Origin of the sequence: Haliscomenobacter sp. (assembly GCF_040403615.1) — a bacterium.
Classification (GTDB): Bacteria; Bacteroidota; Bacteroidia; order Chitinophagales; family Saprospiraceae; genus Haliscomenobacter.
Genome location: NZ_JBBAKG010000043.1, coordinates 1 through 50241, shown reverse-complemented (window position 1 = coordinate 50241; position 50241 = coordinate 1). Strand labels below are relative to the sequence as shown.

38 protein-coding genes and 2 pseudogenes are annotated in these 50241 nt (G+C 46.3%); 9 read left to right on the top strand and 31 right to left on the bottom strand.

Going from position 1 to position 50241, the window contains the following annotated elements; genetic code table 11:
* From ABW391_RS15280 to ABW391_RS15270, 3 genes and pseudogenes are all read left to right on the top strand, one after another.
* Nucleotides 1-810: pseudogene (locus tag ABW391_RS15280) on the top strand (TonB-dependent receptor); the annotation flags it as partial.
* A 92-nt stretch (nucleotides 811-902) separates the two neighbouring features.
* The gene (locus ABW391_RS15275; RefSeq protein ID WP_353482756.1) at nucleotides 903-1829 is read left to right on the top strand and encodes a DUF4249 domain-containing protein; all 927 of its coding nucleotides are present in this window, start codon (nucleotides 903-905) and stop codon (nucleotides 1827-1829) included.
* A gap of 156 nt (nucleotides 1830-1985) precedes the next feature.
* Nucleotides 1986-2708: a Crp/Fnr family transcriptional regulator gene (locus ABW391_RS15270; RefSeq protein WP_353482755.1), complete on the top strand. Its 723-nt coding sequence runs from the start codon at nucleotides 1986-1988 to the stop codon at nucleotides 2706-2708.
* On the opposite strand, the gene ABW391_RS15265 is transcribed toward ABW391_RS15270, so the two are convergent.
* The 11 genes from ABW391_RS15265 to ABW391_RS15215 form a co-directional block, all read right to left on the bottom strand.
* Complete coding sequence (locus ABW391_RS15265; protein WP_353482754.1) at nucleotides 2662-4044, bottom strand: methyltransferase RsmF C-terminal domain-like protein; 1383 nt, start codon at nucleotides 4042-4044, stop codon at nucleotides 2662-2664. The genes ABW391_RS15270 and ABW391_RS15265 overlap by 47 nt on opposite strands.
* Nucleotides 4045-4055: 11 nt before the next feature.
* The gene (gmhA, locus tag ABW391_RS15260; RefSeq protein ID WP_353482758.1) at nucleotides 4056-4634 is read right to left on the bottom strand and encodes a D-sedoheptulose 7-phosphate isomerase; all 579 of its coding nucleotides are present in this window, start codon (nucleotides 4632-4634) and stop codon (nucleotides 4056-4058) included.
* 1 nt (nucleotide 4635) lies between these two features.
* The gene (locus tag ABW391_RS15255; protein WP_353482753.1) at nucleotides 4636-5904 is read right to left on the bottom strand and encodes a glycosyltransferase; all 1269 of its coding nucleotides are present in this window, start codon (nucleotides 5902-5904) and stop codon (nucleotides 4636-4638) included.
* Between the two features lie 2 nt (nucleotides 5905-5906).
* Complete coding sequence (locus ABW391_RS15250) at nucleotides 5907-6944, bottom strand: NAD-dependent epimerase/dehydratase family protein (RefSeq protein WP_353482752.1); 1038 nt, start codon at nucleotides 6942-6944, stop codon at nucleotides 5907-5909.
* Nucleotides 6944-7915: a glycosyltransferase family 2 protein gene (locus ABW391_RS15245; RefSeq protein ID WP_353482751.1), complete on the bottom strand. Its 972-nt coding sequence runs from the start codon at nucleotides 7913-7915 to the stop codon at nucleotides 6944-6946. The genes ABW391_RS15250 and ABW391_RS15245 overlap by 1 nt, the downstream gene beginning before the upstream one ends.
* 24 nt (nucleotides 7916-7939) lie before the next feature.
* Nucleotides 7940-8461: a DUF4199 domain-containing protein gene (locus ABW391_RS15240; protein WP_353482750.1), complete on the bottom strand. Its 522-nt coding sequence runs from the start codon at nucleotides 8459-8461 to the stop codon at nucleotides 7940-7942.
* A 71-nt stretch (nucleotides 8462-8532) separates the two neighbouring features.
* Complete coding sequence (locus ABW391_RS15235; protein WP_353482749.1) at nucleotides 8533-9099, bottom strand: DUF4199 domain-containing protein; 567 nt, start codon at nucleotides 9097-9099, stop codon at nucleotides 8533-8535.
* A gap of 86 nt (nucleotides 9100-9185) precedes the next feature.
* Entirely contained in the window at nucleotides 9186-10451 is a 1266-nt protein-coding gene (locus ABW391_RS15230; RefSeq protein ID WP_353482748.1) for a dihydroorotase, read from the bottom strand.
* A gap of 176 nt (nucleotides 10452-10627) precedes the next feature.
* On the bottom strand, nucleotides 10628-12658 hold the full coding sequence (locus tag ABW391_RS15225; RefSeq protein ID WP_353482747.1) for a BatA domain-containing protein: 2031 nt from the start codon (nucleotides 12656-12658) through the stop codon (nucleotides 10628-10630).
* A 120-nt stretch (nucleotides 12659-12778) separates the two neighbouring features.
* Nucleotides 12779-15355, bottom strand: a complete 2577-nt coding sequence (locus ABW391_RS15220) for a hypothetical protein (RefSeq protein WP_353482746.1) — start codon at nucleotides 15353-15355, stop codon at nucleotides 12779-12781.
* A 15-nt stretch (nucleotides 15356-15370) separates the two neighbouring features.
* Nucleotides 15371-16411 carry an NAD(P)H-dependent glycerol-3-phosphate dehydrogenase gene (locus ABW391_RS15215; RefSeq protein ID WP_353482745.1) on the bottom strand — a complete coding sequence of 347 codons (1041 nt, stop codon included), beginning with the start codon at nucleotides 16409-16411 and terminating at the stop codon, nucleotides 15371-15373.
* Nucleotides 16412-16465: 54 nt separating this feature from the next.
* Here ABW391_RS15215 and ABW391_RS15210 point away from each other — a divergent pair, with 54 nt between their 5' ends.
* Complete coding sequence (locus ABW391_RS15210) at nucleotides 16466-17524, top strand: alpha/beta hydrolase (protein ID WP_353482744.1); 1059 nt, start codon at nucleotides 16466-16468, stop codon at nucleotides 17522-17524.
* A gap of 109 nt (nucleotides 17525-17633) precedes the next feature.
* Complete coding sequence (locus ABW391_RS15205; protein ID WP_353482743.1) at nucleotides 17634-18068, top strand: Imm44 family immunity protein; 435 nt, start codon at nucleotides 17634-17636, stop codon at nucleotides 18066-18068.
* Between the two features lie 74 nt (nucleotides 18069-18142).
* Here ABW391_RS15205 and truB read toward each other — a convergent pair whose 3' ends face one another.
* The 9 genes and pseudogenes from truB to ABW391_RS15160 form a co-directional block, all read right to left on the bottom strand.
* Nucleotides 18143-18865, bottom strand: a complete 723-nt coding sequence (truB, locus tag ABW391_RS15200; protein WP_353482742.1) for a tRNA pseudouridine(55) synthase TruB — start codon at nucleotides 18863-18865, stop codon at nucleotides 18143-18145.
* Nucleotides 18866-18888: 23 nt separating this feature from the next.
* A complete protein-coding gene (locus ABW391_RS15195) occupies nucleotides 18889-19689 on the bottom strand; it encodes an undecaprenyl-diphosphate phosphatase (RefSeq protein ID WP_353482741.1) in 801 nt (266 codons plus the stop codon).
* 7 nt (nucleotides 19690-19696) lie between these two features.
* Entirely contained in the window at nucleotides 19697-20071 is a 375-nt protein-coding gene (locus tag ABW391_RS15190) for a DUF3098 domain-containing protein (RefSeq protein WP_353482740.1), read from the bottom strand.
* 173 nt (nucleotides 20072-20244) lie between these two features.
* Nucleotides 20245-21117, bottom strand: a complete 873-nt coding sequence (locus ABW391_RS15185) for a cell division protein FtsX (RefSeq protein ID WP_353482739.1) — start codon at nucleotides 21115-21117, stop codon at nucleotides 20245-20247.
* 6 nt (nucleotides 21118-21123) lie between these two features.
* Nucleotides 21124-21594: a hypothetical protein gene (locus ABW391_RS15180; RefSeq protein WP_353482738.1), complete on the bottom strand. Its 471-nt coding sequence runs from the start codon at nucleotides 21592-21594 to the stop codon at nucleotides 21124-21126.
* A gap of 99 nt (nucleotides 21595-21693) precedes the next feature.
* Entirely contained in the window at nucleotides 21694-22167 is a 474-nt protein-coding gene (locus ABW391_RS15175; protein WP_353482737.1) for a Dps family protein, read from the bottom strand.
* A gap of 119 nt (nucleotides 22168-22286) precedes the next feature.
* Nucleotides 22287-22388 (bottom strand): annotated as a pseudogene (locus ABW391_RS15170) (alpha-amylase family glycosyl hydrolase); the annotation flags it as partial.
* A 50-nt stretch (nucleotides 22389-22438) separates the two neighbouring features.
* A complete protein-coding gene (locus tag ABW391_RS15165; protein ID WP_353482736.1) occupies nucleotides 22439-24919 on the bottom strand; it encodes a delta-60 repeat domain-containing protein in 2481 nt (826 codons plus the stop codon).
* Nucleotides 24920-24987: 68 nt separating this feature from the next.
* Nucleotides 24988-25299, bottom strand: coding sequence for a hypothetical protein (locus tag ABW391_RS15160; protein WP_353482735.1), 312 nt, complete (start codon nucleotides 25297-25299; stop codon nucleotides 24988-24990).
* 230 nt (nucleotides 25300-25529) lie between these two features.
* On the opposite strand from ABW391_RS15160, the gene ABW391_RS15155 reads away from it, so the two are divergent.
* Nucleotides 25530-26243 carry a hypothetical protein gene (locus ABW391_RS15155; RefSeq protein ID WP_353482734.1) on the top strand — a complete coding sequence of 238 codons (714 nt, stop codon included), beginning with the start codon at nucleotides 25530-25532 and terminating at the stop codon, nucleotides 26241-26243.
* On the opposite strand, the gene ABW391_RS15150 is transcribed toward ABW391_RS15155, so the two are convergent.
* From ABW391_RS15150 to ABW391_RS15105, 10 genes are all read right to left on the bottom strand, one after another.
* Nucleotides 26240-28633: a tetratricopeptide repeat protein gene (locus ABW391_RS15150; RefSeq protein ID WP_353482733.1), complete on the bottom strand. Its 2394-nt coding sequence runs from the start codon at nucleotides 28631-28633 to the stop codon at nucleotides 26240-26242. The two genes, ABW391_RS15155 and ABW391_RS15150, sit on opposite strands and share 4 nt — an antisense overlap.
* 148 nt (nucleotides 28634-28781) lie before the next feature.
* Entirely contained in the window at nucleotides 28782-29600 is an 819-nt protein-coding gene (locus ABW391_RS15145; protein ID WP_353482732.1) for a hypothetical protein, read from the bottom strand.
* Nucleotides 29601-29785: 185 nt separating this feature from the next.
* Nucleotides 29786-31489 carry an AMP-binding protein gene (locus ABW391_RS15140; RefSeq protein WP_353482731.1) on the bottom strand — a complete coding sequence of 568 codons (1704 nt, stop codon included), beginning with the start codon at nucleotides 31487-31489 and terminating at the stop codon, nucleotides 29786-29788.
* Between the two features lie 211 nt (nucleotides 31490-31700).
* Complete coding sequence (locus ABW391_RS15135) at nucleotides 31701-33263, bottom strand: RagB/SusD family nutrient uptake outer membrane protein (RefSeq protein ID WP_353482730.1); 1563 nt, start codon at nucleotides 33261-33263, stop codon at nucleotides 31701-31703.
* Between the two features lie 33 nt (nucleotides 33264-33296).
* The gene (locus ABW391_RS15130; RefSeq protein ID WP_353482729.1) at nucleotides 33297-36500 is read right to left on the bottom strand and encodes a SusC/RagA family TonB-linked outer membrane protein; all 3204 of its coding nucleotides are present in this window, start codon (nucleotides 36498-36500) and stop codon (nucleotides 33297-33299) included.
* Nucleotides 36501-36747: 247 nt separating this feature from the next.
* A complete protein-coding gene (locus ABW391_RS15125) occupies nucleotides 36748-39855 on the bottom strand; it encodes a VPS10 domain-containing protein (RefSeq protein WP_353482728.1) in 3108 nt (1035 codons plus the stop codon).
* Nucleotides 39856-40278: 423 nt separating this feature from the next.
* Nucleotides 40279-40848, bottom strand: a complete 570-nt coding sequence (gene msrA / locus ABW391_RS15120; protein ID WP_353482727.1) for a peptide-methionine (S)-S-oxide reductase MsrA — start codon at nucleotides 40846-40848, stop codon at nucleotides 40279-40281.
* Nucleotides 40849-41087: 239 nt separating this feature from the next.
* Nucleotides 41088-41894 (bottom strand): menaquinone biosynthetic enzyme MqnA/MqnD family protein, encoded by an 807-nt coding sequence (locus ABW391_RS15115; RefSeq protein ID WP_353482726.1) that lies wholly within the window; start codon nucleotides 41892-41894, stop codon nucleotides 41088-41090.
* Between the two features lie 8 nt (nucleotides 41895-41902).
* A complete protein-coding gene (locus ABW391_RS15110; protein ID WP_353482725.1) occupies nucleotides 41903-42523 on the bottom strand; it encodes a histidine phosphatase family protein in 621 nt (206 codons plus the stop codon).
* A gap of 20 nt (nucleotides 42524-42543) precedes the next feature.
* Nucleotides 42544-43743, bottom strand: coding sequence for a CofH family radical SAM protein (locus ABW391_RS15105; RefSeq protein ID WP_353482724.1), 1200 nt, complete (start codon nucleotides 43741-43743; stop codon nucleotides 42544-42546).
* A gap of 162 nt (nucleotides 43744-43905) precedes the next feature.
* Between ABW391_RS15105 and ABW391_RS15100 the strand changes: the two genes are divergently transcribed.
* Both ABW391_RS15100 and ilvC read left to right on the top strand, forming a co-directional pair.
* Nucleotides 43906-44793 (top strand): glycosyltransferase family 2 protein, encoded by an 888-nt coding sequence (locus ABW391_RS15100; RefSeq protein WP_353482723.1) that lies wholly within the window; start codon nucleotides 43906-43908, stop codon nucleotides 44791-44793.
* 143 nt (nucleotides 44794-44936) lie between these two features.
* The gene (gene ilvC / locus ABW391_RS15095; protein WP_353482722.1) at nucleotides 44937-45983 is read left to right on the top strand and encodes a ketol-acid reductoisomerase; all 1047 of its coding nucleotides are present in this window, start codon (nucleotides 44937-44939) and stop codon (nucleotides 45981-45983) included.
* A 143-nt stretch (nucleotides 45984-46126) separates the two neighbouring features.
* On the opposite strand, the gene ppk1 is transcribed toward ilvC, so the two are convergent.
* A complete protein-coding gene (ppk1, locus tag ABW391_RS15090; RefSeq protein ID WP_353482721.1) occupies nucleotides 46127-48247 on the bottom strand; it encodes a polyphosphate kinase 1 in 2121 nt (706 codons plus the stop codon).
* Nucleotides 48248-48429: 182 nt separating this feature from the next.
* Here ppk1 and sppA point away from each other — a divergent pair, with 182 nt between their 5' ends.
* Nucleotides 48430-50211, top strand: a complete 1782-nt coding sequence (gene sppA, locus ABW391_RS15085) for a signal peptide peptidase SppA (RefSeq protein ID WP_353482720.1) — start codon at nucleotides 48430-48432, stop codon at nucleotides 50209-50211.
* Nucleotides 50212-50241: the final 30 nt, after the last annotated feature.

The following is a 50241-nucleotide window of genomic DNA, read 5'->3' as shown; positions in this document are numbered from 1 at the left end:
AGTCGGATGAGTCAGTTTTTGCACCTCTTGTCGGGCACCAATATTGGCTTGCCCACCGACCTCTGGGTGCCTTCTACCGGACAAATTGGGCCTGAACTGGCTTGGCAATACACCCTTGGCATCCGCAGAAGTTTGTGGAGAGGCTGGAATTTGAGTTTGGAGGGGTATTACAAACAAATGAAAAACCTGGTCAATTATTCGGAAGGGGCCAATTTTTTGGATGATTGGGAGCAAAACATCACCATAGGTACTGGACGCGCATATGGTTTGGACTTTCTCTTGCGCAAAAATTCTGGCAGGATCAATGGCTATGTGGCCTATACGCTTGGAAAAACGGATCGAACTTTCCCGCAAATCAACCTGGGCAAGACCTATCCATTCAAGTACGACCATCGGCACGACCTCAAAATTTGGGGAGATTATCGATTCTCCCCCTGGCTTGATCTATCTGCTTCCTGGATTTTTAGTTCTGGATTGGCGTTTAGTTTGCCTCAAGATGCATTTACTGTAGAAGTCCCCGGCGTATCGCCACCCGTTACGGTCGTTGACTATGGCCCCAAAAACAGTGCCCGACTCCCAGCCTACCATCGGTTTGATGTTGGCTTGAATATTCATTTGCAATCTCCCCGTGGAACGAAGCATCAATTTCAGCTCGGAGCCTACAATGTCTACAGCCGCCGCAACCCATTGTATTATCAACTTCGTACTGTTTATGTAGAAGAACAAAGGCGTCTGAAGGAAGAAAAAGAACTTGTAGGAGTTCACTTGTTGCCTTTTTTGCCTTCTATTAATTATTCTATAAAATTTTAGTTAATTTTGAAAAGTTTTATGACAGGAAAAGACCAACCCTATGGTTCTTTTTGCCGTCTGTATTGATATTCCATGACAAAATGTGAAAAATCGTGAGAAAACTGCTACGAGGTGTCTTTTTCTTTGGCCTTTTGACCTTCTTGTTTGGTTGCGAAAAACCTCAATTGAAGGATTTAGACAATTACACACCTCGTTTGGTCGTGATCTCCAATTTTACAACCCATGATGGGATCCGAGTCCAGGTTTCAAAAAGTCGTTCCCCCTTAGACAATGGCCCTACGGAATACATCACCAATGCCAAGGTTGAAATCTGGGAAGAGGACAAGCTATTGGAGCGATTGATTATCGCAGACACGAGGGACGCCAAAGCTCCCTACTATACCAGTGAGATCATTAAACCCAGAACAGGGGTTGATTATACCGTGAAAGTTACAGCCAAAGGTTTTGAAACTGTAACGGCGACCAGCAGTATCCCTGAGCTGGTTAGTTTGGACAGTGTAACCATAGAAGCACTAAAAGCTACATCCGATGAACCCGGATTTATTCGCTACAAATTTGATTTGTCCATTTATTTCACGGATCCCCTTGCCGAGCGCAATTTTTATCATGTGAATGTATTTCAAAAAGGTTTCCTCCCTCTCAAAGACGGCATGGATAAGGTCGAAGAACTCACTAAATTGATTTTTGGATCAGAAGTAAATTCGAATTACATCGTAGCCAATTACGACGGTGGTTTGTTGATCGATGACAAATTGATCAACGGAAAGTCGATCAAAATTCCCATTCCCATTGCCATCCGAATGACGGATCATGCAGAAAACTTGGATGAAATGATTGTTGAACTGCGTTCAGTGTCAGAAGAGTATTATCTTTTTCATGCAACGGTAAGCCGTCAGCAAGGCAATCAAGACTTGCCTTTCTCCGATCCCGTAGTTTTGTTCAACAACATTCGAAACGGCCAGGGCATTTTTGCCGGATACAGTCAGGCTAAACAAGCAGTAGCCATCAAACCTCGATAATTTTTTTTTCACCATTCGACGACTTTCCTTTCTTTTTTTTACACTTTTTCAAAAATAACTTCTACCAGCGTGGGGGTATGCCAATTCTTATGTGTCAAGGGTATGTTCATTCAGTTTGTTTAATCAATTTTCATTTCATTGAAAAACTCTTGACTCATGACCGCATACGCAAATATCAACCGCAAAAAGACAGCCAGCAATTCCCTGGAGGCAAAAATGGCTTTCGTAGAACGTTTTTCCTTGTTTTCTTGCCTTAACCTGGAAGAAAAAATGCTCCTGGCGAATCAAATGGAATACCGCGAAAAAACGCGTTACAGTTTTGTGTATGAAGCTGGCGAAAACTCAGATGTAATTTATCTGCTGGCCGAAGGTGCCATTAAAATAGGATCCAATTCGCCAGATGGCAAAGAAGTCATCAAAGCCTTGATCCATCCTTTTGCCCTATTCGGAGAGTTGGGTCTGGTGGGCGAAACACGCCGCCAGGAATTTGCTCAGGCTATGAAGGAAGAGGTAATTTTGTACACAGTGAAAGTGGATGATTTGCGACGTTTGATGCGTCAAAATTTCGAACTCTGCAATCGAATCATGTTGTACTTAGGCAATCGCCTGACTCTGGCAGAGCAAAAAATGGAGTCATTGATTTTTAAAGATGCACGTACCCGGATAGTCGATTTCATCAAGGATTCTGTTTCCGATCGTGGTCAGCGTGTAGGGTACGAGATGCTCCTCCGCCATTCGTTGACCCATCAGGACATTGCCAATATCACCTGTACTTCCCGTCAAACCGTTACCCTGGTGTTGAACGAATTGCGCAAGTTGGACCTGATTTATTTCAATCGGGGGAAGATTTTGGTTCGGGATTTGGCGCGTTTGGCGTAGCCATCCGAATCCGCCATTCCTTGGGATAATAATTGTTGATGCGGCCCTTGATACTTTTGATCCAGCCAAGGTTGATGTTTTCGAAATTGACCAATGACCATCCATTGGGGACATCCGTCAACTCAAACACATCTTTGCGCAAATATTTCAAAGCAGTTGAAAGGTCAAGGGACTGATTGGGGAGCTTTGGATGCACCACCGTACTCAGCGCCAAAGTGGGCGCGGGTATGAAATCCTGGTGTTTGAATGTACCCAATTCCAGGATAGGATCCCAACGCCGCAAAGAAGGACTAAGCTCCATAAAAAACGACTCACAAGCCTTGGGAAGCGCCGCCAGTTCTCCATGTGGACTTTCCAGTGCGAGGTATGAAAATCCTGGATCGAGCCACGTTTCGAGACCCGGAGTATTCTTGCGATTCCCGATTTTCCAAAACCCCTTCGCCGGTGATGCTTTGAGCAGGGGATGCTTCTTTTCCTGCCGGAATGCCGTGATGAAAAAACCTTCTCCTTTTACGCGATGGGGATAACATTGGTAGCCAAATTCACGTGCCTGAATCCCCCATTCGCTCGGAAAAGTCAAGGACAACGGAACCAAATCCAGGTTGTCCTGCGACCATTCTACATTCAATGCATTTTCAAAATCATTGTAGGTGCAAGTGCAATAAATGAGTATTCCCCCTGGCTTGAGCAATGGACTTGCTTCGGCCAGAATTCGACGCTGTCTTGCCGCACAAAACTGCACATGCTCTGGCGACCACTCTTTCATGGCCGTAGGGTCTTTGCGAAACAAACCCTCTCCTGAGCACGGAGCATCCAATAAAACCAAATCAAACTGCCCTTGCAACGGGGCAAATTCACGGCTGTCTTGATTGGTACACACCACATTTGGGTATCCCCATTTGCCGAGGTTTTCCCGCAAAATCTGATACCGCGTCTTGATCACCTCATTGCTGATCAACAAACTCTCGGCACTCAAAGCTGCCACCAATAAGGTGCTTTTTCCTCCCGGCGCTGCCGCCAAATCCAATACTTTGAGCGGGGCTGCTAAGTCTACGGTTTGCTCCAATACCGCCCAAAGCAACATCGAAGACGCTTCTTGTACGTAATAGGCTCCGCCGTGCAAACGGGGATCCAACGTAAAAATGGGTCGATCAGGCAAATAAACTCCTTCTTTGTTCCATTTTACTCCGTCGTAATTTTCCTCCAAATTTTTTAATTTCAAAGAATTACGCCGTACGCTAACCGGAATTGGCAACGCAAATGCATTCAAAAAATCCTCATATTCTGTGGTGCCTAATTGGCCTTGCATTTGGGCAACAAAAGCGGTTGGAAACATGCTTGATGGGGCTATTTGAACAACTTATTTTCAACAACTTCGCATACAATATGACCCAAAAGCATGTGGCATTCCTGGATGCGCGGGGTATCTTTTGAAGGTACATTGAGGAGAATGTCGCACAAGGTAGCCATTTTGCCTCCATCCATTCCGGTCATGCCGATCACCAGCATGTTTTTTTCACGAGCAACCTTGATGGCATTGAGCACATTGGCTGAATTGCCAGAGGTTGACATGGCAACCAGGACATCGCCATCTGTTCCCATGGCCGTCAGCAGGCGAGCAAATACTTCATCGTAACCATAATCGTTTGCAACTGCGGTCAGATAAGAAGAATTGACGTGGAGGGCTTCGGCGTACAAAGGTGGCCGATCGAGATAATACCGCCCCGAAAATTCTGCGGCCAGGTGTTGGGCATCGGCTGCACTGCCACCGTTGCCGCAAAACAGTACTTTTTTCCCGTTTTTAAAAGCCTCTATCAACGAAATCGCCATTTTATGGCAGCGTTCCATCAAGGCTTCGTCTTCGTGAAGCATGGTCACTGTATACAAATGGGAAGCGATCCGGGTTTGAATCAGCGGATTGATCATGTCATGCATGGGTTATGGCCTTGGCGTAATTTTCCCAACTCAGTTCCGAGGTTTTGGCACGGATGTTTTCCCTGGAAATGGGTTGATCCAAAAACCGCAGCATTTGTTCGGCCATTGAGTCGATGTTGTCTGCTTCGGCCAGGTATCCGCTGAAGCCATCCTGGATGGTTTCAGGGAAATGACCAACTTTGGTAGCCAACAGGGGCAAGGCAAAATTATAGCTCAGTGATTCGATACCAGAAGGGGTTGCGTATTCATAAAACAGCACCGCACAATCTGCTACCTGAAAGTATTTGTGTACGTCCTCGTTGGGAATGAAAGTATTGAACACCGCCACTCGATCCTGCAATTGGAGTTGATCGATCAAAGCCAGTGGATTGTATTCGCGCTCATCGTCGGTTTGACGCAAAACGACCTTCTTCGCCAATCCAAACAAGGCATTTTTGATTTTCGTACTCAACTTAGAATTGTCCAAGGTTTGCCAAAACGATTCGCCACAAATCAACAAAGATACATCGTCGCGCTGGGCGGCCACTTTTTGAAAAGCTGGGATGACGTGGTGCAAGCCCTTGTATTTGCGGATGAAACCAAAAAACAAAAAGACGTTTTTGCGCAGCCCATGCTGTTCTTTGAATCCAACTACGTCAAAATCGGCCTGCGGTTGGAAAAGATCGTAAATGGGGTGGTAAAGTTTGAGTACCGTTCTCAATTTGGCCTCCGTGCTGCGTTGCCCATCCAGACTGAGATGGAAATTGCGCTTTGGATAAAGCGTTTGCAGCTCTGTGTAAGTCTTGAGTGCGTGTACAATGTACGTATTCGCCCTGCCAATGCCCATTTTGGTAAAAAACTTGTCGATGCTGCTGTTTTCCTTCTGGATGACAAAATGCAGGTCAAGGATTACCTCAATATCGGGATGTTGGCGCAACCAGCTGACAATCCGGCCAATGGGTAAGCCCTGAATGGCGATGGCCCACTGAAATACGACTTTGTCGGGTTTCAAACTGACGATGTAGCGATAGGTTTCATACCAACTGACCGGATTGTTGTAGTTGGTGATGTATTTTACTTTGATGTTGCTGCCCTCTAGGAGATCCATTCGGCTGGATTTGTCCACAAATTCCCGGGGAATAATGGCTGGGTATTGCTGTGTCCAGGAAACGATGTGTACTTCGGTATCCGGGATCTTGGCCAGCGCTTTGGCCAGAGAAGTATTGTAGTTGGAAATCCCTCCTTTAAATTTTGGCCCAGGGCCAAAGCAGACAACTTTCATGGTTACAAGCGTTTGATGGCTTCATTGTATACTCTCTGCAAGCCTTCTTCCAAGCTGATTTGGGCTTCCCAACCGAGTGTTTCTTTCACGAAGTCCATGTTGCAATAGCGGGAATATACGCCCACAGGTTTGTCCAGCAAAGGCTTGATGGTGGGCTGATACCCGGCAAAGCGGCAGAAGATTTCGATGATTTCGCGGAAAGAACTCAAGCGGCCCATCCCGATGTTGATGGCCGTTCCATCGTGGATTGTTTCCATGGCGACTTCCACACAATCCAGTACGTCGTCGATGTGTACAAAATCGCGGCCCTGGTTGCCGCTGCCCCATACCTCAAAAGGGTCTTCCTGGCGGGCTGCACGCGCTGCAATGGCCGGAATGGGGTAGGTTAGGTCTTGGTCTTCGCCGTAGCCGCTAAAGGGCCGGATGCAGGTCACTTTGACGCCATAGTGCTGGGCTGTAATTTGCGCCAGGTATTCTCCAGTCAATTTGCTCCAGCCATAGGTCATGTCGGGTTTGCCCATGCGGTCAAAGTTGATGTCTTTTTCGCTAAGGGCAATGGCGTCACTCTCGGTTTGCAAATCTACTGGATAGGCTGCACTGGAGCTAGGGTACAATACCCGCTCGGGCTTGTGGCGACATATCCAGTAGAAAAACTCTGCGTCGATAGACAAATCCAGCGCCACCATCATGGGGTCGCCGTCAATTTTAGCCCGTCCACCCACGATTGCTGCAAAATGGAATACGTCACTCAATTTGTCTACTTCCCAACCAAAAGGGCTAAAGAAGCTGGGCGCATCGTGCAGGCCCCGCAACACGTTTCTAAAATCGTCCTGTACAAACAAGAGGCGTTCATCGCTGCCAAAAAAAGTGGCATTGCCGATGCTGCGGCCTTGTGGTACATTCAGCCAGGTGGATGGATGCGTGCCTACAGATAGGTCGTCGATAAAGATGATTCGATCTTGCGTTTTGTTGAAAAGTCGCTTAACCATATTGCGGCCAACAAAACCGCAGCCGCCACTCACCAAATGTACTTTTTGCATTATTCTTTGATTTCAAGCTCACCTAGAACTTTTTCAATGATGTAGTTATTGCGATTGGGGGAACTGCGACTCACCAGCTCGGCAATGAAACCCGCCAAAAAAAGCTGAGTGCCGATGATCATACAGGTAAGGGCAAAAAAGAACCAGGGGTTTTCGGCAATCAAAGGTGCCCGTTTGACGTGATTCATGATGTCGAAAAGCTTGGAAATTCCCAGGTAAACCACTGCGAAAAAACCCGCAATGAAAACCACCAATCCCGAAGTGCCGAAGAATTGCATCGGTTTTTTGCCATAGCGGCCCACAAAAACCACTGAAAGCAAGTCCAAGAAGCCCGTAAACAGGCGCGTCCAACCAAATTTGGAATAGCCGTATTTGCGGGCATGGTGCTGCACGACTTTCTCGCCAATTTTCTTAAAACCGGCCCATTTGGCCAAAAGCGGAATAAAGCGGTGCATGTCGCCGTATACTTCCACGCTCTTTACCACTTCGTTTCGATAGGATTTTAGCCCGCAATTGAAGTCGTGCAAATTGATTTTGCTGACTTTACGCACTACCCAGTTGTAAAACTTGGAAGGGATGGTTTTGGAGATCGGATCGTGACGCTTTTTTTTCCAACCCGAAATCAGGTCATAGCCATCGTTGGCAATCAGGCTGTACAATTCGGGAATTTCATCTGGACTGTCTTGCAAGTCGGCGTCCATGGTGATGACCACATCACCGCTGGCTACCTGAAACCCTGAATGCAAACCAGCGGATTTGCCGTAGTTGCGTCTGAATTTGATGCCTTTTACGTTGGGGTTTTGAGCCCGCAATTGTTCGATTACTTTCCAGGAATTGTCGGTACTGCCATCATCGATCATGATGATTTCGTAGCTGTATGCATTGGCCTCCATTACTCGCCGAATCCAGGCTTCCAATTCTGGTAAGGATTCTTCTTCGTTGAGCAATGAAATAACAAGAGAGATGTTCATATCCAAATTTGTAAGTTCAAGGGACTATTTTTTGTTGAATGCTGATTTGCCGTAGGTAGTCCATGCCACTGCCAGAGCCAGGATGAAACCACCAATCAGGCCAAAAGCGAAAGAAAAAGCCGATTTTTGAAAAGTCGGTTTAAAATCTTCTGCTTTGTATTGGTCTTGCATTTTCCAGGCATTTTCTTCGCCCAATAAGTCTTTACTACGCTCAATGCCTTCTGAAAGTATTTCAGCCTGCAAATTTATCAATCCCGGATCAATAAATTTAAAAAGAACGAAGTAAAAAACGTGGGCAATCAGGTGGGCAACAACAAATGTGCCAAAAGCGGTGCGCAACGCAGGTTGCCAGGCGAACAAACCTTCGGATTGTTTGGCCTCATTGCGGCAGGCCAGGTACATGGCGAGAACATAAAAGAGCAATACGCCCCATTGCACCTCAAGACGGAAGTACAGTTTTTTATCTAAAGAATGAAACAGCAGGTGCCACAGTACGACTGCAACACCTGCCATTGCTCCAAATTTCACGATTGAGGAATTACGCATAAGGGCTGTGTTTGATTTAGCCCTCAAACATAAGCCTCAGAATTTGGTTTGGAAATAATGTGGGTAGTTAATTACACTTTCTCTTGGTCTTTTTTCAAAACGGCTGCAATAACCAAGGCAAAAATAGATCCCATAAACAAAAAGGTAATGAATACGATGGCTGCCATCATTGGTGGGTTGAACATCCAGCTCATCATTTTCATCCCAGCTTCTACTTGTTCGGGGTCTTGTCCTTTTTCTGCGGCCTGATCAATGGCAGTTTGAATGATTTGATCCTTTAATTCGGGGGCAATAAATGCCATGAAAACATACATCCAAATCGCTTGAATAGCGGTCAACACCAAAACGGTTTTGAAACCAGTACCAAACGCCTTGCCAAATGTAATGAATCCACCTTGGTTGGTATCCCGGTGTTCGCGTACGGCCAACACCATTCCACCAATGATGATGCCATAATTCAGCAAAGAGCTGATCCATGTAACGGTTTGATTGGAATTGGCTGGGTTGGTTAAACCAGTAACATAGCCGATCAAACCAATCACGATCAATATTACCGAAGTGATTGCGCCGTAACGTACAGCAACTTGAGTGTTGGAAACAGTTGGACTGTCTTTAAAAGGGTTGTCCAGTGTGCTCATACTAGATTGAGTTTTGGTTATTGAAAAATGTGCGAATAAAAAATCAGGTATAGAGTAAATCGTGCACATTTTTCCAAACTCCTCAATCATCTAATATAGCAATTCCCGTTGTTGACTACCCCAATAATTCTGCCTTTAAGGGAGTGGCCAATCAGTGGACAGTTGGCAGATTTAGAGAAAATATCTTTCTGCTGAACGATCCATTGCTCTTGAGGATGAAAAATGGTTAAGTTAGCTTTTGCGCCTTCCCGCACGATTACTTCCTCCAAATTGAAGATTCTTCGGGGATTGGTGGTGAGTTTTTCGACCAATTCGGTTTGAGAAAGGACACCCTCCAAATGTGTATTGACCAAGGCATAAGTCGTTTCGAGGCCAATGGCCCCAAAATCAGCGTACGGGAACTCCAGTTTTTTGGCTTCTTCCTCCAGCGGAACATGGTTGGAACTGATCAGATCGATCGTACCGTCTTTCAATCCTTGTTTGAGGGCTTCAATGTCTTCATTGCCGCGGAGGGGCGGCAGCACTTTATAATTGCTGTCAAATTCTACCAAGGCCCGGTCGTCAAAAGCGAGGTTGAGGGCCGCTACTGAGCAACTTACTTTGAGCCCCTTTGCCTTGGCACGGCGTACGAGTTCCACTGCGTGCGAAGTGGATAAATTTGCCAGGTGCAAGCGAGAATCTGCGTACTGGGCCAGGTAAATATCGCGTTGAACCATCAGGTCTTCGGCCAGATTGGGAATGCCCTTCATGCCCAAAGAGGTACTGACTACTCCTTCGTGCATCTGCCCTTCAAAGGCCAACGTATGATCTAGGGGTTGATGGATGATGATGCCATCAAAAGCCTTGACGTATTCGAGTGCCCGCAGGATCATGCCATTGTCGGCTATGGAGTGGTTGCCATCAGAAAAAGCTACAGCACCGGCATGGTGCATGTCGATCATTTCTGTGATGTCCTTGCCCTGGCATTTGGCGGTAATCGCGCCGATGGGCAGAATGTCTACGAGTTTGCCCCGACTATGCTGCTTGAGATAAGCCACCTCGGTTTTGCCATCTACTGCCGGGAAAGTATTGGGTTGAGCACCGATGGCCGTGAACCCGCCAGCGGCCGCTGCGGCGGTTACCGAGCGCAAATCTTCGCGGTGCTCGTAGCCTGGATCACCTACCTGTACCCCCATGTCCAACCAGCCCGGAGAAACCATCGCTCCTTCTACTTCTACTACCTTGTCCGCCTTCCGCTTTAGGTCAGATCCAATCGAGGTGATTTTATCTCCTTCAATGTATACATCCACCACTTTTCCATGGTACGGAGAGTTGGGATCAATGATAGTGGCTTTTCGGATTAAAATATTCATGTAGAAGGTTTTCGGATTTTAGGCTTTAGCAGTGGGGCAAAAATAAGTGTTTCATTTTCTTAGAGCCAAAGGATTAGATAAGAAACTTGAAATGAACCGTTTACTCATCTAATCCTTTGGCAAAATGAAACACTTATTTTTTTGTCGCCCCTTGGATTCCAGCCCAAAACTTAAAATCACACTTTCCAAAATCGCAGTAAAAGTATCTCAATGCCGAGAAAAAGCAAAACCAAAATGATGCACCAGCGCCACAATACGGTTCCCTGATTGTTTTCTTCGATGCGTGCCGTCAATACTGCCGTATCCAGGGCGGAAATGATGTTGACCTTTTCCCCCAGGCGTTCGGTTAGTTCTTCTGGACTGAAATATTGCAAAGCCGACTCGCGGCGGTTGTAATTGAAGGCAAAACCGTGATTGACCTGACCCGGATTGAGAAAGAGATCGTAAAAACCGGATTTCTTAACCTGTCCATTCATGGTTAGAAAAACCTTGGCTCCAACCGTTCTTTGTTCAGGGATGAATTCACCCGCATCTCCTTTCATTTTATACACAATTTCCGCACTATTGGCTTGATGGTCGGATTCCAAGAGTTCATCCCGGCCAATGGTATAGGCAATCCGGGGATCGGTACCTGCAGAAATGGCCATTTTGTACAACATGGGTACAAAAATCTCTCCACTGTTGACCAAATTGTTGAATTCTTGACTGAGTGGCGCTGCACACACATACAAATTGCCTTTGCCTTGCTTGTATTTGGACAAGTAGGGGCTGCCATCGCGGTAAGTAAGCAACTGCTCTTCTGCCCTTGAATTGAAGCGACCAAAAGTGAAATTTCCATTGGTAGAAGGCAAACGCAAGTTGGCGCTCCGATTCAGAAACACGTCTTTAAAGATGAATTCTGCCTGATTGACCTCTCCGACAATGCGTGCAACTTGCTCAAAGGATTGGGGCGCATTGGCTGGAAAGCTTTGCAGAAATGCGGAATAAGTACCCAAGTTGGCATTGCGACCAGGAAAAAGCAGCACATTTCCACCATTGTCAATATAGTCCTTTAGCTCTGCACTCATGCCCGAAGACAAGTTGGCTAGGTCATTGAGGACAATCAACTGGTAGTCGATGAATTTGGAATAATCAATGCTTTGGCTGTTGGCGTCGGTTACTTTGAAGTAGGGCAAACCATTGACCGCCGCCTGCAAAAAACGATTGGGGACAGCATCATTGATCGCCAATACCTGGATTTCATCGGCTACAAAAAAACTGAAGAAATACTGGTCGTCAAACTGGATAGGGTAGTCGGTAAGGGTTACTTCGGCGCGTTGCCATCCTGTACCAGTGATGGTAATGTTCACCGTATCGGTTCGGTCAGCATTGGCGCCAACGCTAAACGAGCCGAGGGGCTTGATTTCCTTGCCATATTTTAAGGATACCCGGGCATTTTCCACGGGAGTGGCGCTGTGGTTGTGGATCTTGATGAACAGAGGTGTGGTTTGGTTGGCCATCCGTACAGGCGCTTCAAACCACACGGTATCGATGCTCAGGTTTTTTTCTTGTACAGATTGCAACGGAATCAAGGTAAGCGGCAAGAGGGTGTCCTGATATGTACTCAAATCCATCACGTTGCGCTGAAAATCAGAAATGAGGTAGGAAGCCTGGTTGTCGGTTTTGGAGAGACTCAAAGCCTGCTTTTGGCGGCCAATGACTTTAGACAAGGATTGCACTTCTGGCCCCAGGGCGATCTCATCAATCATGGCCAGGGCGTCTTCTTTGCTGACCAAATGCTGTTGACGACCACTGAATTCATTGCTCAGGATCTGAAAACGATCTTCCGGTCCATGCGCGCTGACGATTTCCCGGGCGCGTTGTTTGGCTTTTTCCAACAAAGGCACATCCTGACTGGACGCACTCATGCTGAAAGAATTGTCGATGTATACACTGACCGCTTTAATGCCTTTTTTGACTTCGCCTTTTTGTGGGATAAAGGGCTGGGCGAAGGCCAGCACCAAAAACAAGATGGCCAACAAGCGTGCCACCAAAACCAGCAGGTTGCGCAACTTGGATCGCATGCTGGTTTCGTCTTTTACCTCCTTGAGGAAGCGCACGTTGGTGAAGTACACTTTTTTGAACCGCCGGAAGTAAAACAGGTGCAAGATCACCGGAATAGCCAGGGCGGCAAGTGCCCACAAAAACGTCGGGAATAAAAATTGCATAGTCAGAATCTATTTACCTGTTGTTAACGCTAGGGGGATTGGATGGTTTCGTAGAAGTCTGATGCATCGCCTCTCGTGCGCAACAAAAACGCAGCGTAAAAGACGCGATGCATCAGGTTGCTATCGTTTTCTTCGTTTTGGGTCTCTTCTGTCTCCAGTTGGTTTTCTGGCAGTGGCCGGCGTTGGTTGCGGCTGCTGTGGTTTTGGTGTCGGAGCGGGTGCTGCTGGTTTGGGTTTTGGTGCTTCTTCAACAGGTGGGTTTTTGAGGAATCCCCAGAGGCCCGTTCCTACAATCCCCAATACACCCAAAATCAAAGTAGCTGAGGAAATGGTGGAAATGGTTTTGCCTTTGGCATAAGCAGCAGGTTCAAAACGAAACTCGATCTCATGCTTCCCAGCCGGAATCCGCATGCCCCGTAAAACGTAATTGACGCGAATGTGCTCAGCAGGTTTGCCATCGATGAAGGCATCCCAGCCTTTGTTGGGGCCGTACCACATTTCAGAAAACACTGCAAATTGCTCACTTGGGCTATCACTTTGGTATTTCAATTTTTCTGGATGGTAGCTGGTTAGCTTGATGCTGCCTTCAACTTTGGGATCAAAGCCCTTGATGTAAGGGAAGAACTCTTTGTGCACAATGGCTTGAGAATCCGGAGAAAATGCATTCAAGGCCGCAATCTCGATGTTGCTGGATTGGGCAATCAAAAGCGTATCCACAAACCATGCATTGCCCAATGCTCCTGGATTGATTTGGGAAATGGGCTGTTGACCTTCTCCCTGCGGCGTTACAATGTAGTATTTGGTATTGAGCATGTCCAACACCTTGCGGTTGCCCTGACTGAGGTGTTGATCGATCAAGTCGTTATAGCGCTGCATCTTGGCGGGGTTGTACCCACCAATCGTTTTGTGAAAATATGAAGTCATGGCCCACTGGAAGGCGTCGGGCTTAATTTCGTGAACGCGGTAGTACAAGTCTTTCTCTTTGTTGATGATCTCCAAATCGACCGGACGGGGCTGGAAATTGTTTTGCTGGTATTCAGTTTTGGACACGAAGCTCTTCGTGTTGACATAACGGCGGTCAACGCCCCATACGTCAAAAAGGGTGAGTAAACCTATTCCCACCAAGGCAATCGTGGCATTGATTTTTTGAGTTGCCCAAGCCCAAATCAATCCCGCACAGATGGCGATCAGGAAAAAACTGCGCCAGGCATCACTGCTAAACAAAGCTTTGCGGTCGGCCACAATACTGGCTGCATCCAGGCCATAGCCGGCCAGTTGGGCATCGGCTGGACTGGTAAAACTGAAGAATGAACTGCCAATCAAAGCAAAGATCATAGACAATCCGCCCGTCAAGCCCGCGGATATCCACAGTTGACGGAGGTATTGTTTGGGGTCATCAGATTTCATTACTTGCCCCAAGGCCAAAAAACCAAGTGCAGGTACCAGGAAAGCCGTGACGCTGAGTACTGAGCTGGGTGCACGGAAAGAATTGAACAGCGGCAGGGTGTCAAATAAGAATTTGTTGAGGCCACCATCGTTTTTGCCCAATGACAAAATCATGGTAAACAAAACCCCCAGGCCAAGCCACCATTTGACTGGGCCTTTAACGATAAACAAACCAAACACAAACAAGAACAAGGCTATCGCGCTCAGGTAATTGGGGCCACTGGTAAACGGCAAGCCACCCCAATACAAGGGTACTTGCAAATCCGAAGAGCCCTGATAACCTCGGGCGATCAACGATTCTACAGTTTTTGAATTAGCACCAACGGGCTCAGCATTGCTGCCTCCGGCTGCACCGGGGATCAAAGTGGACAACAAGTCGGTGGTATTGTTGCTCCATTGGGTGGCGTAATCGAACTCCAGGCCTTCTTTGGCCGCAGGTTTGTTCGCTTCTGGGGTACCAGGAACAGGGGTCAGGATTTTTTTGCCCCGCATGGTCGATTCTTTGTACTCCAACGTGGTCAGGAGGTTGGAAGCGCCAGTGCCCAAACCGATCAAACCTGCTAGAACAATCACTGCAGTAGCTTTGGCAAAATGCAGCAATTCACCCTTGCGGATGGAATAAACCAATTGGGCTACGCCAAAAAAGAGCATGGTAAGAATCAGGTAATAGGTCATCTGGACGTGGTTGACCCACAACTCCAGTGCCGCACCCAGCCCAAAGAGTAAGGCTCCAACCAGGTATTTTTTATCTCGAAAGGCCAATAACAAACCAGCTGCCAACAAGGGCATGTAAGTAATGGCACCTAACTTGGAAGTATGGCCAGCTTCAAAAAGCACCAGGTTATTGGTGGTTAGGCCAAAAGCAATGGCGCCAATGACTCCCACCCAGCGGTTGGTACCCAGCACAACCATCAGAATGTAAAAGGCCAACATGGCTGAAATAAAGCGCCCGATGGGACGAGGAATGTACAATTGCATCAAATTGTCGAACATGCCGGTCTGATTTCCAGCGCGCACACTGGCGATCTGGTAGGTAGGCATGCCCCCGAACATATTGTTGGTCCAAAGCGGCATGTGGCCTTCTTTGGCGCTATAATCGTTCATCTCTTTCATCATCGCGGTCACCTGCACGATGTCACTTTGGCTCATTACTTTGCCAGACAATTGAGGGGCGAAATAAAAAGCCGATACGCCAGCAAATATGGCCACAGCGATCAGGTGAGGAATGAGTTGTTTAATCAGGTGGTTCATGTAAAGATTCATTTTTTAAAAATCCACATCTACATCGTATGGATAAGTAATCAAAAATTTAATGGCCTTATCAATGTTGTATCCATCAAAAACGACATTGTACAACATTTGTGTGATGGGCAAGCGCAATTTATAATAATTTGCCAAATGCCAGGTAATTTTCAAGGTACGTACCCCTTCTGCCAGCTCGGGCATGGTGGCTTGAATGTCTTGTATCTTTTCTCCTTGTCCAAGGCGAAACCCAAAAGTAAAGTTTCGGCTGTTTTTGCTGGTAGCGGTTGCCACCAGGTCGCCGATGCCCGCAGTGCCAAAAAAAGCGGAATTGGTAGTGCCCATGGCCTGACCAAAACGGGCCATTTCCATCAACCCCCGAGTAATCAGCATCGCCTGGATGTTTTTGCCCAAACCGCGTCCCCGCAATATGCCTGAGCCTATGGCAATCACGTTTTTGAGTACACCAGCCAGCTCAGCCCCGAGGATGTCATGGTTGCCAAATACGTGAAAGGCATCGGAAGACAGCACTTGTTTTCCCAGCATGATCACCTCCTCATATACACTGCCAATTACGGTAGCGGTAGGTTGGCCTTCCAATATTTCGGTGGCTAAATTGGGCCCAGATAAGCAACCAACGCGCTTTACCACGGTTTCCTGAGTGATGACCTGACTCATGGTGCTGACGTGTTGGGGCTCTAAAAGCCCTGCGTCCATTTGTTCCGAGGTGATTCCCTTTACGTCAAAACCTTTGGTGCCGTGAATCAGAATATGGTAAGGGCGCAAAAATGGCCCCAGCCCTTGCATGGTACTGCGAAAGCCATCAGAGGGAACAACGGGAAAAATCAGCGTACATTTTTCGGCTAATTCTTGCAAATTGCCTATAGCACTGAGGCGTGGAGATAATTTAACACCAAAATTTTGGTGCTCCCGATTGATCCTTTCAATCGTTTCAGCGTTTCTACTGTATAAAAGTACATCAACTTTGCGCGACAATAGGTTGGCTATGGCGGTTCCAAAGGTACCGGAGCCCACTACACCAACCGTCTGTTGAAAATCTGGCATCAGGAATTTTTCAATTTGGCGTAAAAGTAAGCCTATTGATGCAAAAAAAAGGAAATGAGTTGGACACAAGGCATAAAAAAATTTGATTCCCTGCAAATGGGCCCCTGGACCCGCAGAATTATGCTCAGTTCTGCACTGGTGGTGGGCTTTTTGGGCTTTTCAACCCGCAAGGCAACTGGTCCTGCTGCCCCGGCTCAACCGCTCAACGGCCCGGGAGGGTCAAATTACACGCATGCTCAGGTCATTATGCAGGATTCTGCTCAAAAAACCGCTGGTTATTGGCTTTTTGAACCCGCAGCACCCCGACCTGACTCCGCGCATGTAGTGGTTTTTTTACACGGTTATGCCTCCATCAACCCAATGGCATACGGGGGCTGGATTCGGCATTTGGTGCGCAAGGGCAATATTGTTATTTTTCCACGTTTTCAACGCGATATGTTCGCCACCCCCACCGAGCAGTTTCCCGCCAATGCAGCCAAAGGCATCAAGGATGCCTTGCAGGCGCTAAAAACGGGTGATCATGTACGCCCCATTGTGGAGCCACTGGTGCTGATTGGCCATTCTTATGGGGGCGTAACTGCGGCTTATCTGGGGGTGAAATTCAAGAAATTTGGATTGCCACAACCCAAGGGTTTGCTTTTGTGCGCTCCCGGAACAGGGCCGCTCAATGGGGCAAAACTGGATGATTACGGGAAAATGCCCGCAGATACCAAGTTGCTCATCATCAACAGCAACGACGATCATGTGGTCGGAGAGCCGTTTCAACGCAAAATCTTCAATACGGCCATCCATACGCCTACCCGCAATTTTCTGAAACTTTATGCAGATGATTATGGGTCGCCAGGGCTAAACTCCCACCACAACGCCTGTTACAGTCTCGATGAGGCTTTTGATTGCGGGATGCGCAACCCGACGATTTACCGCAGTTATATGGTCGGTCAAACGGATGCGATTGATTATTATGGTTTTTGGAAATGGGGCGATGCGCTGATCGATTGTGTACGCTCCGGCGATAATTGCACATTTGCGTTTGGTGGAACTGAAGAGCAGAAGTCTCTTGGCGTTTGGGCCGACGGAAAGAAGGTAAAGGAATTGGAGGTTTGGATGCCGTGAAAAAAATAATAATTTTAGTTTTATTTTTTTTATTTTTTAATTATTTGTTATTTTCGCTAGGGAATTAACCTTCAACCCTAGCATTTCCAGGCAACCTAATTGACAACTAATGAGCTACTTACCAGATGACAGACAAATTTATGTATCAGGTAGGCTGTGGCATGAAATTTACCCCAAAGTCAACCTTTCTCCATTTATTCATGCCCTACACGAAGGCATCGACCTTAGAAAATATGGGGAAGGTTTGCATAAATTTTATTTTAACTTCCTGATCGTTTTACCTAAAAGTAAAGTATTGGACTCCTACAAATATTATTCCCGCAAGCATCAAGAAGCAGACATCTCGGTTAGAATTCCCTATAATCAAATGCTGAATGCTTCAGAGGAAGAGGCCATTAAATTGATGGAGCAGGCCTATTTGAGAGGCATCGATCAACTCAAAACTTTCTCGCTGAAAAATACTTTTGATGTTGATGGCTTAAAAAAAGATGTACAAGCGATATTTGCGAAGGGGAAGTGGTATGAGATGGCGGTAGCGGCGTAATTCACTTTTTTTTATTCCCTACTTCATAAGGGCGTTTGGCACAAATTTTCAATCCAAAGAGAACAGGGAAAACGCTATCCTTCTTCCTCCATCCAGGCCACCCACTCGTTCACACTTTTCGCTTTTTCCACTTCAAATTCTCCGATTTTGGTGCGGCGCAGGGCGCTGAGATATGCGCCACTTTTTAGGGCTTTACCCAGGTCATAGGCCAAAGAACGGATATAGGTACCTTTGCTGCATTCCACTCGGAAATCCACTTCTGGCAATTCAATGCGGGTGAACTCGATGGCGTACAGGTGTACTTTGCGGGCTTCCACTTTGATGCTTTCGCCTTTGCGGGCCATTTTGTAGAGGGGTTGCCCATCTACTTTGATGGCCGAAAACATGGGGGGAATTTGCTCGATTTCGCCCAGAAATTTCTGACGGGCTTTTTCCAATAATTCAGGCGTGATGTGTTCGATAGGATAAGTGCCATCAACTTCCGTTTCGGCATCGTAAGAAGGAGTAGTGGCGCCAAAAGTGATTGTGCCCGTGTATTCCTTGGGACGATCCTGGTATTCGTTGATGCGTTTGGTATCTTTGCCTGTGCAAAGAATGAGCAAGCCTGTAGCCATCGGATCCAGGGTACCGGCATGGCCTACCTTGATGTTCTTGAGTTGAAAGCGGTTGCGGATTTTCCCTCGAATTCTGTTGACCACATCAAAAGAAGTCCAGCCTTGTGGTTTGTCCACGAGCAGTACAGTGCCTTCAGTAAAAAATTGACTAGAGAGCGGCCGCTCTCCGGGATTCGGGTCCATATGGACGTTTTAGTGAAACAATTTTAGCCCTTGGTCAGGATGTAAATTGCTGCGGAAATGGCAACAATGAAGCAATATATGGCAAAATAGATCAATTTACTCTGTTGCACTACCTTGAGCATCAGTCGACAAGCAAACAGGCCGGTAAAAAACGCCACTACAAAGCCGACAATCAAAGTAGTAGTGTTCTCAATGGGCGTGCTAAAATGTCCATCCAGAATGTCTTTGCACAACTTGCCCAAGATCAAAGGAATCACGATCAGGAATGAAAACTTGGCCGCTTGATTCCGATCAATGCCCAGCAATACCGAAGTAGAAATGGTGCAGCCTGAGCGCGAAAGCCCCGGCGCAATGGCAAAAGCTTGCGCGATGCCAATGATGAACGCATTGAAGTAAGTAATGGGCTTGTTGGTGTCTTTGGCAAATTGTGCCAATACCAGCATAAAACCCGTCAGTGCCAACATTCCAGCAACCAACAAAATGCGGCCACTGAACATGCTTTCGATCTCTTTTTCAAAAAACAATCCTGCAAAAACCGCCGGGATCATGGAAACCACCACCTTGGCCGAAAACTCGGTTTGCGCATTCCATTTGAACTGCAAAAGCCCTTTGAATATGTCGGCAATGTCTTTTCTGAACACCACAATGATGGATAGGGTAGTGGCAACGTGCAAAATAATGGTAAGAAAAAGGCTTTCTTCCCCTGCACTGGTGTCTCCCAAGAAATATTTGGCGAGTTCCAAATGCCCATCACTGCTTACAGGCAAAAACTCGGTGATGCCTTGTACCAGGCCAAGGACGATTCCACGGATTAGTTCTGACATAGAATTGTTATTTGCGGAAAATTGCTACAATGCCCAATACAACTCCTCCGAGCATAAATATTGGGGCAACAACCATTCGACGCGATCCGTAGATGATGTTTTCATCCCAGGTATTGGGATCTGGCATTTCGCCTCCCGACATCAAAACAATGCCCAGCATCATGGCCAACCCGGCTGCGCCCAAGAGGATATAATTGTTGCGATTGAAAATCAAGTCTTTTTTTACGCGAGGCGCTTTGACCGCAGGAGCGCTGCTGCGCACCCGTTCGGTGGTCGGTGTGGTTGGGCGATTGCTCGCACTGGTTGCTCTCGGCGTAGGGTTTTCCTTCTCCTGACGACCCGGTCCTGCCGGTTTTCTATTGGAAGGTCTTTTCGTACTCATTCTCTTGTTTTAGTTTGAAGTGACAAAATTACACTATTTGATGAGTTAAGCAGGGAAATAGTTGAAAAGTTTGGGGTTGAAATGTTGAAAGATGGTCACTGAGCGTAGCCGAAGTGCTGGTCGCTGAGCGTAGCCGAAGCGCCGGCACTTCGGCTACGCTCAGTGACCAGCGCTCAATAAAGATCATCAACCCGCATTTTCAGGTATCTATTCACGACATAAAACGTAGACAAGGCATAAATGAGTACGCCCAGAAAAAGGATGCCGAAGATAACAGCCATCAGCAATCTCGTATCTTGAAACAAATAAACTTCCGGAAAACTTTGGTTGAGCCAGTACAACAGCCCCACTAATGCCAGAATAGCGATCAAACTGCTCAATAACCCATGCAGGGTAGCCCGAATGAGGTAAGGCCGGCTGATGAAACTCCAGGAAGCACCCACCAGCTCCATATTTTTGATCAAAAAGCGGTTGGAATACAAGGCAAGGCGGATGGTATTGTGGATGAGGGTAGCCGTGACCAGGATGAAAAACAGGCCAAAACCCAAGGCGAAATAACCCGCTTTCTGGAGATTGTTGGCAATGTTGTCTACCAAACTTTCCTGGTAATACACGTCATTGATGGTTGGCAGTGCTTTGAGCTCTTCGCGAATTTGGTGCAAATGCTCGGGATCGAGGTATTCGGCCTTCAGGTTGAAAAATACCACATCCAGAAATGGATTGGGCAAGTCGAGTTTGAGGAATTCTTCGCCAAACTCGTTGCGCATGAGTTGTGCAGCCTTTTCTTTGGAAACCCTGTTGATAGTACCCGGCCGCACGTAGTCTGCATTTTTCAAAAAACGCTCCAGGGCAATCATGTCGCTGGTACTGGCGCTTTCCACCAGTTCTACAATCAGGTTGACCCGTTCTTTGTACAAGCGTACAAACTGCTGGGCGTGCAGCAAAATCGCTCCAAAAAAGCCCAGTACAAACAGCACCAGCGCCACGCTGATCAGGGCGTAAAAATAATTGGGCCGGGTTCGGCGGGTGGCAATATTGTTGGCCATGAAAATTTATTGCTGATCCATTTGTTTCATCAGCGTCTCGGTGTCACTGAGCAAACGACGAAGGTCAATCTTAAGGTCTTTTTCTTCTTGCAACAATTGATTGGCAGAACCAAGCGGACGATTGCTGCCTGCCTGGCGGGCTTTTTCCGCGTCGATTTCGTTCATCCGTTGCTCGAGTGCCTGGCGTTCTCTTTCCAATTCGGTCAACCTTTGCAAGCTTTCTACGTCATTTTCTGAACGGGCGTGGCTGCGCAGACCCTGATAAATGTTGTCAATTTTATCCAGGGTGGAATCGTATTTTCCATCGTCCAGTTTGGATTTTTCAGATTTCAGCAGCGCCCAGGAGGCTTTGCCCAGTTGCCCTACCTGATGAAAAATTTCCTTGGACTGGGCTTTTTCCTGTGCGTCGCCAAAGAAGTAGTTGTAGACCAGCACCACCACCAGCAACAACAAACCAAGTCTGATCAAGTATTTCATGAAGTTTGTTTTTTTGATTTGGGCAAAGATAAAAAAATTCTGGTGGGCAAGCGTATCTCGGGGCAATCACTTAAGATTACCCCGAGATACACCAAGTAATTATTTCAAATGTGAGCGCAAAAACCAGGACATCTTTTCATGAGTTTGCAGGAGTCCGGTGATGAAGTCACTGGAACCCATATCGTGGTATTCGTTGGCAAACAGGTTGATTTTGCCCCGCAAATTCATGATGATGCTCTCATGGTCGGCAGTTAGTTCATGGATAAAGCCGGCACCGTCGTTTTTCTCCCGTGAGGCTTCCGTGAGGTGGGTCAGTTCAAGAAAAGCCTTGAGGGTAGCTGGAGCATAGTGTCCCAGGGTGCGGATGCGTTCGGCTACACTGTCCATGATCTCGTCCAGTTGCTCGTATTGGCCTTCAAAAAACTTGTGCTTGTCGTAAAAATCTGGACCTTCAACATTCCAATGAGCGTTGCGGGTTTTGGTGTACAGCACAAATTCGTCGGCCAAAATTTTGGTCAAATCAGTCGCAACGGCGTGAAGGTTGGCTTCGGTAATGCCAATAGTGGTTTTCATGATTGGTAGTTTTACAAAATGAGAATAGGAATAGAGTGCGGAATCAACAGTGCATTGATTCAGCAAATCATTAGTAGAACACCTCCAGATTGGCTAGGTTGACCCCAACCCAACAATTGTTTTGGGTTTTCCCAATTCAAGTCGGGTTGGGCATCGTCAAAGTAGTGCAAGTAATAAGAATTGGTGGCTTTGTTGTACTTCCAGGCATCGCCTTTTTCATTGTTTCATACGAAGCAAATGTAAACAAGGGAGCAGAAAATCCAGAATTCGGTTATTTGATTTTGTTAAAAACATGGGTTTCTTGCCATTTTTCTCCGATCAAGCGCAGAACGTAACTGCCATTTGTCAAGGTTTTTAGATCAAATGAAGTGAAAGGTTTGCCTAGAATAAGCCCAGATTGAACAATTCTTCCTGTGGCCAGTTCACAAATTTGAAATTGCAAATCAGTTTCGACCAATGCTGAGTTGAGTTCTAAGGAGAGCTTTTCGGAAATAATCGGGTTAGGGAAGATTTTGGATTTTTTGGCGAATAATTTAGATTCGGGCTTGTTTATTGAAGTGCTTATGGCAGAAATTTTTACAAAACTTACAGCACCATTCGGTGCAATAAATGAACCACCTAAGTAATAGCTATTTTCGTTTATAATGATTGTTGAAGAAAACCTGGGGTTGTCTAGATTTGGAAAAAAATCAGCTATAAATTTTCCATTTTTATCAATTATGAAGTTCTTGTTTACACTGCGGCCATTGTATTGATCAAATGAACCAGATATCAGTAAATGGTCAAGGGGTAACTTTGTAAGGAAAGATACGATAGATGGACGATCTGGGTTAGTGCCAATATTGGCATTAAAATTCATTGATTTTTTTCCCAATGAGTCCAATTTAATTAAAAAAGAACGATTGATATTGTCAGATTTGCGCGTGTATCCACCCAAGATAATTTCACCAGTTGAGAGAAGTGCGCCTGAGGTAGCATATGCGTTTCTTTCAGCTTCTGCAGCAAATCTGGAATCTCTCAACCCATTGGGCAATGCTCTTATCATTGCCGTTGTATCTGAATTATCATAGCGCAACGAGTGACCAAAAATGAGTAGCTTCTGATCTGGCTGTACAATTAGACCATTGTATCTTACCAATGAGTTGATGTATAAATCGTTGTAATTGGCTTCAAGAACTCCATTAGCGCTGTATCGAGCGAGAGTCTGACCACTATTGCCTAATCCATCTCGGTAGGCAATATTTTCACCTGCATAGATTCGATCATTTGCATCTACATCAAGGTAAAGAATGGATGTAATTAAGCCGTAGTAAGGATAAGACAACGACCTGATGAAATTGCCATCCTTATCAATGATATCTATCCCATTGAGTAGCCCATCAAAGTCTGGTGTACGAGTGCCTCCCACTACAAAATTACCATTCGACTGCTGTTTTATTTTATTTACACCCCGGTTTATATTTGCTAAATTTTGATTGAAAGAAGGATCAAGTTGTCCATTCGGCATCAATCTGGCGATGTGATTGACACGTGTTCCATTGATGAGGTGAAAATAACCTCCAATGACTATTTTTTCGTCCTTTAGTTTTAGCGCGTCGGATACAACTCCAGGAGCATAAAATCCTGCCTTAAAATTATCATCAAAGGAGGAGAAAATATTGTCACCTGCTTTGATCCTAGCTATTCCTGCTTTGAAACGATTGCCTACTTGAGTAAATTGACCAGCAAACACGATGCGACCTTCCGCTTGTGTTTCGGCATTGAATATGTAATCATTGACACCAAAGTCTTCACGTTTGGAATATGAATTGGTAGTATGATAAACTTCATAATGACTTTTGCCCAAGATAATGAATCCTCTTTTGCCTAAAGGATGAAGGAATGCGAACTCATTGCGCAGGTTTTCAGAAAATATCCGCTTGCCATTTCGATCAAAAACGGTGACTGTGCTAAAATCTCCAGATAAAACTCCAATGGTGCCATCGGCTAAAATTGCAATGTTGCGTAAGTTAAAAATAAAAGTATTGGTAAACACGGGGTTAAACAGAGTGTCTACTTTTCCAAGTGAATCAACCCGGAGTAATTTTTGGGTGCGATTCCCAACTTTAAAGTTTGATCCTGCAATAATTAACTCGTTGTTTGATTGAAAATCAATGTCATCTATAATCCCTGGTGAAGTAGATTCTGTTGAAAAAAACAATTCTGGAAAACCTTTGTCGATGGTTCCATCGGGTAGCATTAATAGAGCATGGTATATTACCCCCGATTTTCCATCCGGTCTTGGTAAAAAACCGGAAACAAATATTTTTTGATTGGGAAGAATAACCAACTGGTTGATGCTGAATGTTTCTTTTGATAAAGATGCAAATGTTTGGTCGATGGTTCCATTTGGCAGAAGGCGTAATAAATTGCCGAGAAATGCTCCGGTTGAAGTTTTGAAATTTCCCGCAATGATGATTTTACCATCTTTTTGGACACCTACCCGAAATGGCGCACTCAATTGAGAAGGATATTGAAAAGAACGATCTACTTCACCGTCTTCATGTACCCTAAACAATAAGCCAACTGATTCATTATTGACATACCCTTTGATTGAAGCAGTTACGAGTAACTTATTGTCTACTTGTACTGCAGCAATGTTGTGATTATTCGAAGCACGCAAAATTCGGGGCGCAAAAGCCGGATCGATAACCTGGGCGACTAATGCCATATAGCCTAAAATAAGCAGCAAGGTGAGTTTTAGTTTTTGCATAAAATGTGCTTTTGGAGTTTTTTTATTGCACACGAAGTTAATGCTATAACAATTCTTCTGCAATTTTTTTACTTATAAATCGTCAAGAAATTATCGGAGATTTCATATCTTCCTCTTCCAAAAGCCTGATCATTGATGACTTGCGCGGCAATATAGTCCAGAACGGCATCGCGCTTGTCCAGCGGTAATTTCGTTTGGGCTTCCCAGGTTTGTTCGGTTGGAATGTTGATGATGGCCAGGGCATCGCCGCCGCCGAATTCCCACCATAGGTCGAAGGTGGTTGCATCGCTTTCAAAATAAAGATTTCCGCTGCGACCTTCGGAGGTGTAGCGGATGCGGGCATCACCCAGGGCTTTGGCTTGTTCGGAAAGTGTGGTCATGCGGTCTCTGTTTTGTTGTTTTTAAAATCTAAGCCTTGTAACCTATTTGAAAAAAGCACTTCAAATTAAGTCAATCTAAACTTTCAATTTTATGGAAAGTGCTTTATATTTACGCAATCGACCTATCTTTTTATTTCTTTAAAAACATTTTTACAAAATACTTGCTGCTTTTAAGAAAGTGGTGGTCATCTCTTGCATCTACATTCTAATCACTCAATAATACCTAAAACATGGCAAACGTACAAATCAACTCCGTAAAAGCAGCGGACCCAGGGTTGGGTTTTTCCCTGGAATTAGACAACAATGGAGCTCCCATCAACCAATCTTTGAAAGTAATCGCCAAAGTTACCGACAGTCAAAACAAGATCTTTACGTCAACCGTAATCGTCAGTGATCCCATTTCTGACAAAACCATCAATTTTGTAGTGCCATTTGGAGACAATGAATACGCTCCTGGCGAAATCTTGAATTACAGTTTGGACATTTACATTCCGGCAGATGCGTCTACTCCCGTGAATCAGCCTGGTGTAGTAATCGCCAATTCAGGGAAATTTGAATTGCTATCGGATGCACCCAACAGTATTCCCGATGGTGGATCACTGGGGCCAGGGCAGTTGATGAATTCAAAAAAAGGCAATAGGGTAGGAATCATGCAATTGGATGGAAATTTTTGTGTGTATGACCAATTTGCGAAGGGGAAAAATTCGGGCATCAAAAATACGGATTCTACCTATTCACAAGGCAACGGCAACAATTGCTCACTCCAGGTTCGTGGGGGACGAATTTTTATCCACAACAATGCTACCAATAGGGATGTAAGTGCCAGCCCTGCCAGTCCGGCCATGCCTGGAGCTGCGATGGTGATTTCTAATGGATTGATTTGCTTGCAATTACCGGGAGGGCAGCCTGTTGTTGTACAAGTAAGACCTAGTAATCTGCCTTAAACCGTTTCCAGAAAATACATGTCAATCGCGCCTTTGTTTTTGGCTTCGATTTTTCCCCGGTGGGTACAGGCAAAGTCATTTTTCACCAACTCGTAAGTAGTTCCTGAAAGATTGATTTTGCCTGGCTCGCTGTTTTGCTCCATCCGTGCCGCGGTATTGACGGTATCTCCCCAAATATCGTAGGCAAATTTTTTGACCCCCACAATTCCGGCTACTACGGACCCCGTGTGGATGCCAATGCGCACCTGAAATTTGGCGGCATTGAGTGGATCTTTGATCCAGGCACAAATGGCTTGGGCAGCAAGGACTGTTTTTGTTGCATGCTCTGTATCTGCCCCCGGAAGGCCGCAAACTGCCAGATAGGCATCACCAATGGTTTTGATTTTTTCCAATCCGTTTTCTCCAATAATCCCATCAAAAACGCGAAAACAGCGGTCGATTTCACCCACCAATTCCTGTGGAGACAGGTTTTCGGCAACCTGCGTAAAGTTGACAAAGTCGGTAAACAGTACGGTAACATTGTCATACAAATGAGCGGTAGCAGATCCCTTTTCCTTCAGTTCTTCGGCTACTTCGGCGGGCAAAATATTGAGCAAAAGCTCATCAGATTTTTGTTTTTCTAGTGAAATAACCCGATTGGCTTTTCTTTGGTTGCTAAAGTTGCGGTAAATGAAAAATGAGGCAAGTACGGCCAACAATAACCCAAGCATAGAAATGTTGCGCTGGATATTTCTGGCCTTGATTTTGGTTTTTTGCAGCTCACTTTCTTGGTTCAAGGTTTTTAATTGAGCGGATTGCAATTGTTTTTCTTTTTCGGATAGGCTCAATTCCTTGATTTTCTCTTGTTTTTCGGCTTTTTCTTTAAGGTAAGCCAAGCGTTGTAAGTCTTTCTCCTGGTTGCTTAAATCAAGTTGCTGACTGCTCAGTCTGAGTTCCTGACTGCGTTGGGTGGCAAGCAAAACTTGCTTTTGCAATTGCTCTTCTGTGAGTCGTTGTTGAAATTTATACTCGGTTTCTTTTTTGTCAAACTCATACTGAATTTCAGTCCGGGTAAATTGTTTTTTTGACTCTTCCCCCAGGAATTTATCCCGCAATTCGGTGTGTTTTTTGTAAGCTTCGTAAGCCTGGGGATAGTTTCCCTGTTTTTCATAAATGCTGCTTAGCGAAGCCAAAATGTCACTTTCTAAATACAGCGAACCGATTTTTTTTGCAATAGAGAGCGCTTTGGATTGGTAGGCAATCGCCTGAGAGTAATCCTGGTTGGATGCATAAATATTTCCGATTGAATTGAAGTCGGCTGCTTGAGCATTCAGGTCGCCCAATTTTTCATGAATGGCCAGGCCTTTTTGTAGAAAGGATAATGCTTTTTGATTGTCTTTCAAAGATACATATAGACTGCCCAAATTGCTGAGATTGGCCGCTTGTCCGGATTCAATGCCAATTTGCTCATACATCTCGAGCGCTTTTTCGTGGTATTTCTGAGCCTGTGTATAGTTGGAAAGCTGTTTTTCGACGCTTCCAAGTCCGGAGAGATTCGCTGCCTGCTCCGTTTTGTCGCCCAAATTTTCCCAAATGGGCAACGCTTTTTGATGAAATTCACGTGCTTTGAGAAAGTCATTTAAATTGTAATAAATGTAAGCCATTTTCAAAAAAATATCTGCTTGTCCAGACTTGTCTCCTAATCTTTCATACAGCGCTAAAGCTTTTTGAAAATAACTTAAAGCTTGGGAGAAATCCCCTAAACGTTCATAAACTGCTCCAATGTTTCCCAGGCATAGGGCTTCACTGGGCTTGTTGCTCAAAATTTGGAAAACAGGCAAGGTTCTTTGGTAATATACCAGGGCTTGTTGATAATCGGAGTTGTTGAAATAGATGTTGCCAATGTTGTTCAGGTTGTTGGCTTGTTCCTGTTTGTTGCCAATGCTTTCGTTGATGGGCAAGGCTTTTTTATAGTATTCGAGGGCTTGTGGGAAATCACTTTGGGCCAGGTAGATGTTGCCGATGTTGTTGAAATTGGCGGCCATGCCCGGCTTGTCCGTTAATGCTTCGAAAAGGGCAGCAGCTTTTTGGTGCTTATCGAGTGCTCGAGGATAATCTGACAAGCGATACAAATTGATTCCCGCAAAACGATAGGCTTGCGCTTCGCCTTTTTTTGAACCAATTTTTTGGGCCAGGTTCAGCGCAAGATTGGCATAATACAATCCGGTATCCGGGTTGAAACGCCGCAGTTCGTAGCTGATTTTATTGAGGGTACTGACTTTTTGGGTGTCGGACTTGAGTCTGGGGAGCGTTTTGCGCAAGGAGTCGATGAGCGCCTGCCCGGTTTTGCTTTGGGCGCTTGATCCAATGGCGATGGAAAATAAGATGAATAGGGCAGTGAGGTGTTTCATAGTATGGCAAATGTAGATCAGTAAAGCTACATTTTTTTATGAAAACTTTTTGAAAAAGCAAAGCCGACTGGAATCTTTTTTGACCCCAATCAGCCTTTGCCGTTTTGTAAAAATGTGCGTTTATTTCTTTCTTTCTGTATAGGTTGGCTTACTTCGTCGAATCCACCCTCACCCACAACTCAGTCGATTTGATCTCGATGATGTCGCGAAAGGCTTTCATGGTCGCCGCATAATCCTTGGCAGGATATACTTTTTTGAAAGCGACTTCGATGTAATTGCTGTTGTCGGCATTGAGCATGTCTTCCAAGGTATTGGTGCCAATGACGCGGTAATAATTGCCGGTTTCGGGACTGTAAGGATACATGTGGTCGCCGAAAGTCCAAGTGGCAATTTTGCCCATTTTTATGGCTTCCTCGAAAACCGGTTTCATCATTTTCTCCATTTTTTCCAACTCGCTTCCTTTGCCAGAAGCAGACTGAAGGTGGGTCAATTTGAGGAAACTGGCACCAGGAGAGGCACTTTCCGTCATGCGATACAGGTGGGTCGCAACCAGGTTGCGGGTTTTTCCGGTGTTGTCGGCAATGGCGAGGTCTTCTTTGCTCATCCCTTTGGTGATGTACTCCCAGGTCATGTTGCTGGATTCTTCTAGTTCCTTGCCACTTTTAAAACGGGTAGTGGTCATGTAGTCGTACTCAGCGTTGGTGCCGCTGGGGTAGATGCTGCGGTACAAAGTCCAGCCCAGGATTTTGCCTTCGTCTTTGCGACGTTGGTGTACGGTTTTCCATACTTGTTCCACTTTCAGGTAGTCGTCCCACATGCCAGGCATAACTTTCATGTATTCGCGCTGGATGTATACTTGTTCTGGTGCTGGCGTGGTTTGGGCTTTAACCCGCACGTCAATAAGGCAGTAAAAGGCAATCAAAGCCAAGACTTTGATTGGGAATAATAAAGATTTGGTGTTTCTCATTGTGTTATTGATTTTGTTTTCGATAACACAAAGGTGCAGGCAATAGCAGGGAGGCGCATCCACATGTTGATGTGGGAGGAGTCAGGTTTTTTCTACTACATCCGATAATTTAACCAAAAAACAAGCGTACAGCAAAACAGAGCTTTAATTGTTTTTGAAATTTTTTATAAAAAACAGGTTTAGAACTACGCTGTCTTCATCTCCGCTGAAGCCTCCAAGCCCAGTTCCTTGATGCTTTGTTCCCGCATTTCCACCTTGCGGATTTTGCCCGTTACCGTCATCGGGAAACCATCGGTGAAGTGTACATATTGCGGGATTTTGAAATGTGAAATCTGGCCTTTGCAGTAATCCTGTACTTCTTCTTTGGTCAAGGTTTCGCCCTCTTTGATGCGAATCCAGGCCATTACCGCTTCCACGTATTTGGCATCGGGTACGCCAATCACCTGCACATCGCTGATTTTGGGATGGGTGTACAGGAACTCTTCGATTTCGCGCGGGTAGATGTTTTCTCCCCCCCGAATGATCATGTCTTTGATGCGGCCTACAATTTTGACATAGCCTTCATTGTCTATCGTAGCGAGGTCGCCTGTGTGCATCCAACGGGCTTGGTCGATGGCGTTTTTGGTGGCGATGTCATTTTTCCAATAACCCAACATGACGCTGTAGCCACGGGTGCAAAGTTCACCAGGGATATTCCGAGGCACGGTCAGTCCCGTTTCTGGATCGACGATTTTGACTTCCAGGTGCGGGTGAATTTGACCTACGGTGCTGACCTGTTTTTCCAGGGGCGTACCAATGCGGGTTTGGGTGCTCACGGGACTGGTTTCGGTCATGCCGTAAGCGATTTCCATCTCAGACACGTGCATCAGGCTTTGTACTTTTTTCATCACTTCAACCGGGCAAGGAGAGCCTGCCATGATGCCGGTGCGTAAACTGGTCAAGTCGTATTGGGAAAAATTGGGCAAATCCAGTTCTGCGATAAACATGGTAGGTACGCCGTAAATTCCTGTCGCTTTTTCTTGTTCCACCGCAGCAAGCGTGCTGGCCGGATCAAAGCCTTCACTGGGGTAAATCATGGCTGCACCGTGCGTGACACAACCCAGGTTGCCCATCACCATGCCAAAGCAGTGGTACAAGGGTACGGGGATGATCAGGCGGTCTTTTTCGGTGAAACTCATGAGCTCTGCCACAAAATAGCCATTGTTCAGGATGTTGTGGTGGCTGAGGGTTGCGCCTTTGGGGAAACCTGTGGTGCCGGAAGTGTACTGGATGTTGATGGGCTCGTCAGCAGATAAACTACCTTGGCGACTGGCCAGGGCTTCAGGGGTGATTTTTTCGGCTTCCTGCAAAAAATCATCCCAACGCCACATGCCCGGTCTTTCATCTTCCGAAAGGCAAATAATGGTGCGGAGCTGCGGTGCTTTCGCAGTATTGAGATGTCCTTTAGGCGTGTCTTTCAATTCAGGAGCCAAGGCATAAAGCATTTCGCTAAACTGAGACGCTTTGAACTGATCAGCAGTGACCAAAGTGCTGCATTCGGATTGGTTCAGGGCGTATTCCAGTTCGTGCAAGCGGTAACTGGGGTTGATGTTGACCAGGATGGCCCCGATTTTTGCGGTAGCAAATTGGGTCACCGTCCACTCGTAGCGATTGGGTGACCACACGCCTACCCGGTCTCCCTTTTGTATACCCAAAGCCATAAAAGCCCGCGCACAATCGTCAACTACGGCCTTGAATTGCTGGTAGGTAAAGCGAATGTCTTGGTGGTGCACAATCAATGCATCGTTGTGAGGGAAACGCGCGGCAGTGTCATCCAGCATATCGCCGATGGTGGTGCCGAGCAAGGGCTTGGTGCTGGTACCGCTGAGGTAGGAGAGTTGTGTGGACATGATGTAGGAATTTTGACTATGCGCCAATTTACAAACATTACTTCTCTCTCCTTCGCCATTTTCTTTGTTTCGTATGAATTCTTGTCAATGGGGCTTTTGAGTTTGGATCGATGTGAGTGATTTTAGAAAGGAAAAAAAGGAAAATTGACATAAAAAAACCTGTGAGATACTAAGTACCTCACAGACTTTCCAGATCAAATCAAGCTATCCCTTATTGTGGATAACCCGGATTCTGAGTTTTCAAATTCGGGTTATTTAGCAACTCTTGCCTTGGAATAGGAAGCAACAAGTGCTTCTCTTGCAAAGGCTGATTTGAACTCAAGTTAACGTGCCCAACAAATTCATCAAACTTCTTGGTATTTTCGTTGAACACCTTGCGCAAACGCACCATGTCAAACCAGGTGATTTGCTCATAGCACAATTCATGCCAACGCTCTTTCCAAACCGCTTCGCGGAATGAAGCTTGGTTATACGTTTCCAAACCTGGTGTAGTAAGTTTGGCCCGGTCTCTGATGCGCTTGAAAGCATCGTAAGCCGCCTGTGTAGGTGCGCCCAATTCGTTTTGCGCTTCTGCAAACAGCAACAATACTTCAGCATAACGAATTTGAGGTACGTTCAGGTTGTTTTGACGTGTACCTGCCACTCCAGAAGTACCGGCTGAAGTACGATTGAAGTGTTTGAATACATAAGGTGCACCCAATTCAAAACGTGCGCCGTTGCCGTTGGTGAAATAAGAAGTATAGAAATACCCTTCCTGGTCTTTTGCGCGCAAATCACCAGTTTCATACGATTTGTAAAAAGCTGAAGTAGGTACGCTACTTCCGGTCCCACCGGGGCCGCTAAAGGTTACAGGCTTAAAGTTCGGGTAAAAATTCTCCATTGGATTCCCTGCCACTAACGTATTGTATTGCAGCATAAAGAGGTGCTCAAGACGGTTTTCCGTACTTTCTTTGTGCACATCATCATAGGTCGTAAACAAGTTAATTGACCCAGGGGTCGCATTGGCATAAGTGATCACCTCAGCTGCTTTATCGGCAGCCAACTTGTAATGCGAAGCGCCTTTTTTCAAAGGAAATCCGGCCATGGTCAAGTAGACCCGCGCCAACTGCGCTTTTACTGCAGCCAAATTGGCACGACCACTGACGTCCATCCAGGCCAAACCAGCTGCCTCGGCAGCAATTAGGTCATCTACAATCAGTTTGTAAATTTCTTCCTGAGGCGCACGTCCAGGTAAAAAATCTTCTGAAGTTGCTGTTTGTGGCTTGGTAATGAGCGGAATATCTCCCCACATTCTAACCGCCGTAAAGTAAGCCGAAGCACGCAAAAAGCGGGCTTCACCCAAGATTTTTTTCTTTTGGGCCTCTGGCATTGGCGTAATTGGCGGCACTTTGTCAATCACTTGGTTGGCTTGTGCGATCACTCGGTACAAGCCGTTCCAATAGTTGATCACATGGGCGGTATTGCCGTCGTGTACCAGTCCATACAAGTTATTCAAATCCGAGTTTTGCGCTGTTTCGGTGGTTGAAGTACCTGTTAGGGCTTCCAACAACTGCCAGTTGCTCGAAAAAATACCGGCACCACCGCCCATAAAACGCAAGTCTGCATAAACAGCAGCCAGTGCAGCTTCGGCGTGGTCTGGAATGGTATAAAAACTATCTGGTGTAAGGTTGGACGGAGCCTGTTCATTCAAAAAATCACTACAACCCGCAGTCCCCAGCAAGATCGCTCCAACGAGCGTAACTTTGCTTATATATTTGATGATATTCAATTTCATAACAAATGAAGTTGTGTTGAATTAAAAACTAGATTAAAGGCCAATTTGCAAACCAACCATATAGGTGGTAGGCTTGGGATAGTTGTGCCAAATCATACCCTGAGAAAACGCGCTGTTGCCAGCTCCCTGGTTGGTGGGTGTTACTTCAGGATCGCCAACAATCTTGTCCTCTACCAGCAAGAAGAAGTTTTGAGCAGTGGCATACACCCGCAAGCGGCCCATTTTGAGCTTATTCAGCACCTGAGCAGGGAAAGTATAACCCAGCAATAAATTTCTGCCCCGCAGGAAAGAACCATTTTTGACCCACCAGGAATCTACGTTGGTGACATAACCCGCGCGCGTATCGCGAATTTCAGCAATCATCGTATTTTGATTCTGGGGAGTCCAGGCGTTCAACACAGAAGAGTAGCTGTTGGCCAGGGATTGGCGGTCTTCGCTAGAGTGAAAGTTCAGCATCAACACATCGTTACCATACGAAAACTGAAGATCCAAGGTCAAATCAATGTTTTTGTAGCGGATGGTGTTGGAAAAGGTTCCCCAACCCTTTGGGCTACCATTTCCGATGATGCTGCGGTCAGCGCCGTTAATGGCCTTGTCGCCATTCGTATCCAGATACTTGAGGTCACCTGGCAAAACAGTTAGACCATTGCGGTAACTCGTAAATTTGGCGGCTTCTTCACGCTCAGATTCGCTCCAAACGCCCAGGCGGGTAAGGCCATAGAAAGAACCTACTGGCTCGCCAATCCGAATGATGTTGGCATTGCCGATAAAGTCTGGTCCACCTACGTTGAAGATATCGGAAGGAGTTGCCAAGGAAAGGACTTTGTTCCGGTTGAATGAAATATTGAATGAAGTAGTCCATTGAAAACCACCAGCGTCAATGTTTCTACTGTTCAAGCCAATCTCAAAGCCCTTGTTGTACATGGATCCCACGTTTCTGCGAATGGTACCGTAACCACTCGTTGTTGGCACAGGTGCATCCAACAGCATGTCGGTTGTTTTGCGGTAGTAATAATCGGCTTCTACTGAAACCCGGCCTTTGAACAAAGCGAATTCAATCCCTACATCTGTCTGCGCCGTTTTTTCCCAACGCAGATCGGGGTTGGCCAAACGGTTAATACCTGTTCCAGCTACCCGTGCATCATTATAAATGGTAGCGAAGTTGGAGCTCAACAACGACAATGAGGAATAAGCTGGGATTTCAGAGTTACCGGTTAGACCGTAACTTGCACGAAGTTTTAAATTGGAAATCACCTCACTGCCTTTCAAAAATCCTTCTTCGGACACCCGCCAAGCTACTGCACCTGATGGGAAGAACGCAAATTTGTGGTTTTCTCCAAATTTGGAAGAACCATCTGAACGACCAGTAAGGGTGAACAAGTACTTGTTGGACAAGGTGTAATTGAGGCGTCCAAAATAGGAGTTAAACGCAAACCGCGATGCACCAGAGCTAACTGTAGGGTTGACGGCACCAGCGCCCAGGTTGTTGAATCCGAAATAATCTGTGGCAAAATTGCTCACACCAGCACCCATGCTAAAAACGTTCGTTTCTTGCCATGAAACCCCCAATAAACCGTTAAACGAGTGGTTACGCAGTTGTTTGTTGTAGGTCAGGTAATTTTCCAATGACCAAAAACTTTCTTTGAAGTTGGTGGTAGAGGCAGAGCCATTGCCACCAATGTTGATGGTACGGGTTGTAGATTGGTTGTTTTCCTGGGTCTGAACGTTGATACCAAACACGGTACGCATCTCCAAACCTTTGGCTAAGCTGAGGTTTGAATACAAACTTCCCAATGTTGTTTGGGTGTTCAAAATATACCTACGTCCCATCAAGTTGTGAAAAGAGCTGAATGTACCTTCTGCAAAAGGATAATCGCGGTTGTTGGCAAAAGTTCCATCTTCGTATCTAACCGGCATAAATGGGAAGTCTTCAACGATACGTCGAGCTACCTGGTCGTTTTGATCTACAATATTCTCGGTTTGGTTGTTGTAACTCAAGGTACCACCTACTTTCAGCCATTTTTTAATTTGGTCATCAATGGTAAAGCGGCCTGAGTATCTTTTCATGTACGAAGTCTTGAGCAGACCCTGATCGTCGCGGTATCCCAGCGAAATAGAATGCTGGGTACGCTCGTTGCCACCGCTAAAACCCAATTGGTGGTTTTGAGAAAGCTTACTTTGTGTCGTTTCTTCAAACCAGTCCGTGTCAAACTTAGGACTGCCATCTGCATTGAAAACCCGTGGATCAATACGGCGCAATTTGGGATTTAAACTCGCCCATCTGCCTGCTGCCCATCCTGCGGGGTCATATTTGGCCATGTTGGCCCAAGATAAATCTTCTACGGCCTGGTATTCCTTGGCATTCAATACTTCTGGTCGGTTTGGTCCGATGGTATTGACACTAAAATCGCCATTGTACGTAATCGAACCTTCGCCTGCTTTTCCTTTTTTGGTAGTGACCAAAATAACCCCGTTGGCACCTCTGGCACCATAAATGGCGGTTGAAGAAGCATCTTTGAGTACCTCTACCGAAACGATGTCGTTGGGGTTGATGTAGTCAATTGCGGAGCTGAACTGGTTTTGGGTACCTTGGGGAAGCATCACTCCATCTACCACGTAAAGCGGGTTATTGGAAGAGTTGATGGAACTAAATCCGCGTACACGAATGGTTGTTCTACCGCCCGGACGCCCCGAGTTGTTGTTTACTTGCACGCCGGCAATTCTACCAGACAATGCCTGGGTAAGTGATGGTGTGGGGCGTTCCTGGAGTTGCTCAGCTTTGACAGAACCAACCGAACCGGTCAAATCCGATTTCTTGGCCGTTCCATAACCAATGACCACAACGCCATCCAGTAACTTTGTGTCCGTTTTCAGGCTGATGGAAATGGTCGTTTGAGCACCAACCACAATTTCTTGTGAAAGGTAACCTGTGTAGGAAAAGATCAAAGTTGCGTCATCTGGTGCTTCTAAACTAAACTTTCCATCGACGTCAGTTACGGTACCATTCGAAGTGCCCTTGACCAAAATACTCACACCAGCCAAAGGTGCGTTGGTTTCATCTACAACTGTACCATCAATGGGCTTGACTACAGTTGATGCAATTTCCACTTTTTCAAGTGGTTTGGAGTAGGGAGAGGCATACAAAATGCCAGAACAGCAAATCACCAGAGCGATCTGAATGAGCAGAAACCGGCCAAAATTAAGCCATGTCCCGCTTTGAAGTAAATTTTTTTTCATCTTGTTGTGCCCGAAATGGGTGGTTAGATTAAGGATGAAATAATCTGAAGTAACTGTGTAAAGATCTTTAGTGAATGTAAAGTAGGGGTAAATCCTATATTAGGCTTTGGTTATGAAATGAGGCGCATTTTTAATAAACAATAAATTTACTTTGCTGGATTATTTTACATTTCTACGTCTAAAACTTAGTAACCCACCATTTTAAAAGCGGGTTACTAAATTATTCAAGGGATGGGTATCAAATCTTTTAATTCACAAACATCACCCCTTTCTCCTTGGCCATTTGGTTGATTTTGTATAAATTATTGTCGATGGTGGTTTTGAGTTTGGATAATTCCTGGTCCACCATTTGGCTCAATTTGCTGCGCACTTCCTCCCCTTGTTTGGTCGGTCTAAAATCCCCCTGAGCCTGTTCTACCATCAAGTGTGCCAGTCGGTTGTTGAGCTTGATGCCATAGTTGAGCGGGTCTTGTACGCTTTGGTTTTTAGTTTGGTGGATGGTGTTTTCGATGACGATGAGTTCTCCCTCAAACTTCTTGATGGCGTCCAGAATGTCTTTGTTTTTTTCCTCGCTGCCCATCTTGTTTTTGAGGTAATTCAGGTCCTCCTTGATTTTACGGATGTTGATGATGCCTTCATTGGCCTCGCTGACCTTATTGCGTACTTTCATCAAAAACTCAAACTGCGCCTGAAAATCTTCCAGTGTGGTATTCAAACGTGGGTCTTTGAGGATCTCGAAAGGCTGGGTTTGCACTTGTCCATTCACCGTCAGGCGCACCTGGTATTTGCCCGGAACGGCCTTTGGACCCTGGTTGGGCGAGCCATAAAAGACCATACCAGGGAAGGTTTTGTACCCAGGATAACGCAGGTCCCATACAAAACGGCCACCTCCAGCTTTGACCGTGATCAGATTCAATTTGTCCTTGGCTTTGGTGCTAAACGTGCGGATCGTATCTCCGTCGCTTTCCAGAATGTCGATTTTTACTTCCGCGTTATCGTCCAGTTTTTTGATGAAATAATGGATCATCAAGCCGTTGGGGTGATTTTCGCCTTCCAGTTTGGGGTCTCTTTTGCTGCTACCCGCCATGCGGTACGTGGGCATGGGTTGATACAGCATGACATCCTTGGCCGCTATTTCGGCATTGAGCTGGTGCAGTGGCGTCAAGTCATCGATCAGCCAAAAACTGCGACCATGGGTGGCGGCAATCAGGTTGTCGTTTTTGACCACCAAATCAGCGATGGGCACAGGTGGCAAGTTAAGTTGGAGTTTGCTCCAGTTTTCGCCATCATCAAAGGATACCCACATGCCTTTTTCGGTGCCAGCATACAACAAGCCTTTGCGCTTGGGGTCGGCGCGTACTACCCGGACGAATTCGTCTTTGGGGATGCCCTTGGTTGTCACCGTCCAGGTTTTGCCGTAATCCAGGGTGCGGTAGATGTAGGGTGTGTAATCGCCAAATTTGTAGGAAGTAGCCGCAATGTACGCCTCGCCCTTCACGAATGGACTGACTTCCACTGCGTTGATCATGTTGAGTTTTGGCGACATGGGCGGAGTGACGTTTTTCCAGTTTTTGCCGCCATCCACGCTGACATGCACCAACCCATCGTCCGATCCTGTCCAGATTTCGCCTTCGGTATAGGGCGATTCGGTAGCTGCAAAAATGTTGGCGTAGTATTCTGCTCCGGTATTGTCCTGGGTAATCGGCCCACCGGAAGACTTGATGGTCTCTGGATCTGCGCGGGTTAGGTCAGGACTGATCACTTCCCAGCTTTCGCCACCGTTCAAACTCATGTGCAGGTGATTGGAGCAAGCGTAGAGCTTTTTAGGGTTGTGCGGACTGAAAAACACCGGATAATTCCAGTTGAAGCGGTACTTCATCACTTCTGCGCCAGAACCGGCGGGCAGGTCAGGATGCACGTTGGTCGAGCGTTCCTGGCCCGTTTCCAGATTCTGCATGGTCATATAGCCCTTGTAATCGCCGCCGAAAACAACTGCATCGTTGAGCGGATCGGGTGCCAGGTGCGCCGACTCACCAATTGCCAATGCGTCCCAATCTTTTTCGGTTACGGCATTGCCATTGGTGCGGTGCGGAATGCGCACGCTGGTATTGTCCTGTTGTGCGCCATAGATGCGGTAAGGGAAATGATTGTCGGTCGATACGCGGTAAAACTGCGCGGTGGGTTGATTGTGGTAAGTCGTCCAGTTGTTGCCGCCATCCAGGGAGATTTGTGCGCCGCCATCGTCGCCGATGATCATGCGTTTGTTGTTGTCGGGATCGATCCAGAGGTCGTGATGGTCGCCGTGGGGGGCATTTTTGAGTTCAAACGTTTTGCCGCCGTCTTTGGACACGCCGTAGCTCACGTTCATCACGTATACCAGGTCTTCGTTTTGCGAATCGGCATAAATGCGGCAGTAGTACCAGGCGCGTTGCAGCAGCCCCCGGTCTTGATTCAGTTTGGCCCAGGTGGCGCCTGCGTCATCGGAGCGATAGACCCCGCCTGCATCCTGGTTTTCGATGATGGCCCACACCCGGTTGGAATTTTGGGGCGAAACGGTCACACCAATGATGCCGTTGGTGCCCTTGGGCATGCCGATTTTGTCGGAAAGGTTTTCCCATGTATCGCCGCCGTCGGTGCTTTTCCAGAGTTTGGAGTCGGGGCCGCCGCTGTCCATGCGGTAGCCATTGCGGGTCATGTTCCAGGTGCTGGCGTAGAGGATGCGCGGGTTGTTGGGGTCGAGGATGAGGTCGCCCGCCCCCGCTTTGTCGTTGAGGTAGAGGATTTTTTTCCAGGTTTGACCGCCATCGGTGCTACGGAATACGCCGCGCGTTTCGTTGGGCTTCCACAAATTGCCCATTGCGGCTACGTACACCACGTCTGGGTTTTTGGGGTGCACCCGAATGCGGGCAATGTGGCGTGAATCCTGCAAGCCGATGCTTTTCCAGGTAACACCAGCGTCGGTGGAGCGCCAAAGGCCGGCCCCGGAAGCCACGTTGTTGCGCAGGGTTTGCTCGCCCTCGCCGACGTAGATCACGTTGGGATCACTTTCGGCTACGGCTACAGCACCGATGGAACCGCCAAAGTACTTGTCGCTGATGTTGTCCCAGGTCTGACCTGCGTCTTTGGTGCGCCATACCCCACCGCCCACGGTGCCAAAGTAAAACAGGTTGGGGTTGCCGCGTACGCCCGTGACGGTGCAAGAACGCCCGCCGCGAAAGGGGCCGAGTTCGCGCCAGCGGAGGCCGGAGTAGAGCGAGGGATCAAAAGTGGTCGCTGTAGTTGACTTGTTCGTTTGCGCTATGCTTAATGTGCTGAGCAAGAGAGCAATGCCCAAAAAGAGAATGGATCTTTTCATTTTGGTTAGGCTTAAAAGTGTTTGTGGGGTTTAAAATAGGAAATGGCTGGGAAAAAATGAAAGATCTTGGAGGGGAAAGTGGGAATGTGGGTTTTTTGAAAAAGTTGAAGGCATGTTTTTTATAAACTTTACCTACTGGATGTCTCTAAATAAATTTTTGCCCCACTACTAATATAGGTTTATTTCAGGAAAATCCAAGAGAGGGGATGAGCAGGGAGTGGAGAAAATGGATAAAACCAAAGGTTATAATAGGAGGGATTTATTTCGGGTAGGATTGCAGCTTCGCTGCTTATTTTTTCCACCACCTAAGGCACCTAAGGCTCACTTTAGAAGATACTGAATGTTACTCTTAGGTGAATCTTAGGGGTCTCAGGTGGTGGAAAGAAAACAGCGAAGTTGTCCTAAATTATTTCTAAGGCATTATTAATGCTGCTTCTTTTTCAATCTATCAGCAAACTCCTTCCGGAATTTGGTCACTTTTGGGGTGATCACAAAGGTGCAGTAAGAGTTGCGGTCGCCAACCAGACTGTAATAATCCTGGTGGTAGTCTTCAGCAGGATAGAAAACAGTAAAGGGCTCCAATGTAGTCACCACTGGATTGTCCCACAAAGTAGACGCAACCTCCTGGATAGATTTTTCTGCAATGGCCTTCTGCGCTTCACTGGTGTAAAAAATGGCCGAACGGTACTGTGGCCCGGCATCTGCACCCTGCCGATTGAGGGTGGTAGGATCGTGCGTACTCCAGAAGATGCGCAAAATATCTTCAAGGACAATCACTTTGGGATTGAAGGTAACTTGTACCACTTCGGCATGCCCGGTAGTACCAGTACATACTGCGCGGTAATTGGCTTCCGCCTCGGTACCACCAGCGTACCCGGATTTGACCGAATAGACGCCTTCTACTTCCTGGTAAATGGCTTCTACACACCAGAAACAGCCACCTGCCAGGGTGATCACTTCTTTTTCTTCGGTGGAAATTTTATCTGTTTTCATATCACTGGTTTGTGCATTAATGCGCGCTTGGTTTTGACAAGCACTCGCAAAGAAAAGGAAACCCAGACACAGGGCAAAAAGTTTGATTTTCATAACGAAAGATGTTGGTAAGTAATGTCAATTTAGCACTGAACCGTTCCTTAGGTGCTTAATCCCAGAATTGGTATCGAGTTATGTAACGAAGAGAATCCCATTTCGGTTTTAGGCAAAATTTGCAAACGGTGGGGTGGCGACATTACTCAGTAGCCACCAGATAGGGCGAGACGCGTTTTCTCCAGGGGGAAAAGTATGCTGCTTTCGTAGTTGGGGTTCATTTTGTGCAAAAAAAGCGCCAGTGCTTCTTTTTTTCTTTCGGTGAGTGGGTAGCTGATGTATTTGGTAAAGTAGGTTTTTAAATCAAAATCCGGCTGAGTCGGCAGTAGATAGATCAGTTCGGGGATGTAATCCAAACCCGTTTTTAATGCAGCATTGAAGCGTTGAATAAAGGCAGGATCTAGCGGGCGGGTGCTGACCCAGGCCGCAAATACAAAAGGCAATCCAGTATGCTTCGTCCAGGCTTCGCCCAAGTCGTATACAAAGGGGTATTTGGATTCCAGTCCCATGGTACGGTCGCCGATCAGGAGTGCACCCGTGTCGCCTTCGATCTGGGTTTCAAAACCCGGTTTTGCAGGCAACAACTCCACGTCTACCTTCCAATATTCCCGGATCAATATTCGAGCCAATTCAACTGAAGTTCGAGAATGGTAATCCAGGTAAATCCGCTTTAGTTGATCAAGTGGCTTTTTAGCATAGATGCATACGGTTTTGACCATTCCTTCGGCACCAATGCAAAAATCGGAAACGATGTAGGCATTGCCCAATTCGGGGATGATGGCCACGGGCACCAGCCCCAAATCTGCCTCACCTGAGCGCAGTTTTTCGGCACAAATCGAGGGAATATCCAATTGTAGATCGAGCTCTGTCGCAATTGGGCTTTTGAACAAACCATATAATAATGGCTTGGTATTCAAATAACTGACTGCGGTGACCCGAATTTTAGTGTCCATGTTGTGGTTTATACGCTGGTCTTAAACTCCAGATGGCTGAGGCTATTTTCCAGCTCAAAGTGAAACGCTGCGCCATCGTAAATGGCTTTGTATAAGCCGGTATTGGCGTGTTTAAAATGATCCATTTGTTGCAATGGCATGTCTTTCAGCACGCACATCAGGCAACGCATGGCCCGGCCATGGCTACAAATCAGGATTTCTTTTTCTGGTCGATTGCGCAAGTGTTGAACAAAGGTTTGGATGCGATTGGCCAAATCTTGTGCACTTTCTCCGCCATCAATTCGAGCATGATAGTTGCCTGCTTTCCAATGGTTGGTCATGTTGGCATATTCTTTGTGCATCTCCGGCGTGCTGGTTTTGCCTTCATGGCTGCCCCAGCTGATCTCGTTGATCTCCGGCCACTGCTCCCAGGGAAGTCCCAGGTTAATAAAGTTTTCCACCGTTTGGTGGGTACGCTGAAGTGCAGAAGTAAGCACCACTTCAAACGGATGGTGTTGGTAGCGTTTGAAAAAAGCTTGTGCCTGGTGTCTACCAAATTCGTTGAGTTGCGTATCTACGCCACTGCCCTGAACGATGCCATTGCGGTTGAGGTCGGTTTCTCCGTGGCGAATGATGAAGATGTTTTTCATTGGGTTGATGGGGTTTAGGGTCAATTGTTGACTACAGGCAAATCCAGGTAACCCCGGAATTGATTGTCTTCCTCAAAAGCAAAATCGGTGTAATCCTGTACAACATTGTACAAGGTATCGCGCTCGATGGGGCGACGACCTACACTGCGAATCAAGCTGACCAGATCACGGGTGTTCATCGCTGGCGTTTGCTCTTCCGATCCAGCCATCGAATAAATCTTAGTGGTGTCATCGATGGTGCCGTCGATGTCGTCTACACCAAAAGACAGCGCCATTTGAGCCACGCTTCTGCTGATCATCGGCCAGTAGGCCTTGATGTGGCCAAAGTTGTCGAGGTAAATCCGACTGATGGCATAATTGCGCAAATCTTCGATGGTGCTTACCTCTTCGAGGTGCGACATTTCATTGTCTTTGTTTCGGAACTTGAGCGGAATGAAGGTCTGGAAGCCACCAGTTTTGTCTTGCAATTTGCGCAGCTCATCCAGGTGGTGGATGCGGTGGCTGTAATTTTCGATGTGGCCATACAGCATGGTCGCATTCGAACGCTTGCCCAACTCATGCCAGATCTCGTGCATCCGCAGCCATTGCTCACCGGTGCATTTATCGCCCGCAATTTGCTCGCGAATTTCGGGGTGGAAAATCTCTGCACCACCGCCAGGCAAGGAATCGACCCCTGAATCAGAGATGATTTTCATGCCTTCTTCGTAGCTCAATTTGGCCTTTTTAAAAATGTAATGGTATTCTACCGGAGTAAGTGCTTTGACGTGCAACTCCGGACGGTGCGCCTTTATTTTTTGAAACAACTCCACATAAAAAGGCACGTCGTACTGCGGCAATACGCCACCTACAATGTGTACTTCGGTAACGGGTTGATCATCGTACTTGTATACAATGTCCAACATGTCTTCCATGGTGTACTCCCAACCTTCAGACCGCTGCTTGATGAGGCGAGAATAGGAACAGAACTTGCAAGTGTACACACAAAGATTGGTCGGCTCAATGTGGAAATTGCGGTTGAAATAAGTGTTGTCCCCTTGTTTTTGCTCCCGAATGTAGTTGGCCAAAATGCCCAGGTAAGCCAATTCAGCTTCTTCGAAAAGCAAAATACCCTCTTCAGGGCTGATTCTTTGCTGTTGGGCAACTTTTTCAGCGATATCGCGCAAAGGCTTGGATAAAGATGGATCCCGAAGTAAGGTTCCCAATGTTGCAGTGGATGACATGAGCGTATGTTGAACTTGTTTGCAAATATAACAAACTTTCTGAAGTTTCAGTTTTGATTGAAAGGTAGTATTTTAAAAACTGCACAAAAGTACGTGTAAAAGTTTATAATTATTTCATCCAAAACACTCTTGAATCTACTTCGAAGCAGTTTATCTTTGGGTATGCTTTCGATATTGATTCCAATTTACAACTGTGACGTTTCCCATCTGGTGGGAGAATTGCGGCGCCAAGCCGAAACTTTAGGCGTTCATTGCGAAATTTGCTTGCTGGACGACGCTTCCGAAGCATCTTTTCAAATTTGCAATCGGCAATGGACTCAAAAAATCAACATCCGCTACGAAGAGTTGCCGCAAAACATTGGCCGCGCTGCAATCCGCAATCGCCTGGGCAGTATGGCCAAATTTGAGTATCTACTGTTTATGGACTGCGATTCTGGGATTGTGGTACCCAACTACCTCGAAACCTACGTAGCGCACCTGCAAGCAGACCGTTTGTTGTACGGCGGAAGAACGTATTTGTCCAAGCCACCCGCCGACCCGCAATATTTACTGCACTGGCATTACGGTCGGCAACGCGAGCAGCAGGATTTTACTGCCCGGCAAGCTGAACCCTACCATGCTTTTATGACCAATAATTTTTTGATTCCTCGGGAAATATTTCAAAGCATCGCTTTCGATGAGCAAATCCGCACGTATGGCCATGAAGATACCCTGTTTGGAGCTGAGCTGGCCAGGAAAGGCATCGAAATCCTGCATTTGAACAATCCATTGCTGCATTTGGGTTTGGAAACCAATAGTGTATTTTTGGAAAAAACGGCTACAGCGGTGCAAAACCTGGCCCTTTTGCACCAAAATGGAAAATCTGCCAGCACCCGACTCTCACAAACTTACAATAAACTCCGAAAAATGCGATTGGTACAAGCCGTGGGACTTGCCTTGCAGCCCTTGCGTCCATTTTGGATCTCGCAATTGACCCAGTCTTCCCGCCCCAATTTGCGTTACCTCGATTTGTACAAGTTGAGTTTGTACATCGAGGCCATGCGTTCTTGAGTGTATGTTTGGAATTGTAAAACCCGATTTTTTTCCATACTAGGCAAAGACAGCATTTGTTCTATATTTGCGCAGTTTTTTAAATTTTATGTACCCACGATGGCATTTGCATTTGTGGGCTCAAAACAAAACGCAAGTATCTTATGGCAAAGCTCAACTTTGGCGGCGTAGAAGAAAACGTGGTTACCCGCGAAGAGTTCCCGCTTGAAAAGGCTCTGGAAGTATTGAAAGATGAAACCATTGCCATCATCGGTTATGGCGTTCAAGGACCAGGGCAAGCGCTTAATTTGCGCGACAATGGTTTCAACGTTATTGTAGGTCAGCGGAATCCCTCCAAAACTTGGGATAAGGCGATTGCCGATGGTTTTGTACCTGGAGAAACCCTATTCAGCATTCAAGAAGCAGCTGAACGCGGTACCATCATACAGTACTTGCTGTCTGATGCCGCTCAAATCGCCATCTGGCCAACAATCAAGAAAGCCCTGACGCCGGGTAAAGCCCTTTATTTTTCTCATGGCTTTGGCATCACTTACAAAGAACGCACCGGCATCATTCCTCCAGCTGACGTTGATGTAATTTTGGCTGCGCCAAAAGGTTCTGGTACAAGTTTGCGCCGTCTGTTTCTGGAAGGCCGCGGATTGAACTCCAGCTACGCCATCCACCAGGATGCAACTGGCCGTGCCAAAGACCGCGTTGTAGCGATGGGCATTGGTATTGGATCTGGCTACTTGTTTGAAACAACGTTCCAAAACGAAGTATTCTCTGACCTTACTGGCGAACGGGGTACATTGATGGGCGCTATTCAGGGCATCTTTGCTGCACAATACGATGAATTGCGCAAGCGTGGACACAGTCCTTCAGAAGCATTCAACGAAACGGTAGAAGAATTGACCCAATCTTTGATGCCTTTGGTTGCTGAAAATGGCATGGACTGGATGTACGCCAACTGTTCCACCACTGCTCAACGCGGTGCATTGGATTGGTGGAAAAAATTCCGCGATGCTACTGCACCTGTATTTAAAGAATTGTACGATAGTGTAGCTTCAGGTGAAGAAGCACAACGCTCTATCGACTCCAATAGCTTGGATGATTACCGCGAAAAACTGGAACTGGAACTTGCTGACCTCCGCGATAGCGAAATGTGGCAAGCCGGGAAGGTTGTACGTGGCCTTCGTCCTGAGAAAAATTAACTTTAAGCAGTCAGCTATCAGCCTTCAGCTATCAGCCTTCAGCTATCAGCCTTCAGCAATTGGTAAAATTAGCTGATAGCTGACTGCTGAAGGCTGAAAGCTGACTGCTGATAGCTCAAAGCTGACTGCTGAAGGCTGAAAGCTCAAAGCTTCTCCCGCTCTTCCATCTTCCGCTTCACCATATAATAGGTATCTACCTGTGAGCGGCAAGGGAAATCGCTCTCCGCCTTGTTTCGTTCGTTCGACAGGTTTTTGTCCAAAACTCTTCCTTTTACGTTGTCACTGAGTTGGATTTGCAGGTAGTCCAGGATGTCGCCTTTGACTTCAGGGTCATAAATTGGAAAGGCCGTTTCGATGCGGAAACTCAGGTTGCGGGTCATCCAGTCAGCGGAAGACAAGAACAGTTTTTCTTCGCCTGCGTGATGGAATACAAAAACCCTGGCGTGCTCCAGGTAGCGATCTACGATGCTTATTGCCTTGATGTTTTCGCTGTATCCTTTAATTCCTGGAACCAGGGAACAAATTCCGCGCACGATCATCTGAATATTTACACCAGCCCGGCTAGCTTCGTAAAGCTTTTCGACCATGGGGCGATCCTGAATGCTGTTGATTTTGATGATGATGTTGGCGGGCTTGCCTTTTTTGGCTTGCCCAATTTCAAAGTCAATCAATTGCTCGATGCCCGAACGCAGGTTGAATTGACCGACCAAAAAATACTTAAATTCTTGCTGAGGGACTTTTACGGTTTCCAAAAAGGTAAAAATCCTTGCTACCTCAGAAGTCAGGCGGGTATCCTTGGTGAAAAACCCAAAATCACTGTATACTTTGGCCGTATCTTCATGGAAATTACCCGTAGACAAGTAGGAATACAAGGCAGCTCCAGTGCTTTCCATCCGTCGAACCAACGCAAGTTTGGCATGTACCTTCACTCCGGGAAAGCTGTAATGCACGTGTACACCTGCTTTTTTCAATTTTTCTCCCCAACTCAGGTTTGCTTCTTCGTCAAATCGAGCTTTGACCTCAATGAAAATAGACACCTGTTTGCCATTCTCTACAGCATCCATCAAAGCCTGCAAAATCTGTGAGTTTTTCGCCACCCGGTACTGGGTTATTTTGATGTGGGTGACCAAGGGGTCTTTGGCTGCTTCTTCAAAAAAACGCAGAACGCTGGCATAAGACTGATACGGATAATTGAGCAGGCGGTCTTTTTCGCTGATTTTGGCGAAAATGTCGTTGTCTTCATTTTCCAAAATCTTGTACGCCAGGATAGGTAAAACCGGATTTTTCAAATCATTCAAACCAAAATCCGGGAATTTAAAAAAGTCAAAATTATTGTGGTACCGACCTTCCCGCAGGGTATCGTTTTTTTCCAGTTCGAAAACTTCCTTGAAAACGGTCAACATCGCATCGGGCATTTCTCGGTCGAACACAAAACGGGAAGTGGAACCTACGTGCCGTTTGGTCAAACTGCTGCGGATTTTTTGCAATAAATCGCCCGAAAATTCATCATCGATGTACAACGCTGCATCACGGGTCAGTTTAATGGAAAAAGTATCTTCTATGGCATACCCTGGAAACATCCAGGAAACACTGTGCCGCACGATGTCGTCCAACATGATCATATCGTGTCTGCCAGGTGCAGAGGGGGGCAATTGGATAAAGCGGGGCAATTGATCAGAAGGCATTTTGACCAAGGCGAATTCATCGTCTCCACCTGGATTTTCGATGGGTTTGAGCCATAAAGTGAGGTACAAAGCCGCGTTGTTCAAAAAAGGGCGAATCCTTTTTTGGTGCAACAATACCGGCTGTACATAAGGAAGCATGTTGTCCTTAAAGAAGGCTTCTACAAATTGCTGCTGTTCTTCATTGAGGCTCAAACGCCGCACTAAATAGATTTTATGGTCTTTCAGCTCTGGGAGTATTTTTTCCTCAAAGACCTTGCTGAATATTTCCTGCTGAAGATTGACGATGCGTCGAATTTCCTTAATCGCCGATTTTGGATCGTATTCCAGCTCCTGTTTGGTGCTTTTGTTGACCAATACCAGGTGGCGGTGGTAAGCCATCCGCACTTTGAAATATTCGTCAAGGTTGGAAGAGTAGATGGCCAGAAACTTCAAGCGCTCCAAAAGCGGAACACTGGAATCCATTGCTTCCTGAAGTACACGGTAATTGAAAGACAACCAACTGATATCGCGGTGAATATAGGGCAATCCATCTTTGGTCTCCTGAAACTCCTTGAGTGGTTTTAAATCGATTGAGGTCACAGTCAATATTTTATTCTTGAACAGGCGTAAAAATAGGACATAAAGCCAGAAGACAAATTAAATTGTGGTTAATTAATTGCCAGCAATCGCATCCATCTTCTCTGTTTTAGTGCATTTCATCTAAAAAAAAATAGAGCTCCGTCCATTTTACTTATTTTTCCACAGTCAATAAAAAGTTAACTATGAGTCAGTTTTTCAAAATGTTTTTTGCCTCTTGTTTAGGGGTGTTGGTTGCATTGGGTGTGCTTTTTCTGGTTGGAATTGGGATCATCAGTGCGATCGCAAGTAGTGCCGAAAAAACAGAGCACATCAGCCCCAATAGTGTATTAAGGTTGACCTTTGATCAGGTGATGCCTGAGCAAACCAATAATGTAGAATCCACTTCATTATCGGATCTAAAAAAATCAAAAATCCTCGGCGTTCACGATGTGGCGGATGCCATTCGTCGGGCTGCCGATGACGACAATATCAAAGGTATCCTGCTGGAACCTGAAATGGCCAGTTTGAATGGTTTTGCCACTGCCCGCATTCTGCGTCAAGCGGTGGAAGACTTCAAGAAAAAGGGGAAATTCGTCGTTGCGCACGGCAAGTTTTTCATGAGGGGCAGTTATTATCTGGCTTCGGTAGCCGATCAAGTATACATCAACCCCAGTGGCTATGTTGAAGTCAATGGCTTTGCCGTTCAGACAATGTTCTACAAACGGCTGTTGGACAAGCTGAACATCAAAATGCAGATTTTCTATGCCGGTAAATTCAAAGGTGCTACCGAGCCCTATCGATTGGAAAAGTTCAGTCCTGAAAACAAACTTCAGTATCGTGAATTTTTGAGGGACTTTTACGACATTTTCCTGAGTGACATTGCCAAGAACCGTAAAATGAGCATTGCCGAATTGCGCAATGTGGTCGATCAAGGCTTGGCGAATAGCCCCGAGAATGCCGTGAAATACGGCCTCTTTAACAAGGTGATTTACCGCCAGGAACTCATCGATGAATTGCGCAAAAAACTGGGTCTGGATGAGGATGAAGAGGTGAAATTTGTCAGCATCAATGAATTTGACGCGGCCAAACCTGGCAAAAAGAACTACAAAGCCAGCAATAAAATTGCCGTATTGTACGCCGAAGGCGCGGTATTGGATGGCAAAGGCACCAATGGTACCATCGGCGACAAACGCTACATTAAGGCCATTGAAGACATCCTGGATGATGATAAAATCAAAGCCATTGTTTTGCGGGTCAATTCTGGTGGCGGAAGCGCTCTGGCCTCTGAAAACATTTGGTACGCCCTCACCAAGGCCAAACAAGCCCACATCCCATTGGTGGTATCCATGGGGGATTACGCTGCTTCAGGGGGATATTACATCGCCTGCATGGCCGATTCCATCTATGCAGAACCCAATACGATTACGGGCTCTATTGGGGTGTTTCGGATGATTCCCAGCATTGAAAAAATGATGGCCAATAAGCTGGGCATTACCATGGACTCGGTTAAAACCGGCCCATTTGCTACCGGAATAACCACCCTTTTTGACATGTCAGAAGAAGAAGCCAAACGTGCCCAAGCTTCTACAGAAGAATTGTATGACCTGTTTCTCAAGCGTGTTGCCGATGGCCGCCACATGAAGAAGGAAGCCGTTCATGAAATTGCCCAAGGTCGGGTGTGGAGTGGCCTGGATGCGAAGAAAATAGGGCTGGTAGATAAAATTGGTGGCTTGGATGCGGCCTTAAAATCAGCTGCCAAACTGGCCAAAATCAAAGACTACCGCACCGCTGTTTACCCTTTCATCAAAGATCCCTTTCAGCAATTCCTTGAAGAATTTATGGGTGAAGGATCGGATGATGAGGCCAAAATGGCGAAAGTGGTTCAAAAAGAATTCCCGGAATTGGCTCAAGTCTACGATTTTTACCGTCAGACCAAGGCTTCTCGCGGATTTCAGGCGAGATTGCAGGTCATAGTGCCATTTTAAGTACGGTTGACCAATAAAAATAAAATCCTC

What these genes read in the sequence shown, in the direction of transcription:
- ABW391_RS15270 (WP_353482755.1), top strand. Translation starts at nt 1,986, where the DNA reads ATGACCGCATACGCAAATATCAACCGCAAAAAGACAGCCAGCAATTCC.
- ABW391_RS15185 (WP_353482739.1), bottom strand. Translation starts at nt 21,117, where the DNA reads ATGGCCAACAATATTGCCACCCGCCGAACCCGGCCCAATTATTTTTAC.
- ABW391_RS15175 (WP_353482737.1), bottom strand. Translation starts at nt 22,167, where the DNA reads ATGAAAACCACTATTGGCATTACCGAAGCCAACCTTCACGCCGTTGCG.
- ABW391_RS15125 (WP_353482728.1), bottom strand. Translation starts at nt 39,855, where the DNA reads ATGAAAAGATCCATTCTCTTTTTGGGCATTGCTCTCTTGCTCAGCACA.
- ABW391_RS15245 (WP_353482751.1), bottom strand. Translation starts at nt 7,915, where the DNA reads ATGAACATCTCTCTTGTTATTTCATTGCTCAACGAAGAAGAATCCTTA.
- ABW391_RS15210 (WP_353482744.1), top strand. Translation starts at nt 16,466, where the DNA reads ATGAGTTGGACACAAGGCATAAAAAAATTTGATTCCCTGCAAATGGGC.
- ABW391_RS15165 (WP_353482736.1), bottom strand. Translation starts at nt 24,919, where the DNA reads ATGCAAAAACTAAAACTCACCTTGCTGCTTATTTTAGGCTATATGGCA.
- ABW391_RS15195 (WP_353482741.1), bottom strand. Translation starts at nt 19,689, where the DNA reads ATGTCAGAACTAATCCGTGGAATCGTCCTTGGCCTGGTACAAGGCATC.
- ABW391_RS15135 (WP_353482730.1), bottom strand. Translation starts at nt 33,263, where the DNA reads ATGAAATTGAATATCATCAAATATATAAGCAAAGTTACGCTCGTTGGA.
- ABW391_RS15130 (WP_353482729.1), bottom strand. Translation starts at nt 36,500, where the DNA reads ATGAAAAAAAATTTACTTCAAAGCGGGACATGGCTTAATTTTGGCCGG.
- ilvC (WP_353482722.1), top strand. Translation starts at nt 44,937, where the DNA reads ATGGCAAAGCTCAACTTTGGCGGCGTAGAAGAAAACGTGGTTACCCGC.
- ABW391_RS15110 (WP_353482725.1), bottom strand. Translation starts at nt 42,523, where the DNA reads ATGAAAAACATCTTCATCATTCGCCACGGAGAAACCGACCTCAACCGC.
- ABW391_RS15160 (WP_353482735.1), bottom strand. Translation starts at nt 25,299, where the DNA reads ATGACCACACTTTCCGAACAAGCCAAAGCCCTGGGTGATGCCCGCATC.
- ABW391_RS15265 (WP_353482754.1), bottom strand. Translation starts at nt 4,044, where the DNA reads ATGTTTCCAACCGCTTTTGTTGCCCAAATGCAAGGCCAATTAGGCACC.
- ABW391_RS15215 (WP_353482745.1), bottom strand. Translation starts at nt 16,411, where the DNA reads ATGCCAGATTTTCAACAGACGGTTGGTGTAGTGGGCTCCGGTACCTTT.
- ABW391_RS15155 (WP_353482734.1), top strand. Translation starts at nt 25,530, where the DNA reads ATGGCAAACGTACAAATCAACTCCGTAAAAGCAGCGGACCCAGGGTTG.
- truB (WP_353482742.1), bottom strand. Translation starts at nt 18,865, where the DNA reads ATGGACCCGAATCCCGGAGAGCGGCCGCTCTCTAGTCAATTTTTTACT.
- ABW391_RS15220 (WP_353482746.1), bottom strand. Translation starts at nt 15,355, where the DNA reads ATGAACCACCTGATTAAACAACTCATTCCTCACCTGATCGCTGTGGCC.
- ABW391_RS15150 (WP_353482733.1), bottom strand. Translation starts at nt 28,633, where the DNA reads ATGAAACACCTCACTGCCCTATTCATCTTATTTTCCATCGCCATTGGA.
- sppA (WP_353482720.1), top strand. Translation starts at nt 48,430, where the DNA reads ATGAGTCAGTTTTTCAAAATGTTTTTTGCCTCTTGTTTAGGGGTGTTG.
- ABW391_RS15115 (WP_353482726.1), bottom strand. Translation starts at nt 41,894, where the DNA reads ATGGACACTAAAATTCGGGTCACCGCAGTCAGTTATTTGAATACCAAG.
- ABW391_RS15255 (WP_353482753.1), bottom strand. Translation starts at nt 5,904, where the DNA reads ATGAAAGTTGTCTGCTTTGGCCCTGGGCCAAAATTTAAAGGAGGGATT.
- ABW391_RS15230 (WP_353482748.1), bottom strand. Translation starts at nt 10,451, where the DNA reads ATGAATATTTTAATCCGAAAAGCCACTATCATTGATCCCAACTCTCCG.
- ABW391_RS15190 (WP_353482740.1), bottom strand. Translation starts at nt 20,071, where the DNA reads ATGAGTACGAAAAGACCTTCCAATAGAAAACCGGCAGGACCGGGTCGT.
- gmhA (WP_353482758.1), bottom strand. Translation starts at nt 4,634, where the DNA reads ATGATCAATCCGCTGATTCAAACCCGGATCGCTTCCCATTTGTATACA.
- ABW391_RS15105 (WP_353482724.1), bottom strand. Translation starts at nt 43,743, where the DNA reads ATGTCATCCACTGCAACATTGGGAACCTTACTTCGGGATCCATCTTTA.
- ABW391_RS15225 (WP_353482747.1), bottom strand. Translation starts at nt 12,658, where the DNA reads ATGCAATTTTTATTCCCGACGTTTTTGTGGGCACTTGCCGCCCTGGCT.
- ABW391_RS15235 (WP_353482749.1), bottom strand. Translation starts at nt 9,099, where the DNA reads ATGAGCACACTGGACAACCCTTTTAAAGACAGTCCAACTGTTTCCAAC.
- ABW391_RS15250 (WP_353482752.1), bottom strand. Translation starts at nt 6,944, where the DNA reads ATGCAAAAAGTACATTTGGTGAGTGGCGGCTGCGGTTTTGTTGGCCGC.
- ABW391_RS15140 (WP_353482731.1), bottom strand. Translation starts at nt 31,489, where the DNA reads ATGTCCACACAACTCTCCTACCTCAGCGGTACCAGCACCAAGCCCTTG.
- ABW391_RS15180 (WP_353482738.1), bottom strand. Translation starts at nt 21,594, where the DNA reads ATGAAATACTTGATCAGACTTGGTTTGTTGTTGCTGGTGGTGGTGCTG.
- ABW391_RS15100 (WP_353482723.1), top strand. Translation starts at nt 43,906, where the DNA reads ATGCTTTCGATATTGATTCCAATTTACAACTGTGACGTTTCCCATCTG.
- msrA (WP_353482727.1), bottom strand. Translation starts at nt 40,848, where the DNA reads ATGAAAACAGATAAAATTTCCACCGAAGAAAAAGAAGTGATCACCCTG.
- ABW391_RS15145 (WP_353482732.1), bottom strand. Translation starts at nt 29,600, where the DNA reads ATGAGAAACACCAAATCTTTATTATTCCCAATCAAAGTCTTGGCTTTG.
- ABW391_RS15205 (WP_353482743.1), top strand. Translation starts at nt 17,634, where the DNA reads ATGAGCTACTTACCAGATGACAGACAAATTTATGTATCAGGTAGGCTG.
- ABW391_RS15240 (WP_353482750.1), bottom strand. Translation starts at nt 8,461, where the DNA reads ATGCGTAATTCCTCAATCGTGAAATTTGGAGCAATGGCAGGTGTTGCA.